The sequence below is a fragment of the Pauljensenia sp. UMB10120 genome (assembly GCF_030212035.1).
Lineage (GTDB): Bacteria > Actinomycetota > Actinomycetes > Actinomycetales > Actinomycetaceae > Pauljensenia > Pauljensenia radingae_A.
This window is the reverse complement of record NZ_JASODH010000010.1, coordinates 1-57481: the sequence shown is the minus strand read 5'-3', so window position 1 is coordinate 57481 and position 57481 is coordinate 1. Positions and strand designations below refer to the sequence as shown.

General features: G+C 59.4%; 59 protein-coding genes and 2 pseudogenes (1 of these 61 cut by a window edge). 54 read left to right on the top strand and 7 right to left on the bottom strand.

Features of this window, described 5'->3' with window-relative positions; genetic code table 11:
* The 30 genes and pseudogenes from rplD to truA all read left to right on the top strand — a co-directional run.
* Positions 1–470, top strand: partial view of a 50S ribosomal protein L4 gene (gene rplD / locus QP093_RS09320; RefSeq protein WP_058237856.1) — the 3' portion only. It extends 187 nt beyond the left edge of the window; only the last 470 of its 657 coding nucleotides appear in the window; its start codon lies off the left edge, out of view; the stop codon is at positions 468–470.
* The gene (gene rplW, locus QP093_RS09315) at positions 467–772 is read left to right on the top strand and encodes a 50S ribosomal protein L23 (RefSeq protein ID WP_058237166.1); all 306 of its coding nucleotides are present in this window, start codon (positions 467–469) and stop codon (positions 770–772) included. Before rplD ends, rplW begins: the two co-directional genes overlap by 4 nt.
* Positions 773–799: 27 nt before the next feature.
* Entirely contained in the window at positions 800–1636 is an 837-nt protein-coding gene (gene rplB / locus QP093_RS09310; RefSeq protein ID WP_058237165.1) for a 50S ribosomal protein L2, read from the top strand.
* Positions 1637–1651: 15 nt separating this feature from the next.
* Positions 1652–1933 (top strand): 30S ribosomal protein S19, encoded by a 282-nt coding sequence (gene rpsS / locus QP093_RS09305; RefSeq protein ID WP_058237164.1) that lies wholly within the window; start codon positions 1652–1654, stop codon positions 1931–1933.
* A gap of 31 nt (positions 1934–1964) precedes the next feature.
* Complete coding sequence (gene rplV, locus QP093_RS09300) at positions 1965–2336, top strand: 50S ribosomal protein L22 (protein WP_058237163.1); 372 nt, start codon at positions 1965–1967, stop codon at positions 2334–2336.
* A complete protein-coding gene (gene rpsC, locus QP093_RS09295; RefSeq protein WP_058237162.1) occupies positions 2336–3184 on the top strand; it encodes a 30S ribosomal protein S3 in 849 nt (282 codons plus the stop codon). Before rplV ends, rpsC begins: the two co-directional genes overlap by 1 nt.
* A gap of 5 nt (positions 3185–3189) precedes the next feature.
* Positions 3190–3609 carry a 50S ribosomal protein L16 gene (gene rplP / locus QP093_RS09290; protein ID WP_058237161.1) on the top strand — a complete coding sequence of 140 codons (420 nt, stop codon included), beginning with the start codon at positions 3190–3192 and terminating at the stop codon, positions 3607–3609.
* Positions 3609–3842, top strand: coding sequence for a 50S ribosomal protein L29 (rpmC, locus tag QP093_RS09285; protein WP_058237160.1), 234 nt, complete (start codon positions 3609–3611; stop codon positions 3840–3842). The genes rplP and rpmC overlap by 1 nt, the downstream gene beginning before the upstream one ends.
* A 5-nt stretch (positions 3843–3847) precedes the next feature.
* On the top strand, positions 3848–4126 hold the full coding sequence (gene rpsQ / locus QP093_RS09280; protein WP_058237159.1) for a 30S ribosomal protein S17: 279 nt from the start codon (positions 3848–3850) through the stop codon (positions 4124–4126).
* Positions 4127–4218: 92 nt separating this feature from the next.
* Positions 4219–4587, top strand: a complete 369-nt coding sequence (rplN, locus tag QP093_RS09275) for a 50S ribosomal protein L14 (RefSeq protein ID WP_058237158.1) — start codon at positions 4219–4221, stop codon at positions 4585–4587.
* Positions 4587–5021: a 50S ribosomal protein L24 gene (gene rplX / locus QP093_RS09270; RefSeq protein WP_285016235.1), complete on the top strand. Its 435-nt coding sequence runs from the start codon at positions 4587–4589 to the stop codon at positions 5019–5021. The genes rplN and rplX overlap by 1 nt, the downstream gene beginning before the upstream one ends.
* 2 nt (positions 5022–5023) lie before the next feature.
* Positions 5024–5569 (top strand): 50S ribosomal protein L5, encoded by a 546-nt coding sequence (gene rplE / locus QP093_RS09265; protein ID WP_070726977.1) that lies wholly within the window; start codon positions 5024–5026, stop codon positions 5567–5569.
* A gap of 2 nt (positions 5570–5571) precedes the next feature.
* Positions 5572–5757 (top strand): type Z 30S ribosomal protein S14, encoded by a 186-nt coding sequence (locus tag QP093_RS09260; RefSeq protein ID WP_058237155.1) that lies wholly within the window; start codon positions 5572–5574, stop codon positions 5755–5757.
* A 64-nt stretch (positions 5758–5821) separates the two neighbouring features.
* The gene (gene rpsH / locus QP093_RS09255; RefSeq protein ID WP_058237154.1) at positions 5822–6220 is read left to right on the top strand and encodes a 30S ribosomal protein S8; all 399 of its coding nucleotides are present in this window, start codon (positions 5822–5824) and stop codon (positions 6218–6220) included.
* A gap of 15 nt (positions 6221–6235) precedes the next feature.
* Positions 6236–6772 (top strand): 50S ribosomal protein L6, encoded by a 537-nt coding sequence (rplF, locus tag QP093_RS09250; RefSeq protein WP_285016234.1) that lies wholly within the window; start codon positions 6236–6238, stop codon positions 6770–6772.
* Positions 6772–7143: a 50S ribosomal protein L18 gene (rplR, locus tag QP093_RS09245; RefSeq protein ID WP_058237152.1), complete on the top strand. Its 372-nt coding sequence runs from the start codon at positions 6772–6774 to the stop codon at positions 7141–7143. The genes rplF and rplR overlap by 1 nt, the downstream gene beginning before the upstream one ends.
* Before the next feature lie 29 nt (positions 7144–7172).
* Positions 7173–7874, top strand: coding sequence for a 30S ribosomal protein S5 (gene rpsE / locus QP093_RS09240; RefSeq protein ID WP_285016232.1), 702 nt, complete (start codon positions 7173–7175; stop codon positions 7872–7874).
* Positions 7874–8056, top strand: a complete 183-nt coding sequence (gene rpmD / locus QP093_RS09235; protein ID WP_058237150.1) for a 50S ribosomal protein L30 — start codon at positions 7874–7876, stop codon at positions 8054–8056. Before rpsE ends, rpmD begins: the two co-directional genes overlap by 1 nt.
* Positions 8057–8058: 2 nt before the next feature.
* The gene (gene rplO, locus QP093_RS09230; protein WP_058237149.1) at positions 8059–8544 is read left to right on the top strand and encodes a 50S ribosomal protein L15; all 486 of its coding nucleotides are present in this window, start codon (positions 8059–8061) and stop codon (positions 8542–8544) included.
* Positions 8545–8778: 234 nt separating this feature from the next.
* On the top strand, positions 8779–10071 hold the full coding sequence (gene secY / locus QP093_RS09225; protein ID WP_058237148.1) for a preprotein translocase subunit SecY: 1293 nt from the start codon (positions 8779–8781) through the stop codon (positions 10069–10071).
* A pseudogene (locus QP093_RS09220) lies at positions 10068–10634 on the top strand (adenylate kinase); the annotation flags it as partial. The gene secY and the pseudogene QP093_RS09220, both read left to right, overlap by 4 nt.
* Positions 10635–10903: 269 nt before the next feature.
* Entirely contained in the window at positions 10904–11755 is an 852-nt protein-coding gene (map, locus tag QP093_RS09215) for a type I methionyl aminopeptidase (protein WP_285016229.1), read from the top strand.
* Between the two features lie 242 nt (positions 11756–11997).
* Positions 11998–12219, top strand: coding sequence for a translation initiation factor IF-1 (infA, locus tag QP093_RS09210; protein WP_058237146.1), 222 nt, complete (start codon positions 11998–12000; stop codon positions 12217–12219).
* Positions 12220–12260: 41 nt separating this feature from the next.
* Positions 12261–12374, top strand: coding sequence for a 50S ribosomal protein L36 (rpmJ, locus tag QP093_RS09205; protein WP_003790577.1), 114 nt, complete (start codon positions 12261–12263; stop codon positions 12372–12374).
* A 155-nt stretch (positions 12375–12529) separates the two neighbouring features.
* Complete coding sequence (gene rpsM, locus QP093_RS09200) at positions 12530–12907, top strand: 30S ribosomal protein S13 (RefSeq protein ID WP_058237145.1); 378 nt, start codon at positions 12530–12532, stop codon at positions 12905–12907.
* A gap of 52 nt (positions 12908–12959) precedes the next feature.
* Complete coding sequence (gene rpsK / locus QP093_RS09195; protein WP_058237144.1) at positions 12960–13367, top strand: 30S ribosomal protein S11; 408 nt, start codon at positions 12960–12962, stop codon at positions 13365–13367.
* A gap of 161 nt (positions 13368–13528) precedes the next feature.
* Complete coding sequence (locus tag QP093_RS09190) at positions 13529–14530, top strand: DNA-directed RNA polymerase subunit alpha (RefSeq protein ID WP_058237143.1); 1002 nt, start codon at positions 13529–13531, stop codon at positions 14528–14530.
* A gap of 84 nt (positions 14531–14614) precedes the next feature.
* Entirely contained in the window at positions 14615–15190 is a 576-nt protein-coding gene (gene rplQ / locus QP093_RS09185) for a 50S ribosomal protein L17 (RefSeq protein ID WP_285016210.1), read from the top strand.
* A 434-nt stretch (positions 15191–15624) separates the two neighbouring features.
* A complete protein-coding gene (locus QP093_RS09180) occupies positions 15625–16374 on the top strand; it encodes an ROK family protein (protein ID WP_058237141.1) in 750 nt (249 codons plus the stop codon).
* Positions 16362–17267 carry a tRNA pseudouridine(38-40) synthase TruA gene (gene truA / locus QP093_RS09175; RefSeq protein ID WP_058237140.1) on the top strand — a complete coding sequence of 302 codons (906 nt, stop codon included), beginning with the start codon at positions 16362–16364 and terminating at the stop codon, positions 17265–17267. The genes QP093_RS09180 and truA overlap by 13 nt, the downstream gene beginning before the upstream one ends.
* Positions 17268–17379: 112 nt before the next feature.
* On the opposite strand, the gene QP093_RS09170 is transcribed toward truA, so the two are convergent.
* Positions 17380–17724, bottom strand: a complete 345-nt coding sequence (locus tag QP093_RS09170; RefSeq protein WP_285016247.1) for a substrate-binding domain-containing protein — start codon at positions 17722–17724, stop codon at positions 17380–17382.
* A gap of 596 nt (positions 17725–18320) precedes the next feature.
* A pseudogene (locus tag QP093_RS09165) lies at positions 18321–18419 on the bottom strand (LacI family DNA-binding transcriptional regulator); the annotation flags it as partial.
* Positions 18420–18956: 537 nt separating this feature from the next.
* Here QP093_RS09165 and QP093_RS09160 point away from each other — a divergent pair.
* The 4 genes from QP093_RS09160 to QP093_RS09145 all read left to right on the top strand — a co-directional run bounded on the left by QP093_RS09160 (position 18957) and on the right by QP093_RS09145 (position 22896).
* Positions 18957–20354, top strand: coding sequence for an extracellular solute-binding protein (locus QP093_RS09160; protein WP_058237138.1), 1398 nt, complete (start codon positions 18957–18959; stop codon positions 20352–20354).
* A gap of 131 nt (positions 20355–20485) precedes the next feature.
* Entirely contained in the window at positions 20486–21400 is a 915-nt protein-coding gene (locus QP093_RS09155; RefSeq protein WP_058237137.1) for a carbohydrate ABC transporter permease, read from the top strand.
* A gap of 14 nt (positions 21401–21414) precedes the next feature.
* The gene (locus QP093_RS09150) at positions 21415–22341 is read left to right on the top strand and encodes a carbohydrate ABC transporter permease (protein ID WP_480294762.1); all 927 of its coding nucleotides are present in this window, start codon (positions 21415–21417) and stop codon (positions 22339–22341) included.
* A gap of 375 nt (positions 22342–22716) precedes the next feature.
* Positions 22717–22896 (top strand): hypothetical protein, encoded by a 180-nt coding sequence (locus QP093_RS09145; RefSeq protein ID WP_058237135.1) that lies wholly within the window; start codon positions 22717–22719, stop codon positions 22894–22896.
* Positions 22897–23128: 232 nt separating this feature from the next.
* Here QP093_RS09145 and QP093_RS09140 read toward each other — a convergent pair whose 3' ends face one another.
* The gene (locus QP093_RS09140) at positions 23129–26371 is read right to left on the bottom strand and encodes a cadherin-like beta sandwich domain-containing protein (RefSeq protein ID WP_285016207.1); all 3243 of its coding nucleotides are present in this window, start codon (positions 26369–26371) and stop codon (positions 23129–23131) included.
* Between the two features lie 486 nt (positions 26372–26857).
* Here QP093_RS09140 and rplM point away from each other — a divergent pair, with 486 nt between their 5' ends.
* From rplM to glmM, 3 genes are all read left to right on the top strand, one after another.
* Entirely contained in the window at positions 26858–27301 is a 444-nt protein-coding gene (gene rplM / locus QP093_RS09135; protein WP_058237133.1) for a 50S ribosomal protein L13, read from the top strand.
* A 43-nt stretch (positions 27302–27344) separates the two neighbouring features.
* On the top strand, positions 27345–27836 hold the full coding sequence (gene rpsI, locus QP093_RS09130) for a 30S ribosomal protein S9 (protein WP_058237132.1): 492 nt from the start codon (positions 27345–27347) through the stop codon (positions 27834–27836).
* Positions 27837–28249: 413 nt separating this feature from the next.
* Positions 28250–29599: a phosphoglucosamine mutase gene (gene glmM, locus QP093_RS09125; protein WP_058237131.1), complete on the top strand. Its 1350-nt coding sequence runs from the start codon at positions 28250–28252 to the stop codon at positions 29597–29599.
* Positions 29600–30130: 531 nt separating this feature from the next.
* Here the strand turns inward: glmM and coaA are convergent.
* On the bottom strand, positions 30131–31084 hold the full coding sequence (gene coaA, locus QP093_RS09120) for a type I pantothenate kinase (RefSeq protein WP_070726995.1): 954 nt from the start codon (positions 31082–31084) through the stop codon (positions 30131–30133).
* 308 nt (positions 31085–31392) lie between these two features.
* On the opposite strand from coaA, the gene glmS reads away from it, so the two are divergent.
* From glmS to tsaD, 11 genes are all read left to right on the top strand, one after another.
* Positions 31393–33366: a glutamine--fructose-6-phosphate transaminase (isomerizing) gene (gene glmS / locus QP093_RS09115; RefSeq protein WP_092648778.1), complete on the top strand. Its 1974-nt coding sequence runs from the start codon at positions 31393–31395 to the stop codon at positions 33364–33366.
* 17 nt (positions 33367–33383) lie between these two features.
* Positions 33384–35162, top strand: a complete 1779-nt coding sequence (locus QP093_RS09110; RefSeq protein ID WP_285016205.1) for an NAD(P)H-hydrate epimerase — start codon at positions 33384–33386, stop codon at positions 35160–35162.
* 69 nt (positions 35163–35231) lie between these two features.
* Positions 35232–36533, top strand: a complete 1302-nt coding sequence (alr, locus tag QP093_RS09105; RefSeq protein WP_257590297.1) for an alanine racemase — start codon at positions 35232–35234, stop codon at positions 36531–36533.
* Positions 36534–36548: 15 nt separating this feature from the next.
* The gene (gene tsaE, locus QP093_RS09100; RefSeq protein ID WP_285016203.1) at positions 36549–37280 is read left to right on the top strand and encodes a tRNA (adenosine(37)-N6)-threonylcarbamoyltransferase complex ATPase subunit type 1 TsaE; all 732 of its coding nucleotides are present in this window, start codon (positions 36549–36551) and stop codon (positions 37278–37280) included.
* Positions 37273–37968, top strand: coding sequence for a tRNA (adenosine(37)-N6)-threonylcarbamoyltransferase complex dimerization subunit type 1 TsaB (gene tsaB / locus QP093_RS09095; protein WP_285016202.1), 696 nt, complete (start codon positions 37273–37275; stop codon positions 37966–37968). The genes tsaE and tsaB overlap by 8 nt, the downstream gene beginning before the upstream one ends.
* Positions 37969–38502, top strand: coding sequence for a ribosomal protein S18-alanine N-acetyltransferase (rimI, locus tag QP093_RS09090; RefSeq protein WP_285016201.1), 534 nt, complete (start codon positions 37969–37971; stop codon positions 38500–38502).
* Between the two features lie 199 nt (positions 38503–38701).
* Positions 38702–39403 (top strand): succinate dehydrogenase cytochrome b subunit, encoded by a 702-nt coding sequence (locus QP093_RS09085; protein ID WP_070726949.1) that lies wholly within the window; start codon positions 38702–38704, stop codon positions 39401–39403.
* Between the two features lie 21 nt (positions 39404–39424).
* Positions 39425–41404, top strand: a complete 1980-nt coding sequence (locus QP093_RS09080; protein ID WP_285016200.1) for a fumarate reductase/succinate dehydrogenase flavoprotein subunit — start codon at positions 39425–39427, stop codon at positions 41402–41404.
* Positions 41401–42144, top strand: a complete 744-nt coding sequence (locus QP093_RS09075; protein WP_058237125.1) for a succinate dehydrogenase/fumarate reductase iron-sulfur subunit — start codon at positions 41401–41403, stop codon at positions 42142–42144. The genes QP093_RS09080 and QP093_RS09075 overlap by 4 nt, the downstream gene beginning before the upstream one ends.
* A gap of 696 nt (positions 42145–42840) precedes the next feature.
* The gene (locus tag QP093_RS09070) at positions 42841–44259 is read left to right on the top strand and encodes a D-alanyl-D-alanine carboxypeptidase family protein (protein WP_285016199.1); all 1419 of its coding nucleotides are present in this window, start codon (positions 42841–42843) and stop codon (positions 44257–44259) included.
* 77 nt (positions 44260–44336) lie between these two features.
* Positions 44337–45449: a tRNA (adenosine(37)-N6)-threonylcarbamoyltransferase complex transferase subunit TsaD gene (tsaD, locus tag QP093_RS09065; RefSeq protein ID WP_227469331.1), complete on the top strand. Its 1113-nt coding sequence runs from the start codon at positions 44337–44339 to the stop codon at positions 45447–45449.
* 60 nt (positions 45450–45509) lie between these two features.
* Here the strand turns inward: tsaD and QP093_RS09060 are convergent, their stop codons facing one another.
* Complete coding sequence (locus QP093_RS09060; RefSeq protein ID WP_070726989.1) at positions 45510–46718, bottom strand: glutamate--cysteine ligase; 1209 nt, start codon at positions 46716–46718, stop codon at positions 45510–45512.
* A gap of 667 nt (positions 46719–47385) precedes the next feature.
* On the opposite strand from QP093_RS09060, the gene QP093_RS09055 reads away from it, so the two are divergent.
* A complete protein-coding gene (locus QP093_RS09055; protein WP_285016197.1) occupies positions 47386–48642 on the top strand; it encodes an endonuclease domain-containing protein in 1257 nt (418 codons plus the stop codon).
* Between the two features lie 20 nt (positions 48643–48662).
* On the opposite strand, the gene QP093_RS09050 is transcribed toward QP093_RS09055, so the two are convergent.
* Positions 48663–49976 (bottom strand): class I SAM-dependent methyltransferase, encoded by a 1314-nt coding sequence (locus tag QP093_RS09050; protein ID WP_285016195.1) that lies wholly within the window; start codon positions 49974–49976, stop codon positions 48663–48665.
* A 683-nt stretch (positions 49977–50659) separates the two neighbouring features.
* Here QP093_RS09050 and groES point away from each other — a divergent pair.
* The gene (gene groES, locus QP093_RS09045; protein ID WP_058237849.1) at positions 50660–50956 is read left to right on the top strand and encodes a co-chaperone GroES; all 297 of its coding nucleotides are present in this window, start codon (positions 50660–50662) and stop codon (positions 50954–50956) included.
* A 183-nt stretch (positions 50957–51139) separates the two neighbouring features.
* Here the strand turns inward: groES and QP093_RS09040 are convergent, their stop codons facing one another.
* Positions 51140–51430 carry a WhiB family transcriptional regulator gene (locus QP093_RS09040; RefSeq protein WP_058237120.1) on the bottom strand — a complete coding sequence of 97 codons (291 nt, stop codon included), beginning with the start codon at positions 51428–51430 and terminating at the stop codon, positions 51140–51142.
* A 396-nt stretch (positions 51431–51826) separates the two neighbouring features.
* On the opposite strand from QP093_RS09040, the gene QP093_RS09035 reads away from it, so the two are divergent.
* The 4 genes from QP093_RS09035 to QP093_RS09020 all read left to right on the top strand — a co-directional run bounded on the left by QP093_RS09035 (position 51827) and on the right by QP093_RS09020 (position 56806).
* Entirely contained in the window at positions 51827–52924 is a 1098-nt protein-coding gene (locus QP093_RS09035) for a MerR family transcriptional regulator (protein WP_285016192.1), read from the top strand.
* 107 nt (positions 52925–53031) lie between these two features.
* Positions 53032–54393 carry an AGE family epimerase/isomerase gene (locus QP093_RS09030; RefSeq protein WP_285016190.1) on the top strand — a complete coding sequence of 454 codons (1362 nt, stop codon included), beginning with the start codon at positions 53032–53034 and terminating at the stop codon, positions 54391–54393.
* Between the two features lie 234 nt (positions 54394–54627).
* A complete protein-coding gene (guaB, locus tag QP093_RS09025) occupies positions 54628–56148 on the top strand; it encodes an IMP dehydrogenase (protein ID WP_285016188.1) in 1521 nt (506 codons plus the stop codon).
* 277 nt (positions 56149–56425) lie between these two features.
* Complete coding sequence (locus QP093_RS09020; RefSeq protein ID WP_058237118.1) at positions 56426–56806, top strand: cupin domain-containing protein; 381 nt, start codon at positions 56426–56428, stop codon at positions 56804–56806.
* Positions 56807–57481 lie beyond the last annotated feature (675 nt).

The following is a 57481-nucleotide window of genomic DNA, read 5'->3' as shown; positions in this document are numbered from 1 at the left end:
TTTCCGGCGGCGGCAAGAAGCCGTACCGCCAGAAGGGAACCGGTAACGCTCGTCAGGGCTCCATCCGCGCACCGCAGTTCACCGGTGGCGGAGTGGTTCACGGACCTCAGCCGCGTAACTACGCACAACGCACCCCGAAGAAAATGAAGGTCGGCGCTCTGCGCTGCGCACTGTCCGATCGCGCTCGTAACGATCGCATTCACGTTGTGACTTCATTGTTCGAGGGCGACAAGCCGTCCACCAAGACAGCTCTGAAAGCTCTGCGGACAATCGTTGCTGGCAACGACAACGTCCTGGTGGTCCTTGAACGCGGTGAAGATCTGACGGCACTGAGCCTGCGCAACCTGCAGGAAACTCACATTCTGTGGGTTGATCAGCTCAACACCTATGACGTCCTCGACAACGACGATGTCATCTTCACCAAGGGCGCCCTCGAGACTTTCCTCGGTACTAAGGAGGAGACCAAGTGAGCGCACTCGAATCCACCAAGAACCCGCGCGACATCATCTTGAAGCCTGTCGTGACTGAGAAGTCATCGATCCTGATGGATCAGGGCAAGTACACATTTGAAGTTGATCCTCGCGCCAACAAGACCGAGATCAAGATTGCTGTCGAGGCAATCTTTGGTGTCAAGGTTGCCTCTGTCGCGACCCAGAACCGTAAGGGTAAGGAATACCGGACCCGCAACGGAATCGGAAAGCGCAAGGACGTCAAGCGAGCAATCGTGACCGTTCGCGAAGGCACCATCGACATCTTCGGCGATCAGGCCTGAAGGCAGCCGGAGAGGTAGAGGAACATTATGGGAATCCGCAAATACAAGCCCACAACGCCGGGCCGTCGCGGCTCAAGTGTGTCGGACTTTGCTGAAATCACGCGTTCTACACCAGAAAAGTCGCTGCTGCGTCCGCTGAGCAAGACCGGTGGTCGTAACGCGCACGGCCGCGTGACCTCGCGTCACCGCGGTGGTGGCCACAAGCGCGCCTACCGCGTGATCGACTTCCGTCGCCATGACAAGGACGGCATCCCCGCCGTTGTGGCTCACATCGAATACGATCCGAACCGCACCTCGCGCATCGCACTGCTGCACTACGAGGACGGAGCCAAGCGTTACATCCTGGCACCGGCCAACCTGTATCAGGGTGACCGCGTGGAAGCAGGCCCACAGGCTGATATCAAGCCAGGTAACTGCCTGCCGCTGCGTAACATCCCTCTCGGTACCGTCGTGCACGCAGTTGAGCTGCAGCCCGGTGGTGGCGCGCAAATCGCGCGTTCCGCTGGAGCGTCTGTGCAGCTCGTTGCCAAAGAAGGCCGCTTCGCGCAACTGCGTATGCCTTCCGGTGAAATCCGCAACGTTGATGCTGCATGCCGTGCAACTGTTGGCGAGGTCGGCAACTCCGATCACTCCAACATCAATTGGGGTAAAGCAGGCCGTATGCGTTGGAAGGGCAAGCGCCCCCACGTTCGCGGTGTTGTGATGAACCCGGTCGACCACCCGCATGGTGGTGGTGAGGGCCGTACCTCTGGTGGTCGCCATCCGGTGTCACCGTGGGGCAAGCCCGAGGGCCGTACCCGTCGTCCGAACAAGGCCAGCGACAAGCTTATCGTGCGCCGTCGCCGGACCGGCAAGAAGCGCTGATAAGGAGCTGAAAATATGCCGCGTAGTTTGAAGAAGGGCCCCTTCGTCGACGACCACCTGCTCAAGAAAGTCGACAAGGCCAACGAAACCAATTCAAAAGCCGTCATCAAGACATGGTCACGCCGCTCAGTGATCACCCCAGACTTCCTGGGCCTCACATTTGCGGTGCATGACGGCCGCAAGCACGTCCCGGTGTTCGTCACCGAGGCGATGGTGGGTCACAAGTTGGGAGAATTCGCTCCCACTCGTACCTTCCGAGGCCATGACAAGGACGATCGCAAAGGACGTCGGCGCTGAGCCGGCCCTAGGGAAGAAAAGGCAGGATTTCATGGAAGCCAAGGCGCAGGCGCGTTACGTTCGCGTCACGCCCCAGAAGGCACGCCGCGTGGTGAACGAAGTTCGCAACAAGCGTGTCCTGGAGGCAGCCGACATTCTGCGGTTCGCTCCGCAGGCCGTCGCAACCGATGTCCAGAAGGTGCTTCACAGCGCTGTCGCCAACTCCAAATTCAAGGCTGAGCTGGCAGGGGAGGCTTTTGACGAAGCCGACCTGCTGGTCCTCGAAGCCTTTGTGGACGAAGGCCCGACTATGAAGCGTTTCCGCCCCCGCGCACAAGGACGCGCCGGACGGATCCTCAAGCGCACCAGCCACATCACCATTGTGGTGGGCACCAAGGACGACAAGCAGAAGGGAGACCAGTAATGGGGCAGAAGGTTAACCCAACCGGGTTCCGTCTGGGAATCACCACCGATCACCGGTCCCGCTGGTTCTCCGACTCAACCACCAAAGGCCAGAGCTACGCAGATTACGTAGCCGAAGACGTCGCCATTCGTCGCGCTTTGTCTGAAAGCCTTGAGCGCGCCGGCATTTCGAAAGTTGACATCGAGCGCACCCGCGACCGCGTGCGCGTCGACCTGCATACCGCGCGTCCCGGCATTGTGATCGGACGTCGTGGCGTCGAGGCAGATCGCCTGCGTCAATCTCTCGAGAAGCTGACTGGCAAGCAGGTCCAGCTCAACATCCTCGAGGTTCGCAACCCCGATCTGGACGCACAGCTGGTTGCTCAGGGCATCGCCGAGCAACTCGCAGCACGTGTCTCGTTCCGTCGCGCCATGCGTAAGGGCATTCAGTCCGCACAGCGTGCAGGCGCCAAGGGTATTCGTGTCCAGGTGTCCGGCCGTCTGGGTGGAGCCGAAATGTCTCGCTCCGAGTTCTACCGTGAAGGCCGTGTGCCGTTGCACACCCTGCGCGCGAACATCGACTACGGCTTCTTTGAAGCTCGTACCACCTTCGGTCGCATTGGCGTCAAGGTGTGGATCTACAAGGGCGACATGACCGAGCGCGAATTTGCTCGCCAGCAGGCTGAGCAGCAGAACCGCGGCGGACGCCGCGGTGATCGTCGCGGACCCCGTCGCGGCGGCCGTGGAGGCCAGGGACGCGGTGGACGTCAGCGCAACCAGGAACGCGCAAGCGAAAACACGCAGCCAGAAAAGGCTCAGACTGAGCCCCAGGCCGAACAGCCGGCTGCCGATCAAGGAACGGAGGCCTGAGTCTTATGCTCATTCCCCGTCGGACCAAGTTCCGCAAGCAGCATCGTCCACACCGCACTGGTGTGGCTAAAGGCGGCACCGAGCTGGCCTTCGGCGACTACGGCATCCAGGCTCTTGAAGGCGCCTATGTCACGAACCGTCAAATCGAGGCAGCTCGTATCGCGGTGACCCGTCACGTGAAGCGTGGCGGCAAGGTGTGGATCAACATCTTCCCTGACCGCCCGCTGACCAAGAAGCCCGCAGAAACCCGTATGGGTTCCGGTAAAGGCGCTCCTGAATGGTGGGTCGCCCCCGTCAAGCCGGGCCGCATTATGTTCGAACTGGGCGGCGTTTCCGAGGAGCTCGCTCGCGAAGCTCTGAGCCGTGCCCAGCACAAACTTCCAATGAAGACCCGATTTGTGGTCCGAGAGGGTGGTGAACTCTGATGGCCGACAAAGGTCTGACGACCGCCGACCTGGATGCAATGGACGCAGCACAGCTGTCCAAGGAGCTCGAGAAAGCTAAGGCTGAACTGTTCAACCTGCGCTTTTCCCAAGCCGTCGGTTCTCTCGAGGACCATGGACGCATGAAGGTAGTTCGTCGCAACATTGCCCGGATCTACACCATTAGCCGTGAGCGGGAGCTCGGCTTCCGCACAGCCCCCACTACGAAGGAGTGAGTCGCATGTCCGAGACCACTAATGAGGCTGTCGCACGTAATTTCCGTAAGGTTCGTCGTGGCTACGTGACCAGCGACAAGATGGATAAAACCGTCGTCGTTGAGCTCGAAGACCGCATGAAGCACGCACTTTACGGCAAAGTCATGCGTAAGAGGAAAAAGGTTAAGGCCCACGACGAGAACAACGAGTGCCACGTCGGTGACCTCGTTCGCATCATGGAGACCCGCCCGCTGTCAGCCACCAAGCGCTGGCGCGTCGCGGAGATCATCGAAAAGGCGAAGTAATTCGTCCTCATAGACCATCATCCGTTCGGTCAGGCTCTAGTGGCGCAACCGCGCTGCGATGAGAACCGGCACGACGACAGGAGTCACACACAATGATCCAGCAGGAGTCGCGACTGAAAGTCGCTGATAACACAGGTGCAAAGGAGATCCTGACCATCCGTGTTCTCGGCGGTTCGGGTCGACGCTACGCCGGAATTGGCGACACGATTGTCGCCACCGTCAAAGACGCTATCCCAGGCGGCAACGTCAAGAAGGGCGAAGTCGTTAAGGCGGTCGTCGTACGTACGCGTAAGGAAACGCGTCGTTCCGACGGTTCCTACATTCGATTCGATGAAAATGCCGCAGTGATTCTCAACAGCAATGGGGAGCCACGCGGGACGCGTATTTTCGGACCTGTCGGCAGGGAACTGCGCGACAGGAAGTTCATGCGCATCATTTCACTTGCCCCGGAGGTGCTCTGATGGCAGCGAAGATTCGTAAAGGCGACCTCGTCGAGGTTGTCCGTGGACGCACGTCAGACGAGGCCAAGCTCGCCAAGCGCAACGAGCGCCGCGAAGCTGAGGGCCTTGAACCCCTCAAGCCAGGTGACAAGGGCCGCCAGGGTCGCGTCATCAAGGTGTTCCCGAAGGAACAGAAGGTCCTGGTCGAGGGTGTCAACCTGAAGACACGTCATGTGCGCCAGGGACAGTCCCAGAACTCAAGTGGCGGCGTTGAAACAGTGGAAGCACCGATTTCACTGTCCAAGGTCGCTCTGGTTGATCCCGACACAAAGCAGCGCGTTCGCGTGGGCTTCAGGGAAGACCAGGTTGAGCGTGACGGTCGTACCCGCACCGTGCGTGTTCGCGTGACCCGTGGTCGCGTGGCAGCAGGTATCGAGCAGGGCAAGGAGATCTGATCATGGCCCCGCGTCTGAAAGAAAAGTACAACTCAGAGATTCGTCAAGCGCTGCGTGACGAGTTCAAGCATAGCAACGTCATGGAGGTGGGCGGTCTCACCAAGATCGTCGTCAACATGGGCGTTGGTGAAGCCGCTCGTGACTCGAAGGCACTTGAAGGAGCACTGCGCGACTTGACGGCAATCACCGGCCAGAAGCCTGTGACGACCAAGGCCAAGAAGTCCATCGCACAGTTCAAACTGCGTGAAGGCCAGCCCATCGGCGCACACGTCACCTTGCGTGGCGATCGCATGTGGGAGTTCCTTGACCGTCTTCTGTCGACCGCTCTGCCCCGTATCCGCGACTTCCGCGGACTGTCATCGAAGCAATTTGACGGCAACGGCAATTACACCTTCGGTCTGTCGGAACAGTCCATGTTCCACGAGATCGATCAGGACAGCATCGACCGCGTGCGCGGCATGGACATCACAATCGTGACCTCAGCCCGCACCGATGAGGAGGGCCGTGCACTGCTACGTCACCTCGGCTTCCCCTTTAAGGAGGACTGACCATGGCTAAGACGTCTCTCAAGATCAAAGCCGCGCGCGCCCCGAAGTTCGGTGTCCGTGGCTACACCCGGTGCAGCCGGTGCGGACGCCCGCGCTCGGTCTACCGCAAGTTCGGACTGTGTCGAGTCTGCCTGCGTGAGCTCGCCCTTCGTGGCGAACTCCCAGGCGTGACAAAGAGCAGCTGGTAAGCACTACGTCGTAGGTCCCGGGGACCCCGGTGGAAACCGCGACGAGGAAGGGGAATTAGTCCCCATGACAATGACTGATCCCATCGCAGACATGCTGACGCGTCTGCGTAACGCAAACTCGGCTCAGCACGAGTCGGTCTCCATGCCGTACTCCAAGCTGAAGGCCGCCATTGCGAACATCCTGGTGGAAGAGGGCTACATTGCCTCGACCTCCGTCGAGGATGCTCGCGTTGGCAAAACACTGATCCTCAATCTCAAGTACGGCTCCAAGCGTGAGCGTGCAATTGAAGGTCTGCAACGCGTGTCCAAGCCAGGCCTGCGCGTTTATGCGAAGTCGACGAACTTGCCGAAGGTCCGCGGCGGACTGGGTGTGGCTATTCTGTCCACATCTTCTGGTCTGCTGACTGACCGTCAGGCATCCGACAAGGGTGTAGGTGGGGAAGTCCTCGCCTACGTCTGGTGAGAGGGGGAACCGACAATGTCACGAATCGGTAAGAGCCCAATCACAATCCCGTCGGGAGTTGACGTCGACATCAAGAGCGCCACAGTCACGGTGAAAGGCCCCAAGGGCGAGCTGAGCCATGAGCTTCCTCATCTGATCTCAGCACGCGTCGAGGACGGCCAGATTATCGTCGAGCGTGCGGATGACGGCCGCGAAGCCCGTTCACTGCACGGACTGAGCCGTTCACTGATCAACAACATGGTTGTGGGCGTGACCCAGGGCTTCAGCAAACAGCTCGAGATCACCGGCACCGGTTACCGCGTAGTCGCCAAGGGCAAGGACTTGGAATTCTCGCTGGGATTCTCCCACACCGTTCCGTTCAAGGCCCCTGAAGGCATTGACTTCACGGTTGACTCACAAACGAAGTTCACGGTCTCAGGCATCGACAAGCAACTCGTCGGTGAAACTGCAGCGCGGATTCGTAAGATCAAGAAGCCTGAACCGTACAAGGGCAAGGGTATTCACTACGTGGGTGAAACGATCCGCCGCAAGGTCGGAAAGGCTGGTAAGTGATGGGCTACTCCGTCAAAGGCAAAGGCAAAGTTGTTGCGCGTAAGCGTCGCCATCAGCGTCTTCGCAAGAAGATCAGCGGCACTGCCGAGTGCCCGCGCTTGGTCGTGACCCGTTCGAACCGCCACATGGTCGCACAGGTCATCGACGATACGGTTGGCAACACCCTCGTGTCCGCTTCCACGATGGAAGACGAATTTGCTTCGGCAGAAGGCTCGAAGGTGGACAAGGCTCACCGTGTAGGCGAACTGATCGCAGAGCGCGCCAAAGCTGCTGGCATCTCCGCAGTGGTCTTCGACCGCGCAGGATACAAGTATCACGGCCGCGTCGCGGCTGTCGCAGAGGCCGCCCGTGAGGGCGGATTGAACCTCTGAAAGCGACTGAGGGAAAGAGAGATCAACTGATGGCTGCAGCGCAGCGAAGCAGAAACGGTCAGGAATCCTCCGGGCGCAACGAACGTGACAGCGAGCGTCGCGATCGCCGCCAGGGGCGTAACACTGACCGTCGCGACAACCGTCGCAACGAAGACAAGAACCAATACATCGAGCGTGTCGTCACGATCAACCGCGTATCCAAGGTGGTCAAGGGTGGACGTCGCTTCAGCTTCACCGCTCTGGTAGTGGTGGGCGATGGCGAAGGCACCGTCGGCGTCGGCTACGGAAAGGCCAAGGAAGTTCCCCAGGCTATTTCCAAGGGCGTTGAAGAAGCTAAGAAGTCCTTCTTCCACGTGCCCATGATCCGCCGCACGATCACTCACCTGGTCCAGGGCGAAGATGCAGCCGGAATCGTGCTGCTGCGTCCCGCTACACCAGGTACCGGCGTTATTGCCGGCGGCCCTGTGCGCGCCGTCCTCGAGGCAGCTGGCGTACAGGACGTGCTGACCAAGTCGCTCGGATCCGACAATGCACTTAACATCGTCCGAGCAACGGTGGCAGCTCTGAAGCAGCTGGAAACACCTGAAGCAGTGGCCGCACGTCGTGGACTTCCGGTGGAGCGTGTTGCTCCGTCCGGCATGTTGCGCGCACAGGCAGAAGGCGAAGCGGAAAAGAAAGCTCAGGCCGAGCAGAGGGAAGCCGCCAAAGCCTCCGCAGGGGTGAGTGAATAATGGCAAAACTCAAGATCACGCAGGTTCGATCAACGATCGGCGCCAAGCAGAACATGAAAGAGACCATGCGTACCCTTGGGCTGCGCAAGATCCGCCAAAGCGTTGTGCGTGAGGATTCCGAGTCAGTTCGCGGAATGATCAACACAGTGCGACACCTGATTACAGTGGAGGAGGCTGACTGATCATGGCGAAATCAACGTCGAACAAGACGACTGAGGAAGCCCCCGCAGGCATCCTCAAGCTGCACGACCTGCGTCCCGCCAGGGGAGCCAATAAGGCCAAGATCCGTGTGGGTCGTGGTGAAGGCTCCAAGGGTAAAACCGCCGGCCGCGGCACGAAGGGCACCAAGGCCCGCCGTTCCGTCCCAGTTGGCTTCGAGGGCGGCGCCAAGCCGATTCACGTGCGTCTTCCTCAGCTGCGCGGATTCAAGAATCCGTTCCGCGTGGAATACCAGGTGGTTAACGTCGGCAAGCTGCAGGAACTGTTCCCCGAGGGCGGCTCCGTTTCATCGGAAGACCTGGCTCAAAAGGGAGCTGTTCGTGACGGACACCCGGTCAAGGTCCTCGGAGGCGGAGAAGTGACCAGCGCATTCACCCTGGATGTGGATGCATGCTCACAATCGGCTCAGGACAAGATCACGCAGGCTGGTGGCACCGTCACGGTGCGATAAGTCTGAAACACGGTGGGGGTGGTTTGTTAGCCAAACCACCCCCATAGTGTCGCAGGTCGATCACATGGGCGCAGATGGCGCGTCATCGGGTCGCCCTCGGCAATGAACTAACGAAAAACCGCGGTGTAGCCAATCCAATTGACGTGAGACGTGCTAACTCGGGTAGGCTAGGCACGGTGAGTAAAGTTGTGATTGCGTCAAGCTGTCACACCATCAACCTAGGAAGAGGAAGCCGTGTTAAGTGCCTTCACACAGGCGTTCCGCACTCCTGACCTGCGTCGGAAGTTGCTGTTCTCCTTGATGATCATGGCGGTATTCCGCCTCGGAGCATTTATCCCGACCCCAGGCGTCAACACTGTCAACGTGCAGAAGTGCCTGGCAACTCAGGAAGAAGGATCCCTGCTCGGGCTCGTCGACCTGTTCTCAGGCGGCGCGTTGCTCCAGCTGTCGATCTTCGCGCTCGGCATCATGCCGTACATTACGGCGTCGATCATCGTCCAGCTTCTGCGAGTTGTCATTCCTCGGTTCGATGACCTGCACAAGGAAGGTCAGACGGGTCAGGCCAAGCTCACGCAATACACGCGGTACGGCACAATCTTCCTCGGCGTACTGCAGTCGACCACCATGGTGTACATGGCGCGCTCGGGCAACATGTTCCCCGGCTGCCAGCACGACATCATAGCTGACCGGTCCATCCCCATGTACCTCGTGATGATCGTTACTATGACCGCGGGTACCGCCGTCATCATGTGGCTGGGTGAATTGATCACTGAGCGTGGCATCGGCAATGGCATGTCACTGCTGATCTTCACGTCGATCACCGCTCGTATGCCTGCTCAGTTGTTCTCGATCGGACAAGGTGGCGGCTGGGGCAAAGTTGCCGCAATTGTCGGCATGATTCTCGTAGTCGCACTTGCCATTGTCTACATCGAGCAATCACAGCGCCGAATCCCCGTTCAGTACGCCAAGCGCATGATCGGCCGCCGCATGTACGGCGGTTCCTCGACATACATCCCGCTGAAGATCAATATGTCGGGCGTTATCCCCGTCATCTTCGCGTCATCGATCCTGGCTATGCCGGTGATGATGGCGAACTTTGGCTCACCAGAATCGACGTGGGTGCAGTGGGTGCGTTCAAACTTCAACCACCAGTCATGGCTCTACCTCGTGCTGTACGCCCTGATGATCCTCGGCTTCGCATTCTTCTACACTTCCATCACCTTCAACCCGGACGAGGTTGCCGACAACATGAAACGCTACGGCGGTTTCATCGTGGGGTACCGTGCTGGACGCCCGACCGCTGAATTCCTGCGTTACGTCATGAACCGCATTACCACGGCGGGTGCGTTCTACCTGATGATTGTCGCCCTTGTACCGTCGCTGATGATGATCCCACTCGGTCTGCAGAATGGACAGATGCCGTTCGGTGGTACCACGCTGCTGATTATGGTCGGCGTCGGCCTGCAGACCGTGAAAGAAATCAACACTCAGCTCGAACAACATCATTACGAGGGATTCCTTCGATGACAGCTATTATCCTGCTCGGTCCTCCTGGAGCGGGCAAAGGAACTCAAGCAAGCATAATTGCATGCAAACTCGGCATCCCGGCCATTTCAACAGGGGAAATTTTCCGCGCCAACATTGCCGAACAGACGGAACTCGGCATCCTCGCACAGTCCTACATGGATCGCGGCGAACTTGTTCCCGACTCGGTCATCAACCCGATGGTGCATGCTCGCCTGAAGGCGCCTGATGCCGCTGAGGGCTTCCTGCTCGATGGCTATCCGCGCACTGTTGAGCAGGCACATGCTTTGCGTGACACGCTCGCTGACCTGGGAACCGAACTTGACGTGGTGATCGAGCTTCAGGCGGATGAAGATCAGGTTGTGCACCGCATGCTCAAGCGCGCAACCGAACAGCACCGCTCAGACGACACTGAGCCGGTTATCCGTCATCGCCTGGCGGTTTACCATACGCAAACTGAGCCGGTCGCCACGTACTATGTCGATCAGGATCTGCTCGAAGCAGTCGATGCGAACGGGTCGGTCGAAGAAGTCAGCGAACGCATTTTTGCCATTCTCGATTCACTGAACGGTGCCGGCTCCGGGAGCGGTGCTGACTCAGCGGACGGTGCCGGCGCGGATGAGGTGACGGGCGGCCAGGCCACCCTCGACGATCCTCGTGATCCGTGGTTCGAAGCCCACCAAAACGGTGAAGGAGAGTGCTGCGGGGCGGAAGAATTCCCCGAAGATGACCCAGCCGAGGCTTCGGAGCCTGCCAGCTCCAGCTCGTCTGACCAGGGCGGCGCTGCTGCCTCGGCAAATGCGGATGCTTCGGTCTCAGAAGGTCGCTGAGGACGATGGGTCACGCGCGTATTGAGCTGAAAACCAGGGATCAGATTCTGCAGATGCGTCGCGCAGGTTTGATCGTGGCGGATATCCACGCAGCACTGCGCCGCGCGGCTCAACCAGGCGTCACATTGACGGAACTGGACCGCATCAGTGCCGAAGTGATTTCCCAGGCGGGAGCGACCTCGAATTTCCTGAACTACTTCGGTTACCCGGCGACGGTCTGTATCAGCGTCAATGACACTGTTGTGCACGGCATTCCGAATGATGATGTCCTGCGCAACGGCGACATCGTCTCCTTCGACTGCGGAGCCTACGTGACGCACCACGGCCGTGGCTGGCACGGTGATGCTGCGTTTTCCATGATTGTGGGCGATGAACAGGCCGCATCTCAGCGCCGGCGTGAACTCAACGAAGTGACGCGCGCTGCTATGTGGCGTGCGATCGCAGCGTTGGCTTCTGCTCGCCGCGTCAGCGCGGTGGGACAAGCTGTTGAAGACACCTGCGAGGATTACCGGGACAAGTTCGGGTGGGAAGCACAGATCGTTGAAGAATTCGGCGGACACGGCATCGGAACGGCGATGCATCAACCGCCCGACGTGTTGAACTACCGTGCGACCGGGATCAGCCCGCGTCTGAAGCCAGGTATGGTGCTGGCGGTCGAACCCATCCTCGTGTCGGGCAATCCTGCGACGCGCACCGAAGCTGACGGGTGGACCGTGCACACGCTGGATCACAGCGATGCCGCGCACTGGGAGCACTCCGTTGCCATCATGGAGGAGGGCATTTCAGTTCTGACTGCGCCAGACGGTGGGGTAGAGGGCCTGGCTCATTACGGAGTAACCCCCATTTCACTGGACTGATACACGCAGCCTGCGTATTTCTGATTGCTGTGTGATCGGCGCTCCAGGCGTCGCCCTCGTCAATATGGAAGGCAACTCGAGACCGGCGCGTGAGGGATATCCCACTGAATGGGCTTCACCGGCGTTGCATCCTCCTCTAGAATGGACAGTCGGGCTGACTTTCTTGCCGATTGGCGAGGGAAACGCCCGCCACGGTTTCGGCCGTGAGCCCTACTGACAAACGTAGAGGATAGACGGAGGACATGGCGAAGAAAGACGGAGTTATTGAGGTCGAAGGCACCGTTATTGAGGCGTTGCCGAACGCGATGTTTCGTGTTGAGCTCACCAACGGTCACGAAGTTCTGGGATACATCTCAGGAAAGATGCGTCAGCACTACATTCGTATCCTGCCTGAAGACCGCGTAGTCGTCGAGCTCAGCCCGTATGACCTTGAAAAGGGTCGAATCGTCTACCGATACAAGTAAACCGACACAACAAGCGTCGCCTGGCGACGTGGAGGTGCACCATGAAGGTCAAGCCTAGTGTCAAGAAGATCTGTGACAAGTGCAAGGTGATTCGTCGCCACGGCAACGTCATGGTTATTTGCGACAACCCCAGGCACAAGCAGCGTCAAGGCTGAAAGCCGTAGCTGCTCAGTGGTAGTGAGCCACTGGCGGGCGATTTGCCCACAGCACACCGTCGACCGCGCAAGCGGGACCCCTGGTTCGGAGGCCGGGGCTGATTGATGGATCAGAGACGGGGTGACGACCTCCGAAAACCATGTGGAGAAAAGTCATGGCACGTATTGCCGGCGTTGACCTCCCCCGTGAAAAGCGGATGGAGATTGCGCTTACTTACATTTACGGTGTGGGACGCACCCGCGCCAAGGAAACACTTGAAGCAACCGGGGTCAGCCCCGACCTTCGCGTACGCGACGCCAGTGAAGAAGATATGGTCAAGCTGCGCGACTACATCGAGGCCAACTTTAAGGTCGAAGGCGACTTGCGTCGTGAGGTCCAAGCCGATATCCGCCGCAAGATCGAGATCGGATGCTACCAGGGCATGCGCCACCGTTTTGGCCTGCCTGTTCATGGTCAGCGGACGAAGACAAATGCGCGTACCCGTAAAGGACCCAAGCGCACCGTGGCTGGCAAGAAGAAAGCCACCAAGTAACTCATAGAGCTGGGTGATGAAACCTGGCCCCTCGACTTCAAAAGGAAAATCAATGGCTGTCAAGTCTACTCGCTCATCTTCGGCGCGTAAGCCGCGTCGTAAAGAGCGCAAGAACGTCACGCACGGCAAGGCGTTCATCAAGTCGACGTTCAATAACACGATCGTCTCCATCACCGATCCCACCGGCGCTGTCCTGTCATGGTCATCGTCCGGTCAGGTCGGTTTCAAGGGCTCACGTAAGTCCACCCCGTTCGCCGCTCAGCTTGCCGCTGAGGCTGCAGCACGTCGCGCGCAGGAACAGGGCATGAAGAAGGTTGACGTTTTCGTCAAGGGCCCGGGCTCCGGCCGCGAAACGGCGATTCGTTCGCTGCAGGCCGCTGGTCTTGAGGTTGGATCCATTCAGGATGTCACTCCGCAGGCTCACAACGGTGCACGTCCCCCGAAACGTCGCCGCGTCTGAAAGACCCGTGTGAGGGACGAGGGCGACCCGTCCGCGTCCCACGTCACGATGTTCCCACACAAGTGGGAACCATCTGCACCCTGTTTTTTCCGTCACTGTTCGCGTGACGGGACCACAAATCCGACATCATATAGCGGTTGTCGGAAAGAAAGGACCAAGACGTGCTCATTGCAGAACGCCCCATCCTCTCAGAGGAGAAGGTGAGCGATTACCGCTCCCGTTTCACTCTTGAGCCACTCGAGCCTGGGTTTGGATACACACTGGGTAACTCCCTGCGCCGTACATTGCTGTCGTCCATTCCGGGCGCAGCGGTCACCTCGATCCGCATTGACGGTGTGCCACACGAATTCCACACGGTGGAAGGCGTGAAGGAAGACGTCGCTGAGATCATCCTGAACATCAAAGACATCGTTCTGTCCTCTGAAGAGGATGAGCCTGTCGTGATGTACCTGCGCAAGGCTGGCCCCGGTGAGGTCGTCGCAGGGGATATTACTCCTCCTGCAGGCGTGGAAATCCACAACCCTGACCTTCATCTGGCAACGCTCAATGAGAAGGGCAAGCTCGAGATTGAACTGACGGTTGAGCGTGGCCGTGGCTACGTTTCCGCTGCTCAGAACAAGGATCCGCAAGCTGAGATCTCCCGCATCCCGATCGATTCGATCTACTCGCCGGTGCTTAAAGTGACATACAAGGTGGAGGCCACCCGTGTCGAGCAACGCACCGACTTTGATCGTCTGATCATCGATGTGGAAACCAAGCCAGCTATCAGTCCGCGCGATGCTCTCGCGTCAGCCGGAAGCACCCTGGTGGAGCTCTTCGGCCTCATGCGTGAACTGAACGAGGAAGCAGAAGGCATCGAAGTGGGCCCATCGACTACCGATGAGACCCTTGCGCAAGACCTGGCCTTGCCGATCGAAAGCCTGAACCTGCAGTCCCGTTCGTACAACGCGCTGCGTCGACGCGGCATCCTCACCGTGGGTGAACTCGTTGCCCACTCTGAGGCTGACCTGCTGGATATCCGCAACTTCGGAACCAAGTCCATCGAGGAGATCAAGGAAGCCTTGGCATCCTTGGGTATGACCCTCAAGGATGCAGTCATGCCTGAACGCGCCGGCGGAGAAGACGCCGGAAACGTTCAGTTCAGTGACGACCAGTCTTTCTGATCGAATCCACTTTGCGTCCGTGCCGCCTCCAGCGGCCGTCATCGATGGACGAGGACGCCCAAACAAACTGTGTAGGAGAAACTCATGCCCACCCCTAAGAAGGGCCCACGTTTGGGTGGCAGCCCAGCGCACCAGAAGCTGCTGTTGGCTAACCTTGCTGCTCAACTGATCGAACACCGTGCGATCACCACGACCGAGGCCAAGGCCCGCGCGCTGCAGCCGTACGTTGAAAAGCTGGTCACTAAGGCAAAGCGCGGCGACATTCACGCTCGCCGTACGGTTGCCCGCAAGATCCCGAACAAGGATGTCCTGTACATGCTGTTCGACGAGGTCGTTCCGGCCATGGATCCAGAGCGCAACGGTGGCTACACCCGCATCACCAAGCTGGGGCCGCGCCGCGGCGACAATGCTCCGATGGCTCGTATTGAGCTTGTCATGGAGAAAGTCGAGAAGAAGGCTGTCGTTGCCGACGCTGAGCGTACCGCTTCGAAGGCTGCTGCAAAGTCCGGTAAGGATTCCAAGGCGACCGACAAGGCTGACGAAAAGGCCGAGACCGAAGCTGAAGCAGCAGAAACAGCCGAGCCGGCTGCTGACGAAGCCGCTTCACAGGAGTCAGCTGACGACAAAGCTGAAACCGAAGCTGAGGAAGCTGCCAAGTAGTCATGCACCGTCGTGACCTGCTGATCTGACTGGCACTGCGCTGATTGAGCGGTGACCAGTCCAGCGGATGGCTGATCGGAAGCTGGGTAAACCCCGTGTGGGTTTACCCAGCTTCCGTGTATTCGCGCGGTTGGTGTGCCGGCCGTGTCGGATGCTCTTTAGGTGGAGCCCGTGTGCACTCGCCCCTCGTTCCCCAACTGTCGATCTCACTGGGGTCGCGCAGCACGAACCCGACCCGAAATTGCTGTGACCAGCACGGATGTGTTGCAGGCCAGTCGGTGACCCCGCGGAGTTCACGCGAGTTCGACAGTTGGGGACATGCAGGGGAGGGGTAGAGCCGCGGATGGGTCGCCCTCGTCAATGAACAGGAAGCTGGCGCGGGGCGGACAGCTCGTTGGAAACCCGAGGTGAGAGCAAGCCATTATGCTAAGAACATGTCTGAAGAGATGACCCTCGCTGTCGACTGCGGCGGGGGCGGAATCAAAGCCTCAGTGCTCGACTCGCGCGGAACGCTGACCGCATCGCCGGTGCGCACGCCCACGCCCTACCCGCTCCCTCCCGAACTGCTCGTCAAGACCACACAGGACCTTGCCGCGCAACTGCCTGCCGCCACGCGCGTCACGATGGGAATGCCTGGCATGCTGCGCCACGGAGTGGTCATCACGACTCCGCACTACATCACGCGTGACGGCCCGCGATCACGGATCCTGCCTGAACTGGTCGAGCAATGGGCCAACTTCGACATGGGACGGGCACTTGAAGCTGCTCTGGGCATGCCGACACTGGTGCTCAACGACGCTGAAGTGGCCGGCGCAGGTGTCATCACGGGCACGGGCCTCGAAATGATCGTGACCCTGGGGACCGGGCTGGGAAACGCGGTTTTCGATTCAGGTGTGCTCGCGCCGCACGTGGAAGTATCGCAGGGATTTGTGCGATGGGGACTGACCTATGACGACTACATTGGCGAGCATGAACGCCTCCGGCTGGGAGACGCGCACTGGTCTCGACGAGTGCGCCGAGTGATCGACGGCCTGCGCCCGATGTACGTGTGGGATCGCCTGTACCTGGGTGGTGGAAACTCGAAACGCGTCACGGCGATGAACCGGGCCAAACTCGGTGACGACGTGGTGATCGTTCCCAATGACGCCGGCATCATCGGCGGTGTTCGCGCATGGACACTGTGAGGGCGCGGCTTGACCTGGCATACGACGGCACCTTCTTCCACGGCTGGGCCGCACAGCCCGGACTACGCACCGTGGAAGGTGAACTGGTTCGAGCCCTGTCGCTGATCGCCCGCCAGGAAGTGGCGGTGACTGTGGCGGGACGCACCGATGCGGGAGTGCACGCAGATCATCAGGTGGCTCACGTCGACCTGCCGGCGCAGGTGTGGGACAGCCTTCCGGGAAGGTCCTCGCGCACACCCGAAGATGCGCTGGTTGACCGTCTGGCCTCTCTGCTTACCCGCGCGCACGGTGATTTCATGAAGGCGCACGGGCTGGTGTCGCCGAGAGGGTACTGCGACGTTGCGCTTCTGAGTTCTCATCGCGTGCCGGAAACCTTCGATGCGCGTTTCAGCGCTGTGGGGCGTCACTATGTGTACCGGCTGCTTGACCAGCGCGCGGGCAGTGACCCCTTTTCCGGGCGACGCATCTGGACGGTTCCTGCACGCCAGACGCTTAATTTGGAAGCCATGGCTGAAGCTGCTTCCAGCGTCATCGGTGAGCATGATTTTCTGTCCTTTTGCAAGCCGCGTGAGGGCGCGACCACGATCCGTACGCTCCGCCAGCTGGACGTCGTGGCGGCGGGGGAAACGTCGCCGATCCTGGTGCGCGTCCATGCTGACGCTTTTTGCCACTCAATGGTGCGATCCCTGGTGGGAGCACTGATTGACGTGGGGACAGGCCGCCGCTCGCCGGCGTGGATGAGACATCTGCTGGATGCGCGTTCGCGTGAGGCAGCCGCTCCGCTGGCTCCGGCGCATGGCTTGACTTTGGCGCACGTGGACTATCCGCCTGCCGATCAGTGGGCACAGCGCGCGCAACAGACCCGCGCGGTCCGCTCTTTGGGCTGCTGCTAGGTGGACTGTTTTGCTGCCGTGTTGCAGATGACCGGCTTCGTTGGGATTCAGGATGGACGAGGGTGGCTCGGGCTTCCTGAGTCGAGCTCGTCGGAGTGGAGGATGGTGGTGCCTACTTTTTGTGAATGCGCTTGGCACTGGTGCGCCACGTGGGTGTGGTACTGACGCGCGTGTGGTGAGGCTCGCGAGCTGTGTGCTCAGCTTTGGGCGTTGAAATCGAGTCGATGAGCTGGCTGACAGCGGTTGCCGTCATGTCCTGCAGTGGCCACATCACCGTGGTCAGGCCCATGGAATTGTCTTCGTGCGCATTGTGATCGCCGAAGCCGATGACGGACAGATCGTTGGGGACATGCTTACCCAGGTCGCGTGCAGCGGAGAAGACGCCCGGTGCCTGTGTGTCATCAGCGCACCATACTGAATCAATGTCGGGGTGGGCGGTGAGAGCATGCGCATGCAGGCCTCGTACGAGTCGTGAGCACTCCAGGTGGGCAGGGAGAGAAACTCTGCGCGGTCCTGGAAATGCTCGAGGACAGGTACCTGACGGAAGTGGTTGATGTTGGGGCCTGCAAGGTAGAGGGCCCGTGACGTGTCCGTGGCGTCGAGGTCGCTGAGGATTTCCCGGACTCCTGTTCCTTCATCAATGCTGACGAGGCCCACTCCGCCGAAATGGTTCGAGGTTTCAATCATCGACATCCACATCACTGGAATGTCGAGCTGGCTGAGCAGGGGGCCAACGAACTGCTGGGTGGAGGTGGTCTCGCAGATTGCACCTGCCAGTTGAATATCGGAGAGCACCGATTGAATGAAACGGCGGTTGGCGGCATCGCCCTCAGGTTGGAAGAGCGGCAGAAGAAGGTAGCCGCGACGTTGAACCTCAATCATGGCTGTGGTCAGTACTTTGTGGACGACCGGCACGAACGGGTCTTCCGGCAGTTCAGCCATGATCAAAGCGATGATGTTGGTGGATCCTCGCCTCAGTGATCGTGCCGCAGCGTTGGGGACGTAGTTCATTTCACGGGCGACGTTCGTGACGTGCTCGATCGTAGCTGGTGCAATCTTGACTTCGTGCCCGTGGCCGTTGAGTATAAGAGAGACGGTGGATGGTGCGACGCCTGCTTTCCGAGCGACATCAGCCCGAGTTGTCCGTGTCATGGTGAATTCCTTCAAGAAAAAGTACCGCGAAGTCAGCCAGAGCGACGCAGCTCTGAGCGGTAACACAGTAACTATATCGTGTTAGTTCTGGAAAAGATATTTGGGTATTGGCCCTTTCGTGGATGTGCTGTATGAAGCTGGATTGACGTGGCCTGGCCGGAGTGTGGACTATCGTCTGGATACGCAGGGCGTCGATGCGTACAGCTGGCCGAACGCGCGGGAATTGCATCTGATTTTGAGGTGCCAGAGTGTGTGGTATGAGGTTTCTTACATTTGTGATCGACGGTGAGAAACGGTGGGTGGGTGCGGGGTGTGTCGCTCACGATATTTCCGATCGAAAACGTGCGGAAACGTGATGAGCGTTAAAGTCTGACGTACCGGTTTTGTCGCCGGTCGTAATCAAAGTGAGATCTTTGGGGTTAGTGAAAACCGTAAAAATGTCTTATTCTTTCACTGTCACCTAACACGAGATAGTTAGAGAGACGTCAACCGGCACGCAGCCGGCTGGCTTTCTTCTCGACCAATGGAGGTCTTTAAATGAGATTGACACGAGCAACACGCGGCGCCCTTGGGGTGCTTGCCGTTTCATGCCTGTCATTAACAGCGTGTGGAGGCGGAGCTGAAGAGAGCGGAACATCATCAGCCAGTGGCATCCCAACGCCCGACGTTGCCTGCGACATTCCAGAAGGCAACGTTGACGGCAGCGTTGTTGACACTTCGAAAGTGGAAGGCGAAATCACCTTCCAGACACAGGGCCTGCAAACCGATTTCGCCGACTTCTTCCAAGCCAAGATCAAGGAATTCGAAGAGGCAAACCCGGGGACCACCATCAAATGGACCGACCAGGGCGGAGGTACAGACTTCGACCAGGCCATCACATCCCAGGCAACAAACTGCAAGATGGCAGACGTCGTCAACGTGGCATCGTCATCCATCCTGGCGCTGTCCAAAGCCAATTTGCTGATGGACTTTGACGTCAAAGCACCCCAGATCGGTGACAAGTTCGTTGAAACCATCTGGAACTCAACGAACCTCGGCGCTCAGGATCATCACACCGCGCTGCCCTGGTACTTCGGCCCCTACATCACCACATACAACAAGGACGTCTTCCAACGTTCCGGACTGGATCCGGAAAAGGCGCCCTCGACAATGGACGACCTGCTGGACGCGGCAGCCAAGGTGGGGGCAGCCGGAAACGGCGACTATGGCATCTACGGATCACCAGACTGGTACCTGGTTGCGCAGCTGCATGGAATGGGCGTGCAACTGCTCAACGATGACCACACTGAGTTTGACTTCGCAGATAATGCAGATGCAGTCCGATACGTCACCAAGATGGCGGAACTGTACAAGACCAACGCCATCCCGAAAGACTCCCTGACCGGCGAGCCCGACCCGTCCAAGGCCTATTCCAATGGAAACCTCGCATTCGGCACTCCGAACGCCTCGTTCCTGAAAGCCATTAAAGACAACAACCCGCAGGTCTACGAAGCAACAGGTGTTGGCCCGTTCCCAACAAACGAAGGTATCAAACCTGTCTATGAAGGCCAGTACGTCGGCATCTCCGTGACCACCCAGAACGCGCCGCTGGCGATGAAATGGGCCGAGTTCATCACGAACGCCGAAAACGAATACGCCTGGGCACATGACGGTGGAGCAATCGTCTTCCCGGCTGCTACCGAGGCACTCGACAAGATTATGGAAAACCCGCCGGAGGTTGCACAGGATCCTGTCTTCAAGGCTGCATATGAACAGGCCGCAAATGCCGCTAAAGACGCAGAAGCATACTTGGACGTCTTCTACGTCACCGGTTCAGTTCAGAAAGCACTGGTCGACAACGTCAACCAGGCCATCCGCGGCGAAGTCAGCCCAGAGGATGCACTGAAGACTGCTCAAGAACAAATGAACCAGCTGCTGGACGATCTGAACTCCTAATTATCCGGAACCAGCGAAGCGTGTGTGGGCTTATTCAGGTCATCACATGACCACCATGAATAAGCCCACACCGCCTGACGCGGTCCACTTTTACGAACGAAGCGTACCCAGAGTGATGGAGGATAGCACTCATGGCGACTCAGAAGAAGACAAGCGCGCGTAGTCTCAATGGCGCAGCACGGTTCCGAAAATGGTGGGTGCCGTGGCTGTGGGTCACAATCCCCGTGCTGTGTATTATCACTTTCTATATCTACCCATTCATCAACACGGTCGTGACGTCCTTCACCAAGACGAAACCACTTGGCAGGCTCGGACGCTTCAACGGAATTGACAATTACGCGCACATTTTCTCCGACCCGGTGTTCTGGGAAGCCACACGCAACTCCGTGATCTACGCGCTGTGCGTTGTTCCCCTGATGGTGCTGCTGCCGCTGCTGCTGGCACTGCTGGTGCGCCAACACGTGCCGGGAATCGGCTTCTTCCGTGCCATCTACTACGTGCCGGCGATCTGCTCGCTTGTCGTCATCTCACTGGCGTGGCGATACATCTTGGACCAGAAAGGCCCGCTGAACTCCTTTTTCGAAGGTATCGGGCTGATCCAGTCGCCCATTCCCTTCCTGTCCAACGAGTGGCTGATCCTCATCTGCGCAATGATCATCACCTTGTGGCAGGGGTTGCCGTACTACATGATCCTGTATCTGGCTGCATTAACCAACGTTGATCAGTCTTTATACGAAGCAGCCGAAATTGACGGTGCAGGCAGCGTCCGCCGCTTCCTGACGGTCACCGTGCCGGGCGTGCGGGTCATGATGTACCTGGTCGGTGTCCTGTCGACGATCGGATCACTGAAAATCTTCACCGAGGTATATCTGCTGGGCGGAACGAACTCGCCCACACAGACCCTGACCATGTATATCCGTAACCGAATCATGGACCCAACGTTTGGATCACTGGGACAAGGCGACGCCGCTTCGGTGTTCCTGTTCCTGATCACATTCGGATTCATCATTGCCTCACAGAGGCTGCAGAACAAGGCGGAAGCATAATGACTCATTCACCCATGCACGCACCTGTCGCGACTGCGCCTCACACCAGCAAACTCAGCGAGTACCGCCACCGCCGCAAACTTGAACGCCAGAGCCGCCAGGTCGCATCCCGGCAAATACGCGGGTGGCGCCTCGTTGGACGCTACGCGGTCCTCATCATTGTGGCGTGCCTGCTGGTCGGCCCACTCTTGCTGCCTCTGCTTGTCGCATTCAAAGCCCCAGGTGAGCCCGTCTTCGGCCAGGGGGCAACGCTCTTTCCGCAGGACTGGTCGCTGGAATCCTTTGCGCGCCTGTTTGAGCGCACCAACATTTTGCTGTCCATCCGTAACTCGGCAATTGTGGCAGCGCTGTTGGTGACATCCAACATGGTGCTCTCATGCCTGGGCGGCTACATGTTGTCCAGGCGCGGATGGACAGGGCGAAACATCATGTACTTCGTGGTGTTGTCGGCAATGATCTTTCCGCTTGAATCCATCATGCTGTCCCTGTTCTCAATGATGGTGCACGTCGGACTGTACGATCATCTGCTGGGAGTGTGGCTGCCAATTCTTATTGGCCCATTCCAGATCCTTCTGATGCGCGCGGCCTTCATGGGAATCCCAGACGAGATCGAAGACGCAGCACTGATCGATGGTGCAGGCGAGTTGCGTCGTTTCTGGACGATCTTTCTGCCCCAGGTTCGCGGCACCCTAACGGTTGTCGGCCTGACAAGCTTTATCGGCGCGTGGTCTGACTTCCTGCTGCCACTGATCATGCTGCCCAGCCCGAAGAATCAGACACTCATGGTGACCCTGTCAGCCATTCAGAATTCCCCGCAGGGCACGAGCTACCAGTTGGTTCTGGCCGGAGCGGTCGTCGCCCTCGTGCCGGTTGTTGTGGTCTTCATGTTTTCTCAGAAGTACTTTTTCCGCGGCATTGAAGCAGGCGGCCTGAAGTTCTGAGCTTCATCTGACCCGGTTCGTCCCGGAAGGGATGCTGCGGCGGACGCGGATTTGCCGGGCCCGTTGAGCAAGCCGGTTCGCACTCAAGCTGCACGTGAATCACAGGTTCACGTGCAGCTTCTTCTTTCCGCCACGATCGAGGCAGCCCGCGCGTGAACGACGACATCTGCGGCCCTTCGTGCGAGCCTTTGCGATACGTCGTGTTGAGTGTTCCCCGGGGTGTGCGGGCACGGACTTTCCTGCCCCGCCCCATGTGTCGTTTACGACGAACCATGGACGAGGGCGACTACGGTCGCAATCGGCTGGCCTGCATGAATGCTCCGAAAGGTCTCCCACTGTCGGGCGAGCGCGCCTCGAGATCGACAGGAGGGGCACATGGACGGTACGGGCGGTCAGCGTCGCATCTGCAGCACGCTTCTTCCCGCTCCCCAGGTTCGAATTCGGCGGCGCTACGCTGTGCTGCAACAGCATGGGGCCCGTATCGTCGCTGGTCAGCGCGTAGGTGGCGGTGCCTACCCTGCTGAAGGCGCGTCGAGTTCGAACCTGGGGGGATGAAAGAAATGGGGGAGAAAGGCGAGAGAGGAAAAGCAACCATGGGTGCCGCACGGCGCATGGATACGACGAAACACGGGGCGGAAGAAGGCCCTCGTTTAAGAAGAGGTGCTTCCTTAAACGAGGGCCTGACAGACCCTAAATAGGGTGTCCATTGCACCGGTCGGGTGCTTCCTTAAACGGGGGCCTGACCGTTCACAGTCGAAGCCGAAGACGGCCCCGATGTGCGGCCAACCTATCGTCTGACAGCAAAGGAACGCCTGCGTGCAGCGTAGATGCTGACCGCTCCTGCCCCGAGAACCATCAGAGAAAACGGAATCACCTGTGCTGATGCGCCCGATTGCGCCAGGAAGCTCCCTGAATTGGAGCTTGATTTGCGCTGTTGATCGGGCGACACGCCGGTGGTCGCAGAAACGGATTGCGCGGAGCCATCGCTTTGTGATGACTGGGCTCTCTGGCTGTCAGCAGACTGAGGATCGGTCTGCGTGCCCTGGTTGGCAGTCGGAGACTCGCCGACCCAGTACAACAGGCGAGCCTGACCGCCACCGATATTGGACAGCGTCACCGTTAAATCAGAATCTGCGCTGCGAGACTGCGTCAATGGCGCGGGCTGAGCTTCAAAAGTGTTCGGATCAACCATCATGAGTTTCGCGTTGTCAAAAGGTTTCTCCACATGCAGTGTGACGTCCTGAGCGGTTTGCGCATATGAGCCGTCATCGGTTCGGGTGCTCAAGCCGTAAGAAGGCCAACGCGTTGTGCCGGTCAGAGCATTGACCACCATGAAAGCGCGCGGATCCTGAGTGGTCTTGCCAAAGATCTCCTCGGTCTTCGCGGCATCAAGCCCGGGCAGCTTCTCAAAGTAACCGACCACAACATCGCCCGGTTTACCGTCATTGACCGTTCCGGTATTGGTGACGTCCATTCCGGTGATGCCAACCGCCTTATTGGCGGCCTTGCCGTCGCCCTCGCCAAATGCTCCCAGTGCGTAACCCGATACGTTGGGTGCCTGAGGACGGTCCGCGTACTCACCGGCGTTGATGCCAACGTATGTTGAGTTCAGAGCAACTGCGTACTTGCCCAGCCCAGTCAGGTCCTTGAAAATTCTGCTGAATTCGTAGAAGGAGCGGGTAGGCGCGCCATCCTGATCGATGATCGAGGAGCGATCGTAGCCGTTGTATTCCATACGGAACAGCCCAAACCACTTTTGACCGGTGGCAAGACCGAGCGAAGGGACGACGGCTTTTTGAGACTCGGACACGTTGGCGTCCCAGTTGTAGTCCAGATACTGGCCGTACAGGATCGGGCTCGTACCGTCACCAGTAAGACCGGCGAGGGCGGCCTGACGCTGAGTCTTCCACATATTGTTGCCCAGCATGTCGTGAACAACGCTCGAGGGTGCCGACCCCCAGTTGGATCCGTAGTAATAGGTATCCCACGACAGCAGATCAGGCTGAGCGTTTTGCACGTAATACTCCATGTTTGCCGGCTGGCCCCAGTCAGCTGCGTTGTACTGGTTGGAGTGCACGACGGCTCCCGGGATGTTCTCTTTTGACCATTCGAACCATCGGCCGAATGCGTCAGACTCGGCGTGGCTGAAGCCGCCCTCGTCACCGTACTGAATGTCGATCAGGGTGTCGGCGTAGGGCTTCATCGCATCGGTGAGGAAAATGTGAGGCTCGCCGGCGTCCTGAATGCCGTTGCCGCCAGCTGGAGCCTTGGCGAATGCCCAGGGGGTTCCCTCGCCAATCTGTTCCATCACGGGAGTGTTGAACAAAGGCATGTCATAGAACATCGGGAATGCGCCGCCGGTCAGACGTGATTCGCGTGCGTCAAATGCGCCGCGACCGTAGCCTTCGGAGGGAATCCAGGCTGGCAGCATCACGCCGTATTGCAGCGCCAGAGTCTGAGCGCGGTTCACGCCCCACTTTCCGTCACCGGGGTCAAAACCGCGATAAATGTCAGAGTGCTCGTTGGGTGCAATCTCGGGAGGCGTATGACCGGCGGGCAGACCCCACACTTCGGCTTCGTACACCGACATGCCTGTTGCCTGGTTACCGGGATTTCCTGGCTGCTGCTGCGGCTCAGTAGCGGTGTTGAGCCACACGCGGATGTGTTTTGCCTGGTGGTACTGGTTGAAGTCCCAGTACCACAGTCCGCCAGAATCACGGGTCAGTGAGGCATGCGTGATGATGGTCTGCCACGGGGCGCCGTCATCGGCTTGAACAGCAATCGCAACGGAAGAGCCGCCGTGCCAGCCGGGCGCATTGGCGGGCATCTGCGGCCAGCCCCATGCGCTCACGCGGTGCACGTAGCGCGGCTGGTCAAGATCGAGTTGGAAACCAGTGGTGTTGTCGCTCCACTCGTCGCTCTTCTTCAGAGGGGAAACTGTCCACCCGGTGGCCATGTTCTGATCGGTCAGCGCACTGATTTCCGCTTCACTGCCTCCATTGATGGTGGCGGCGGCATCGATCAGGACATTCCCGCGGAAATCGGTGTTGTGTTTCGTGACGTTGACAACGTAGGTAGCGCGTTGCCCTCCTGCTGTGATGGTCGCCGTGAAGGCGTTCATGCCTTCGCGCACCACGAGGTTGGATACGCGTCCGTCGCTGTCCGCCGGTAAACCGTTAACGCTGACGGAAGCAGTGGGATCAGCAGGACGGACGCGGATTGAAATCTGATCCGTGTGATAGTAGGCGTGTGCGATGTATGTATGAGTGGCCGGATCGAATGTGACAGGTTCGCCTGGCTCCCCAAAGGGAAGCTGGTCAACGAAGAAATCGGCGGCAAGGTTGTCACCGCTTCCCTCTCCTGGATCAGTGAACTGAGGCTGGCAGGGGATCAACTTGAGATCGGATCCTGACATGCCTTTCTTGTCCTCTGCCACTGCACGCAGACCCACCAATGAAAAGGCCTGTGCTTTCGTGGGCGGAAATGAAATGGTCTGGGGATCGTTGACTCCTTTGAGTGCTCCGCGTGACAGGAGTGTGCCTGCCTCCATGGTGGAACTGTCCAGTCCCTGTTTCCAGGCGTTGAAGGCTTCGTCACCGCCTTGCCGCGGATTTGTCGGGGCAGATTCGAATGAATACAGCTGGAATGAACCGGGCGCATTTCCGGCTCCTTCGACTGCGCCATATGTGGGGCGCGCAGTGTATTGAACGCCGCACAGCTCCTGGTCAGGTCTGGGATTGGCGAAGGCTAGTGCGTGTGGGAAATCTTCCTCGGTGCCTTTCCACTGGGATGTCCAAAATGACACGTCCTGGGCAGCTTTCCCTGAATCGTCATCTACCAGTGCAGATATCGGCCCGTTTGGAGCAACTTCGCCCTGAGTTTCTTCAGACGTTGCCCACAACATGGTGGGATGATACGGAGCCAGAGATGAGTCCGGGGCAGCGTATGTCGGCACTGATCCCACCACACTGATTCCCGCGCACAAGGCAGGCACCGTGAAAAGGGCGGCGATCCGATGCGTCTTTGCCATAACGGTCTTCCTTAAATCGGTGAATAAAAACGCATATCAGGCTCAGCGCAGAACCTGATACAAATCACTACGCAAACGGTCACAACCACTGTGCTCGTCACGTAGGCCACAATACTAACACGTGTCAGTTGTGGTGGGTAATCCCGATGGACCGTGCGCCACCGTCAGCCAAGACCATTGGTGTGGCAGCAGTGTGCGCCGCCGGCCGCCCTCGTCGGGCATGAAAATCTGAACGAAGCGCGCGCCGGGCAACGCGGTGGGCCACGTGCAATGAGGAATTGCCCACAGTGAGGGAATAACTTTGACCAGGGTGCCTCCAGGTCGATAGACTTAACGACGCTGTGCGTTAGCGCTACTTGGGGCTTTTCCCACTCGCCCGGTATGTGCCAACGACTCGCGCGAACCGAATCGCAATGCGAGCAAGCGTTCCACCAATAAGTGGTGGTGATGTTTGCTCTTAGATCGAAAGAATTGAAGGTTACGCCCGTGCGCACCTATTCACCCAAGCCGGGGGACACTGAGAAGAAGTGGTACGTCATTGACGCTACCGGTGTCGTCCTTGGTCGTTTGGCGTCTCAAGTCGCCGCCCTCCTTCGTGGGAAGCATAAGCCGACGTTCGCTCCGCATATGGATCAAGGCGATTACGTCGTCGTCATCAACGCGGACAAAGTCGTGCTGACTGGTAACAAGCTGGACCAGAAGATGGCCTACCATCACTCGGGTTATCCGGGTGGCCTGCGGGCTACCAGCTACCGCCAAATGCTTGCCGAACATCCGGAGCGCGTCGTGGAAATTGCCGTTAAAGGCATGCTTCCTCACAACTCACTCGGCCGTCAGCAACTGCGCAAGCTGCATGTGTACGCAGGCAGCGAGCATCCGCATGCCGGCCAGACGCCAGAGAAATTCGAAATCACCCAGGTCGCCCAGTGAGCGCGTCGCGCTTCTGAGCCCACGAACTGCACTGAGGAGAACTGTGGCTGACACCACGCAGATCGAAGAGCTGGACGAAGAAACCGTCCCCAGCTCATACACAACTGAAACCGCAACAGCACCTCAAGGCGCTGGCCAATCCGTGACCGCACCTGGCGCGGGACTTGGTCGCCGCAAGGAAGCTGTTGCTCGAGTCCGTCTGATTCCCGGCACCGGCCAGTGGAAGGTCAACGGACGCACACTGGAGGACTACTTCCCGAATAAGCTGCACCAGCAGCTCGTGAAGTCTCCTTTCACACTGCTCGACCTTGACGGCCGTTTCGACGTCATCGCCCGCATCAACGGCGGTGGCATCTCCGGCCAGGCAGGCGCTCTGCGACTGGGCATTGCGCGTGCTCTCAACGAGATCGACCGCGAAGCAAACCGTCCGGCTTTGAAGAAGGCTGGCTTCCTGACCCGTGACGCACGCGCCACGGAGCGTAAGAAGGCTGGCTTGAAGAAGGCCCGTAAGGCGCCTCAGTACTCGAAGCGTTAATCGGTTTTCTTTCCTGCTGATCGGGTTCGAGGGGGTCCGCGCGAGTCGCCGTTTAATCGGGTGCGTGAAGCGATCCGAAGGAACCTGAGCTGGCTCGGTGCACGTGCATGGTGCGAGCGTTGAAGATGAAACGTGTAGCGCAAGGCACGGAGCTGAGCCAGTGAGCACAAAGTCATCACCGAAGGGGTGAGGTGGGCACGAGAGTGCCTGTCTCACCCCTTTCGTGCTGGTTCCGAATGGCTCGTGAGCAACTGTGCAAAAAGTTCGAATATCGCGGGCAAACTCGAACAGGACCGTAAATCAACCAGAGGTTCGCGTCGCGACGGATTAGGCTGTGTGCAGATAATGCTCGTGCGGTGGCCCAGCAAGAAGTGAGCTGCCGCCCGTGAAAAGAACGAAACAGGAGCAATGTGATGCCGCGACTATTTGGAACTGATGGGGTGCGCGGGCTGGCCAACGGCGAGCTCACCGCACAGCTTGCTTTGGAACTGGGTGAAGCAGCGGCTCGGCATATTGCTGGTGGTCCGAAGAAAAATGGCGACAAGCCTCGAGCGATAATTGGCCGTGATACGCGTATTTCCGGCGAATTCCTCGATCATGCAATTTCGGCTGGCTTGGCGGCATCAGGTATGGACGTCACGCGCATTGGCGTGGTGTCCACGCCGACAGTGGCACATCTGACAGCGGCAGAAAATGTTGACCTCGGCGTCATGATTTCCGCCTCACACAATCCCATGCCGGATAACGGCATTAAGTTTTTTGCCCGGGGCGGCTTCAAACTGGCTGACTCGGTCGAAGACGGCATTGAGAAACTTCTCGGCGCGGACTGGGATCGCCCAACAGGCGCTGCAGTCGGTGAGGTCCACTACGACGATGATTGGGCCAAGCACTCCTACATTGAGCACCTCGTCACCTCTGTCGGCTCTGATCTGCATGGCGTGCGAATCGCAGTGGACTGCGCGAATGGCGGCGCCTCTGACATCGGGCCACAGGCCCTGCGTGAGGCCGGCGCCGACGTCGTGGTCATGAACTCATCACCTGACGGGCGCAACATTAACGATAACTGCGGTTCAACGCATCCCGAGCAGATTCAGGCGGTGACCGTTGCATCAGGTGCGGACTTCGGCGTCGCCTATGATGGCGATGCTGACAGATGTCTAGCCATTGATCGCCGTGGCAATTTGATTGACGGCGACAAGATAATGGGCGCCCTTGCCCTCGCCATGCACGAGGCGGGCGAACTTGACCACGACACACTGGTCGTCACCATCATGTCGAACCTTGGCCTGAAACTTGCAATGGAGAAAGCTGGTATCACCACTGTTCAGACGGCAGTGGGTGACCGCTATGTCCTCGAAGCAATGATTGAGGGCGGGTTCGCGTTGGGTGGTGAGCAGTCCGGACATGTCATCGCGCGCCATCATGCCACGACGGGGGATGGTGTTTTGACGTCAATGTTGCTGGCTCGCCTCGTGCATGAAAGCGGTCGCGATCTGGCTGATCTGACCGCGCCGATCGAACGCTTGCCACAGACTTTGATCAACGTGTCCGGCGTGGACAAGGCTCGCCTCCATGACGATCAGGCGTTGGCCGACGAGGTTGCCGTTGCTGAGAAGAAGTTGGGGGAGACGGGTCGCGTGGTGATGCGCCCATCCGGTACCGAACCGCTCGTCCGTGTCATGGTTGAAGCGGCCAGTGAGGATGAGGCTGACAGGATTGCGCAGCACCTGGCCGATGTGGTGCGTGATCGCCTCGCACTGTAGACGGCCCTGAGTTGTAGCGGTCTTCAGGCCTGGGGGAGCAGCTGGTTGTGCGGTGCTGGAGCGAGAGCACTGGTTCTGCTGCCTTAGGCTGACTAAGCTGGACTAACTGCGCTGGAGAATCGGTGGTCGTCTGACCGTAATGAACTGGAGGTGCGGGGGTAGCCGTGCCAGATTCGTAGCGCTGCCACTTCGGGCGCTGCATCACGCGCTAGCCATCTGCGCATCGGGGCGCGTCTGAGTGCCGTCAGTGGCGCAGCCTCATTTCTTACCGCTGTCCCTGTCTGCCTCGCCCGCCCCGTCCCCCAGGTTCGAATTCGGCGCCCGTCTTATTGCCGAGGGTGACTTGCCTCGGCGCTGAACTGCATCAATAGCTGCAGTATCTGTCCGTGCCTGGCCAAATGCGTGCCGAGTTCGAACCTGGGGGAAGGACAGGTGGATGAACGCACGTTGAGTTCGAACCTGGGGAACTGGGGGAGGACGGTGCGGATGGTAGAGCTCGACTGGCTCAGATCCTAACCGGAGCGAGGGGTGCTATTCCTTGCGCAGATGAAGGGATTCGACCCGGTGATCGGCGCCCTTGGTGAAAATCAGCGTGGCGCGTTCGCGTGTCGGCAAAATGTTCTCGTACAGGTTCGGCAAGTTGATAGCGTGCCACACCATCCGAGCAGTGGCCTCTGCTTCAGAATCACTCAAGCCCGCATAGGTCCGGAAGAAGGAATCCTCACGTTGGAAGGAGGTCGAGCGAAGCTGCGCGAATCGGTCGACGTACCACTGCTCAATGTCATCCTCACGCGCGTCCACGTAGATGGAGAAATCAAAGTAGTCTGATACCGCTAAACCGAGGCCGCCAGGATGGGTACGAGGCGGCTGTAACACGTTCAGCCCTTCAACGATCAAGACTTCCGGATGCTCGATCGTGGTGAACTTATCGGGACGAATATCGTATGTGACATGCGAATAAACAGGAACCTGCAGAGGGGAAATGCCCGCCTTCACCGACGCGACAAAGTTCAGCAGTGCTCCGCGGTCGTACGATTCAGGGAATCCCTTACGTGCCAGGATTCCTCGCTCTTCCAAGACCGCGTTGGGCAAAAGGAAGCCATCTGTGGCCACCAGGTCGACCCGAGGCGTGTGCGGTGATCGCGACAACAGGAGCTGCAACAGGCGAGCAACAGTGGATTTGCCAACCGCAACCGACCCAGCGATACCGATGACGAAAGGTGTCACAGGCGCATCCTCTTCGAGGAAGTCGGCCCGTGCGCGTGCCCGCAGATACCGTCCTTGTATGTAGACCTGCAACAGCGCGCACAACGGCCGGTAAATGGCGTCAACCTCGTTCATGTCGATGGGATCGCCCAAGGATGCCAGCTGTGAGATGTCCTCGTCGGTTAGCGGCAGGGGCGTGCGCGCGGCCAGTTTTTTCCAGTGCTCACGGCTAAACGATGAAAATGGGCCTTGTGCTCGGGCGGACTCGTCATTAAAGATCACGGCGCCATTGTCCCCTAATACAGCGGTCCAATGCAGGGATTTGACGTGAATGTGGCGGTCTGTGAGCAATCTTGGATGCGCTGGTCGCGTGGCTCCGATCACGAGGACCCGATGGTCATGCCCCGCGAGCGCTCACAACTGCCTGTCCCCTTGCGTCCGTCTTGCACCCACATACCTGACGGCCAGCTGGAGCAAGACGACGCGGGCCGATCCCCACTGCCATGCATCCCGCTCATGGCACGCGAGTCGACGCCACGGGCGTCAAAAACTCCCGATCGCCCCCTGCGTGTGTTGAAATGTCTAATATGTGTGGAATTGTTGGATACGTGGGGGAAGTCCCCTCCCAGCGCCCGCTTGACGTTGTCATGAAGGGCCTGGCAAATCTGGAATACCGCGGGTACGACTCAGCTGGAGTCGCACTCGGATCGGCCGACCGGCCCAAACCCACAGTCATCCGCGCGGTCGGAAAATTGTCCCAGTTGCGTGCGCAGATTGACAGTCAGCGTCCCGACGATGCTATTGAGGCGATCGGCCACACCCGCTGGGCAACACATGGCCAGCCGAGCGTTGCCAACGCACACCCGCATACATCCGCGGATGGGAAAGTCGCCCTCGTCCATAACGGAATTATCGAAAACGCCGACGCATTACGAACGCAGCTTGCCGCAGCGGGCGAAACCTTTGAATCCGACACCGACACCGAAGTCGTCGCGCACCTCATCGGGCGTCTGTACTCCGGATTGCCCATTGACGAGGGAGGTGTCGGCACCTCGGCTGACCGCGTGGCAAGTACATCCACCGCGCCGCGCTGGTCGGAAGATCTGACAGGCGTACCGGCAGAACAACGCGATGGTGCGCAACGCCTCGTGGGCGCCATGCGCGCGGCAACTGAGCAGATCAGCGGCACGTTCACTTTGCTGGCGATCTGTGATGATGCACCGGGCGTGATCGTGGCGGCACGACGCTCATCGCCTCTGGTGATCGGACTCGGTGAAGGGGAGAACTTCCTCGGCTCCGACGTGCTTGCTTTCAGCGAATTCACTACTGATGTCATCGAAGTGGGGCAGGACCAGCTCGCCCTTGTCACCGCGCAGCACGTGACGATTATTGACCAGGATGGCGCTGTTACCGAGCCGAAGAAGCTGGAAGGTGACTACTCGCGTCGACCGGTGACAAAAGAAGGCTTTGGCACGTTCATGGAAAAGGAAATCCATGAAGAACCCGGAGCGGTTGAGCAGACACTGGCCGGGCGGATGGATGCCTCAGGCAAACTGTCGTTGGACGAACTGCGCATTCCGGAAAGCGTACTGCGCAGCGTGGACAAGATGATCATTGTTGCCTGTGGCAGTGCCGCTCACGCCGGGCAGGTGGCGCGATATGCGATCGAACATTGGTGCCGCATCCCCGTGGAAGTCGAGCTGGCTCACGAGTTCCGTTATCGCGACCCGGTTGTGTCCGAAAAGACGCTTGTTGTCGCCATTTCTCAGTCGGGGGAAACGATGGATACCATCATGGCGATTCGTCACGCCCGCGAGCAGGGCGCCCGCGTGATCGCACTGGTCAACACGCCTGGCTCCACGATTTCTCGTGAATCAGACGCTGTGCTGCTGACACATGCCGGCCCGGAGATCGCGGTTGCCTCCACGAAGGCGTACACCGCGCAGATCGCAGCGACGTATATTTTGGGGCTGTATCTGGCGCAGGTGCGCGGCAACAAGTACCCCGATGAAATCGCAGATTACATGGACAAGCTCTTTGCGATTCCCTCGAAAATCAGCACGATCATCAGCGGCTGGGACCAGATTCGCGACGTTGCGCGTTCGTTGACCGATGTCGAATCGATGATCTATCTGGGCCGCCACGTCGGTTTCCCCACCGCCCTTGAAGGTGCGCTGAAACTGAAGGAACTGTGCTACATCCACGCCGAAGGGTTCGCCGCCGGCGAGCTCAAGCATGGCCCGATTTCACTGATTGAAGATGGGCAGATCGTGGTGGTGGTTCTGCCCACGCCTCGCCGCCCCGAACTGCACCGCAAAGTGGTCTCCAATATTCAGGAGGTGCGCGCTCGCGGCGCTCGGACATTGGTGGTGGCCGAGCAAGATGACCATTCGGCTGACGAATGTGCAGATGTGATCTTCCGGATCCCGCCCGCTCCCACGTTGTACGCACCACTTCTGACGGTGATCCCACTCCAGATTTTGGCCTGTGAACTGGCAGGCGCGAAGGGGCTGGATGTCGATCAGCCGCGCAACCTGGCCAAGTCAGTGACCGTTGAATGATGCATGACGCTGATGACGTGACAGCCTATACACCTGAGGTTGTGCGCGAAGCTGAAGCGGTGCATGTGGATCGTGCCTGCCGCGAGGATGACCCCGACCGGCTCATGCGCAAGGCAGCTCGCGGCGTGGCTGATGCAGTGCTGGAGATGTGTCCGGCTGACGGGGCAACGGTGCGGGTCACAGCGTTGGTTGGCGGCGGAGACAACGGTGGAGATGCCCTGTATGCCCTGTCTTATGTGGCCTTGTCAGAAAGCGTTGGCGCGGCGGTCGCCCTCGTCATATCGGACCACCCACACCCTCGTGCCCTTGAAGCAGCACGCCAGGCCGGTGCGCGCATAATTTCCGCATCGATGGACGAGGGGGACCTATGCGCGGATCTACCGCCAACCGACATCTGGATCGACGGGTTGTGCGGAACGGGACTGAAGGGTGCGTTGCGCGAACCGCTCGCTCGACTCGTGGACGCCGTCAATGAACAGGTGCAGAAAACTGGTGCGCTCGTCGTGGCGGTGGATGTGCCAACAGGGGTGGGGAGCGCTGATGGAGCGTGTCCGACCCATGCAGTTCATGCGACGCGAACTGTCACGATGGGTGCGCTGAAGACTCCACTGGTACTGCCTCCTGCGTGCTACCGCGCAGGAAGTATTGACGTGGTGGATCTGGGCCTTGCCGCTGATCTGGAACAAGCTGGCAGTGGCGGCAGGGGACTTGCTGGGGACCTTTCGCAAGCCGATAGGGCTGCTCGGCCTGACGAGTACACTCAAGGCGAATTCGATGCCCGACCACACGCGGCGGTGCGTGTGCTGACATGCGCGGATGCTCGAAGATGCATGCGCGCCCCTGGCCGCCTCGATCACAAGTACACACGCGGTGTTGTGAGCATCTGCAGCGGATCCGAAACCTACCCGGGAGCCGGAGTGCTCGCCGTCAGCGGCGCACATGGCGTGGGTGTTGGGATGATTCGCCTTGATTCGACCGCCTCGGTGCGTACCCTTGCCCTGATGAGATTTCCCGACATCGTGTGCGGCACCGGATGCGCGCAGTCAGTAGTTGTCGGATGCGGAATCGATGACGAGCGCTTGAGCCATGCCCGAGATGTCATCATCGATGCTTTGGACCAGCACCTGCCGACGGTCATTGACGCGTCAGCATTGCCTCTGGTGGTGGAGCTGAGCGAGGCATGTGACATGTCCTCAGCAGTGCTCACACCCCATGCGGGGGAGGCAGCGACATTGCTTGATGCACTGACTGACCGTTCGCCCAGCCGTACTGACATCGACTCCTGCCCTGCTCATTGGGCAGCTGAGCTGGCGCGCGCGAGTGGGGCGACCGTCGTTCTCAAAGGCGCAACAACGGTAATTTGTGCGATTGACGAGGGCGGTCTACCGCTGCTTGCGGTCAACGCTGAATCGTGTGGCTGGACCGGTGTGGCCGGCTCAGGAGATGTTCTGGCTGGCGTGATCGGTGCAGTGCTGGCTAATCCCCAGTGTGCAGTCGATACAGCGGCTCGCCGCGTAGGAGCAGTGGGCGCTGCGGTGTGGCTGCACGCGCAGGCAGGGATCCAAGCAAGCGGTGCGCGCAGCACGCGTACCAGTCCATCCGACACGCGCAGCGATGCCGAGGACGTCGCTAAACTCCGCGAGGCCAAGAACCCGAGCAGACCGATCGGCCAGGACCGCGCACACCATGGGGTGATCAGCACATTCGGTGGGGGACATCCAATCGGTGCAGCCGACATTGCTGCGGCAATCAGCCCCCTCGTCGGCACTGTACTGCAACGGACGACGGCCTCGTGAACAGCTCTTATAACGCAGCGCACAGTCGCGTGAATATGTACCGGCGACCAGCAGTGCAATACTAAAGGCGTGTTGTTGAACGAATCAGTCGGTGAATGTGACTCCATCGCAGTGGAAGAGTACCCCTCCCGCGCTGTCATCGACCTGGGTGCCATCGAGCATAACGCTGCCGTTTTGCGCCAGGATGGTCCCACGTGTCAACACATGGCGATCGTGAAGGCAGATGCCTACGGGCACGGGCTCGCTCAGGTCACATTGGCAGCAGCCCGCGTTGGATTCACCTGGTTTGGCGCAGCCCAGCTGGCAGAGGCGCGGCGCGTGCGAGCCGTCCTCGACCGGGCAGGATACTCGCGCGACGACGTCCATATTCTGACGTGGCTCGGCCCCAGCGACACCACGTGGCGCGGCGCGATAGATGATGACATTGACGTGTCCGTGTCGGTAGTGTCCACACTCGCCCGCCTGGCAGCCAGTGCCCGGGAGGCCGGCAAGACTGCGCGCGTCCACGTCAAGATCGACACCGGAATGTCCCGAGCCGGAGCCACCCTGTCAACACTGCCGGCCCTGGCGTCAGCATTGGCGATGAGTGTCCAGGACCAGACGGTTGATGTCGTTGCAGCCTGGACACATCTGGCTCGCGCCGATGAAGACTCCCCGGAAGGACTGAGCGCCACTGCCACTCAGCTGGACCGCTTCGACGCCGGCCTGGAGATTCTGGCCGACGCCGGGATCCACCCACGTATCCGCCACGTCGGTGCTACCTCCGCGATCCTGTGGCATGAGCGCGCATGCTTCGACATGGTGCGCGACGGTATCGGCCTGTATGGTCTGAGCCCCAACCCCGCTCAGCGCACCGCTCGCGACCTCCACTTCAGGCCTGCCATGCGCCTGGAAGCAAACCTCGAGATGATCAAGATTGTCGAGGGGGATCAGGCCGTCTCCTATGGAGGTACATGGACAACACCTGGGCCACGATGGCTCGGTTTAGTGCCGATCGGCTACGGCGATGGAGTACCTCGCGCGGCTTCGAATGCGGGGCCAGTCAGCGTGATTACCCCGACGGGCACCATCCGTACCCACGCGGTCGGCCGGATCTGCATGGACCAGTTCATGATCGACCTTGGACCGGTGAGCGACGCTGAAAACGCCCAGCCTGGCGAACAAGGACCCGATCTTGGCCAATACCATGAGCCACCCGCACCGGTTGGCAGTCGAGTCATTCTGTTTGGAAACCCGGATGATCCCGACACGCCGGACGTTCCACTTGCCGACGAGTGGGCTCAGGTTGCAGACACCATCAACTATGAAATCGTGACGCGTATCGGGCCGCGTGTACCCCGCGTGTATATCCCGGCCACTGCACGCCCATAACGAAAGATCGTGGAGATGACTCAGGTTCAGGAATCGACAATTCACGTCACCAGCGCCGACCATACGCGAGCCATTGGCAAAGCGTTGGCCAGCACACTGCGCGCAGGCGACGTCATCATGCTCAACGGCCCATTGGGTGCGGGAAAAACCACGCTGACGCAGGGGATTGGGCAGGGACTGAATGTGCGTGGCCACGTCACGTCTCCGACATTTACCGTCAGCCGTATCCACCCGCCGTTGGACGAGGGCGGGCTCGCCCTCGTCCATGCTGATGCCTACCGCATCACCGACCTGGATGATCTGGAAACCGTAGACTTGGACTCCACTACGCAAGACACGGTCACGGTTATCGAGTGGGGCGAAGGCAAGACCGAGCAGTTGTCGGATGATCGGCTGGAAATCGTGATCGAACGCGCCGAAGGAACCGCTGCCGGCGGTGACGATGAGGGCACAGATGCTCACTTAGGCCGTCAAACAGATGCTCACTGCGGCTGTCAGGCTGATGAGGCACATATTCATGCCGGCCGTCAGGCTGATGAGGCAGATGCTCACGCCGATGGCCAGACGCATCACGATGTGATCGACCTGGAAGATATTGACAGTGGCGAACGCACGCTGACCTTCATTTTGCATGGAACCCGCTGGGCTGGCGTACTCGATGACCTGGATGAAAAGGCTCGGGCGCTCGCAGGACTGGATGCGCCCACCACTGACTTACACGAAGAAGTAGGATCCCACCGTGACTGACCTTTGTATTGACACCTCCGGCGCTACCACCATCGCGCTTGTCCGCGAGGGTGAACCAACGCTGTATGCCTCCAATGACTCTGCTCGCCACCATGCCGAATCCATTGCGCCACTCATCCACCAGGTGCTAGCCGAAGCAGGTGTCGAAGGGCCTTTAAACTCGGATGATATCGATGCCGTTATCGTGGGAACCGGTCCGGCACCCTTCACAGGTTTGCGAGCCGGCTTGGTCAGTGCACGCACCATTGCGCGCGCAGCCGGCATCCCTCTGTACGGTGTGTGCTCCCTGGACATGATTGCCCGAGCCGGCCTGGACCTTTTGCCACCAGATCAGCGTGTGATCGTGGCGACGGATGCTCGCCGTCATGAAATGTACTGGGCACAGTACGAAGCTCAAGGTCCCGACGATGTAGCCACCATCACCGAGCCGACGGTGGGGCCAGTGCGGACGTTGGCGAACGAACTGCAGGCCAGCGCCTCCATGCTGGTGACCACCGGAACACTTCCGTCTTTCGCTGAGGAAGCTCTTTCAGCCGTCCAGATAGTGCCTGTGACTCCCTTCGATGTGTCCGTGGCCAGCCGAATTGTCCGCTCCCGCCTCGAACGCGGCCTAGAGGACACACTGGACACGCAGCCCCTGTACCTGCGCCGCCCCGACATTCACGGACAGCGTCCCGAACGCATGTAAATGGCCAATTCGCCTGACAGCGCGCCCGCGCACGACACCAGTGAGCAGGTCCCCCTCGTCAATTTTCGACCCATGGGCGAGGGCGACGCTGCCATCATGGAAACCCTCGAACGCGACATTTTTGCCGAAGACCCGTGGACCAGCACCATGATCGAACAGGAACTGCGTGCACCCGGACGGTTGTACCTGCTCGCTCAGGCTGGCGGATCTGAGAAGTCTGCGGCGGAACCCGTGGGATACGGCGGAGTGCGGATTGGTCCTGACGCCGACATCATGACGATCGGTGTGACCCGCGCGTGGCGCGGCCGAGGGATTGGGCGCGAACTGCTCAATCGGCTCATGGAGGGCGCCTGGTCGGCTGGTGCTGAACGAATTTTCCTGGAAGTACGTTCGTCGAACGTCGCTGCCCAGCGCCTTTATGAGATTGCAGGGTTCGATGCAATGGGACGAGTCCCTCGCTACTTCCATCACCCGCTCGAAGATGCCATCACGATGCGCGCACTCGCCGCTAACCGGGACTTCCGTCATATTTGAAAGTTATGGGTTGCCTAATTGCGTGGTTCGCAGTGGGCGCCACACGGTCGCTGCTGTGGTGACAACGCGGAAACGGCCGGTAGCGCGAGCCGACGCAGGCGCGAAAATAAGCCAAAAACGTCCTCCTCAAGGTAGGAAGGGCGGAAAAACGGGCGGCGGTTTGGGCGTGATGGCCGTGTCAGGTCGATAGGCTAAAGCCATGGCCACGAAAACTGTTGTGACGAAGAAGCGACATGCGTGGACCACGTCAGTGTTCATGAAACAACTGATGGCGGTCTCCGGTCTGGTCTTCGTAATATTCTTGCTGTTCCACTCGTACGGCAACCTGAAAATGTTCCTCGGTCAAGAGGCGTACGATCACTACGCCCACTGGCTGAAGGGTGAAGCGTTCGTTCCAATCTTCCCTTACGGCGGATTTATCTGGGTATTCCGCGCTGCAATGATCCTTTTCCTGGTCATTCACGTTGTATCCGCCGCTCAGGTCTGGCTGCGTTCACGCCGAGCACGCCCCACACGCTACGTCGTCAAGAAAGACGCGGCAGTGGCGTATGCGGCACGCACCATGCGCGTAACGGCAGTCATCCTGCTGATCGGGATCGTCTTCCACCTCCTTCACTTCACGATGGGTGTGGTGCGCACCGGTTTTGCCATCGAGAACACTCCATATGAGCGAATGGTTGCCACCTTCCAGAATCCTTTGATGGTGCTGGTTTACCTCGTGTTCGTAGGCGTCGCCTGCCTTCACGTGTGCCACGGTTTCTGGTCCGCATTCCAGACTCTGGGCTGGGTTCGTTCAAATACCCGCAAAGCCATGGTGATTCTGTCAGGGCTCATTGGCGGCCTCATCTTTGTCATGTTCATGGCTCCTCCGGTTGCCATCGCGGTTGGCATGATCTCCTAGTAGGTAAGGCACAGATACAAAATGAGTGAGACATTAATAGCAGGCTTGTATCGCGAGGGCGACGCCATTGCCGACACGAAAGCGCCTCTGGACGTGCCGTTGTCACAATGCTGGGAGCAGCGAAAGTTCTCTGCAGCCCTCGTCAACCCTGCGAACCGACGCAAACTTCACGTCATCATTGTGGGAACCGGTCTGGCCGGCGGCGCCGCTGCCGCGTCGCTGGGCGAAATGGGCTACCACGTCGACGTGTTCTTCTATCAGGATTCCGCCCGTCGAGCACACTCCATCGCTGCTCAAGGCGGCATCAACGCGGCAAAGAACTACCGCAACGACAACGACTCGGTTTACCGGCTCTTCTACGACACGGTCAAGGGTGGTGACTACCGCGCCCGTGAAACAAACGTGTATCGACTGGCAGAAGTCAGCGCCAACATCATTGACCAGTGCGTCGCGCAGGGCGTGCCGTTCGCACGCGAGTACGGCGGTCTTCTGGACAACCGCTCCTTCGGTGGTGTGCAGGTTTCCCGTACGTTCTACGCACGTGGCCAGACAGGTCAGCAGCTGCTGATCGGTGCCTACCAAGCGCTGGAGCGTCAGGTTGCGGCAGGAACCGTCATCGAGCACTCACGTCATGAAATGGTCGAACTGATCGTCTCTGACGGCAAGGCTCGCGGCATCGTCGCTCGCGATATGTCCACCGGCGAGCTGGAACCGTACGTAGCTGACGCAGTCGTGTTGGCGACCGGCGGATACGGCAACGTGTTCTTCCTGTCAACCAACGCAATGGGCTGCAATGCAACCGCCATCTGGCGTGCACACCGTAAGGGCGCATACTTCGCGAACCCGTGCTTCACGCAGATCCACCCGACCTGTATTCCTCAGCATGGCGATCAGCAATCCAAGCTGACCCTGATGAGTGAATCGCTACGTAACGACGGTCGCATCTGGGTGCCGAAGAAGAAGGAAGACTGCAAGAAGGACCCTCGCGAGATTCCGGAGGAAGATCGCGACTACTACCTCGAACGCATCTACCCCTCGTTCGGTAACCTCGTTCCCCGCGATATTGCGTCGCGCCAGGCGAAGAACATGTGCGACGAAGGTCGCGGTGTCGGACCTGAGATTCAAGGCGTGGCCCGTGGCGTGTACCTGGACTTCTCAGAAGCCATCGAGCGCATGGGACGCGAGGCCGTCAGCGCCAAGTACGGCAACCTGTTCGACATGTACGAGCGCATCACCGGTGACAACCCGTACGACGTTCCGATGCGTATTTACCCTGCAGTCCACTACACCATGGGCGGCCTGTGGGTTGACTACGACCTCGAGTCGAACCTCGATGGCCTGTACGTGGCAGGTGAAGCTAACTTCTCCGACCACGGTGCCAACCGACTGGGTGCATCGGCACTGATGCAGGGCCTGTCAGACGGCTACTTCGTTCTGCCTAACACCATCAACGACTACCTGGCGCACGCTTTCGGTTTGCCGAAGCTTGACAAGTCGAGCCCGGATGTTGTGGCAGCGATGAAGGAAGCACAGGACAAGATCGATCGCCTGATGGCAGTGGGAGGCAACCGCTCGGTGGACTCCTTCCACAAGGAACTTGGCCATATCATGTGGGAATACTGCGGCATGGAGCGTACCGAGAAAGGCCTGCGCAAGGCGATCGATATGATCCGTAAGTTGCGCCAGGACTTCTGGGCAAACGTGCGTGTGCCCGGACGGTCAGTCGGAGAACTCAACCAGTCCCTGGAGCGCGCCGGTCGCGTCGCTGACTTCATGGAGCTGGGCGAGCTCATGTGCGTGGATGCGTTGCACCGCGAGGAATCGTGTGGCGGCCACTTCCGCGCAGAGTCCCAGACACCCGAGGGCGAGGCACTTCGTCACGACGACAAGTTCCTGTACGTCGCCGCTTGGGAGTGGACCGGTGAGGGGCAGCCCCCAATCCTGCACAAGGAAGATCTGATCTACAACAACATCGAGCTGAAACAGCGGAGCTACAAGTGAACCTGACATTAAGAATCTGGCGCCAAAACGGGCCCGAGGACCCCGGTGCCATGCACGAGTACGAAGTCCGCGGAGTATCCGAGGAATCCTCATTCCTCGAAATGCTCGACATTCTCAACGAAGAACTCTTCGAACGCGGGGAAGAACCGATTGCATTTGACTCGGACTGCCGTGAAGGCATCTGCGGTCAGTGCGGCCTGGTCATCAACGGCATCGCTCACGGACCCGAGGTGACGACCACATGTCAGCTGCACATGCGTCACTTCAACGATGGCGACACCATCACCATCGAGCCGTGGCGTGCCAACGGTTTCCCGGTTATTCGCGACCTGGTCGTGAACCGTTCTGCTTTCGACCGCATCATCCAGGCTGGCGGCTACATTTCCGTCAACACGGGTGCTGCGCCGGATGCGCACGCCACGCCGATCCCGAAGCAGGATGCAGACAAGGCGTTCGAAGCTGCTGCCTGCATTGGCTGCGGTGCGTGTGTGGCTGCATGCCCGAATGCATCGGCCATGTTGTTCACCTCCGCGAAGGTCACGCACTTGAACCTGCTGCCGCAAGGTAAGCCGGAGAACCTCAAGCGCGTCAACGCGATGCTTAACCAGATGGACGCTGAAGGCTTTGGCGCTTGCACCAACATCGGCGAGTGCGCGGCTGTCTGCCCGAAGCAGATCCCGTTGGATGTGATCTCCACGCTGAACCGTCAGCTCGGAAAGGCACTGTTCAAAGGGTTGTAAACTTCGAGGACCTGTCACCCATGGGGCAGTAGCCCCGACAGGTGCCAGAGTCTTGCAGTTGGGGGCGGGAGCCAAGTGAAAACTTGGCTCCCGCCCTTCATGCTGCCGCCCTCGACCCTGTCACCTACGCTGACGCTGCTGTCTGTGCTTTCCCTTCTGTGCGCGCAAAGCCTGCGTGACCTCGGACCCAACTATGCTGCTGGGTCCAACCATGCTGCCGAACCCAACCCTGCTGCGTCAGTGCCGCACCCTCCCGTACCCCGAGGTTCGAATTCGGCGCGGTTTGAATCGGTGTGATCGAAGCAGGAAGCTTGTGACCTGCGCTTTTATCGTGATCAGCCTCGTCGAGTCGCCCTCGTCGATGCCGAATTCGAACCTGGGGGACTGGGACGGGACTGGGACGGGACTGAGACGGGACTGAGACGGGACTGGGTCGGGACTGGGGTGAGATGCGACTGGGTCGGGATGGGTACGAACGCTGGCATTTTTACTGGACTGGCTCTAGAACAGGGGGACGTGTAATTGGGCTTGGGGCCCTAGGACTTGGACTGGGGCAGGGCTCGGGGCTTGTGTCTGGGGCTTGAGGCGCGGGTGGATGCGGTTCGTCACCGGGTGGTGTCGCGGCCGCAGGGAACACGCATAATACAATCGACGCATTGGCAGTGCCGGTGACGCATGCGAACGGAGGTGTTGGCGATGCCGATATTCCTATCAGCGGGCGGGCGCCAACACACACGCATCGGCAGGAAAGCGCGGCGCCCTTTACCTGATCCGCTTGCACTTCGCACCGATCCGAAGACCGCCGCCGGTACGACCAGCGCTGCCGACCCTGACGGTTCTTCCAGCATTACCAGCACAACAAGCGCGGACAGTGCCGAGGGAGGTGAGCAACTCCGAGGTAGCACAGACTCCGAGATGCCGGCCTCCTATCCGCCGCAACCTTGGGATGACCCGACCTGTGAACGGCCTGGTCCATTTCCCCTTCGGCCTGTCTCACCTAAAGAAAGCGATTCGACCGGCAGTGACAGTGCGTACGCGGATCACAAACGCTTCCCGGCACACACTTCCCATTCGGCAGGTGCAACCATCGCAACGGTGACGACACGCGTGGGAATTTGCCTGCTGGCCAGCATCCTTGTCGCGGTAGCGTTGGCATGGGACAGTCCCACCATCAGTGCGCTGCGTGCACAGGTGGAAAACACGCCAGCAGCCGCGAGCCAGTCGGCCAGTGATGATAACGTCGAGCCGGCGCGAGCAGTCGACGTGACAGCCAACCAGTCGCAATCGGCTGAAAACATGCCCATCGCGCACGACCCGTTCGACCACCCTGCAGTGGCTACAACTGCTGCGAGCTGGCAGGTGATGGATGCCCAAACCGGCGACCTGATCGCGGCCGAACAGATTGATCGCGCCGTCAGTGCTGCCAGTACTCAGAAGCTCTTCACCGTTGAATACGCCGTGAGTAGGCTCTCCCTCGACGATGTTCTCAGTGTCGATGAGGAAACACTTTTGATGCCGCCCGACAACTCCTCACTCGCTGGAATCGTGCCGGGCGAGTACACGTTGCGCGAACTGCTCACGGGGTTGCTGCTGCCCTCAGGCAATGACGCGGCATATGCAATAGCCGTGGGAACCGGCCGCGACCTGCTCAATAATGAAAAGGCTGCGCCACAGGACGCCCTCGCTGCCTACGTCGAGGGGCTGGCGCAATTCCTAGCGGACCACGGCTACAACGATACGCACATCTCCGAGCCCTCAGGTCTGAACACCGTTGACCGATCGACTGTGCGGGACGTTTCGCGCGTGGTGACCGCACTCATGACCAAACAGTGGTTCCGCGATATTGTCGCAATGCCCACAGCGTCAGTTCAGACCTCCACGGGCGAGTATCAATGGAAAAACACGAACTACTTCCTGGACCCCGACAAGCCGCAGTACGATCCGCATGTGTACGGAGTCAAAACCGGCTCAATCCCGGACCTGTTCAACATCGTTACCGCCTATCGAGCAGATAGTTCCGACGAGTATCTTCTTTTCGTCTACGGGTCAGCCACGGATGAGGACCGATACGCGGATACGAGGCTGCTCATTGACACTTTCATCACCGACAAATAGAGCTTCGTCGGCCACCCTCGTCGCTGTTGAGGTGTGCAAAATCGTCATCAGGGCGCGCAGGGACTACAATCGCGTCTGTGACTGGCGAATCTGAACCCCTCATTCTTGGAATCGAATCGACATGCGACGAAACCGGTGTGGCACTGGTACGCGGAACTGAGCTGCTGATCGACCGCACCGCCACATCGATGGACGAATACGCTCGGTACGGCGGAATCATCCCCGAAATTGCGTCACGCGCACACCTGGAATCTTTCATTCCGACCCTCGACAGTGCATTGCACGAGGGAGGCGCCTCGCTATCCGATGTAGATGCCATTGCCGTCAGTGCAGGTCCAGGACTGGTTGGATCTCTGACAGTGGGAATCTGCGCGGCAAAATCGCTGGCATTGGCACTCGATAAGCCACTGTACGGAGTCAACCATGTCATCGGGCATATGGCGGTAGACGGGCTGGCTGAAGGTCCCCTTCCGGAGCGCTTTATCGGTCTTGTTGTCTCGGGCGGACACTCCAACATCCTGCTCGTCGAGAACTGGGTCGATGGCGTGCGTGAACTCGGAGGCACACTGGACGACGCTGCAGGTGAGGCTTTTGACAAGGTTGGCCGTCTGCTCGGGCTGCCCTACCCTGGAGGGCCGCACGTGGATCGCCTGTCTCAGCAAGGAGACCGCGACGCCATTCGTTTCCCACGAGGCCTCCACGCCGTTAAAGACAAGGACCGTTACCGCTACGACTTCAGTTTCTCAGGGTTGAAGACCGCAGTCGCCCGATACGTCGAGGGAGAGAAGGCTCGCGGCGCTGAGCTTCGGGCAGAAGATATCTGTGCCGGCTTTTCCGAAGCGGTCAATGACTCGCTGACCGCCAAAACGGTGAGGGCATGCCTCGATACGGGGTGCGACACCATTGTGATCGGCGGAGGTTTCTCAGCCAACTCGCGGCTTCGCCAGCTGATCCAGGAGCGCGCCGAGGGCGCAGGGCTAACTGTGCGTATGCCTCCCATGCGTTTTTGCACTGACAACGGGGCGCAGATCGCGGCACTGGGAGCTCGTCTCGTTGCCGGTGGTGCGGCGCCATCGGACTGGGACTTTTCACCGGATTCTGCGATGCCGTTGACTCAGACGTGGATGGCGCCGACAAACGCCGACATGGCAGTGGTCTCCGAGTACGAATGTTGTTCACCTAACCGGTGATGCGAGGCAGAAGGTCGCCCTCGGCAATGCTGACAGCAGCACGCCGAGAGGCGAAAAACACTACTTCTTGGAGTCTCGGTCCGTGCTCGGAGCACCCTTGGAGCGGGTGTTGAGGAACTCGAGCGGGTTAAGCGGGCGGCCGGCACGCATCTCGGCGAGCAGCAGCTCGGTGACCGCTTCGCGAGAGTTGTGCCGTGCATTCTCAGCGACGATGCGTTGACGCTGGTAGGACGCTCCGAGTTTGAGGATCTTCTCAATACTTGCCAACTCGTCAGCGCATTTGAGGTCTTTCGCCACAGGCTCCAGATCGTTCAGCATACGAACGACCGTGTCGGTGACCAATTCTTCGTTGCCATGCGCATCCAAAATGAGGATCGCTTCCATCCCGTAACGCGCTGAACGCCACTTGTTCTCAGCGACAAACCACTCCGGCATAGGCTCGATCTGCTCCCCGGCGTCGAGTTTGCGTGAATACCATTCGACCAGGCAGTGTGTCAGTGCTGCAAGGGCTGCGACCTCCGTCGCGTTGGTGGCGGCATCGAAGACGCGGTTCTCCACGGTGCCGAGCTTGGGGGAGGGGCGAACGTCCCAGCGCACCTCATCAAAACCATCGATGATGCCGGTGCGAATCATGTCTGCGGCGTACTTTTCCAGCTGGTCCCACTGTTCGAACTGTTGAGGGATGCCGGCTGTGGGAAGTTGCTGGAAAACCATCGCGCGGTTCGAGGCGTACCCGGTGTCGCGTCCTGACCAGAAGGGCGAGGATGCTGCGAGTGACTGCATATGTCCCAGGCGCGAGGCGAGGGCTGATTGAAGCGGGAGCACTTTGTCTCGCGACTCGACGCCGACGTGGACGTGGATGCCGTACAGGAGCATCTGACGACCCCAGTACTGTGTGCGTTCAACCAGCTCTGCGTAGCGCTCTGAGTCAGTGACGCGCTGGAAGGCTGGAGAGGCGAACGGGTGGGTTCCGGCGCTGCCGAGCTCGATGCGCAGGCGGTCCGTGACCGGTCGGAGAAGCTCGATCGTCTCGGTGATGTCGCGCATGCATTCACCGACCGTGTGCCGGGCTCCGGATGTGATCTCGATGGTGTTGAGCAGCATCTCGCGTTGAATGTGGGGGTGAAGTTTGCCGTCGACCTGAGCTTCGGGTGCGTCCAGAATGGCGTTGGCAGCCTGGCGCAGATCGTTGGAATCCTTGTCAATGAGCTGGAGTTCCCATTCAACGCCAATGGTGGATCGTTCGGACGAGGAGAACGTGAGGTGCATGTTCTCGGCCTTTCGGTGGATGAAACGCGTGGGCGGGTGGTGGCTGGTGCGGCTGGTTTTAGTTGAAGGGATGTCCGTGCGCACCGGCTGTTGTGCTCGCGCTCATGCGAATTAGTAACTGGATCATTGTCCCAGTCTGAAAGGCTGCGCGCACGACAACTCGGCGAATTTCGTCAATCGCGATCGGGCGCGTGGGTGGGGTCGATGTTGAGCAGCTGGCTGCTTGGCGCGGTTGCAGCAACTGCATTCAGGCAGGGGTTGCTAGCGTTCGGCGATTCCTCGATCCGTTGATACTACGCTTGTTTCTTCTTGCGCCACCTTCCTCCCCATCCCCGAGGTTCGAATTCGACGGGATTTTCGAGGTGAACGAAAAGGGCGGATAGCTGTGACCTGCGGTTTCGTCCGGAAATACCTGAGAATGCGTGAATAACTGCTTCGAATTCGAACCTCGGGGATGAAGTGAAGAGGTCAGTAGGGCAGGAGTGGCAGTTGAAAGACGGCAGTGCGCCCGCTTGTCCACAGGTCTGCCTCGTCGATGGCCGGATTCCACAGATGCTTGCGACCGCTGAACATCCGTGCCCGTTCTCTCGCATACTGGCTCAATCGACGAGGGGGGAGCGGGCAACGCGGCGGTCTCAGAATGCGCGAATGTGAAAGGAAGGGCTCGATGGAGTCAGTCAACGGCGGCCACGGTCCACCAACGCTGCGGTGGGTTGCACGGTACATGGTCAAGACGTCGAGACGGCAGCGCCCGAAGCAGGTAGCGGCAGAAACTGGGCGCTTACTGATTCAGATCGTGCGCGGAATTTACCTGTCGACCGCCGTTTTCGATGGCATTGCAGAGCCGTGGAAAATACGGCGAATCATTGAGCTGTCGCGGATCATTGCAGCTGCCATGACCTACCGAGATGCAGTCGTGATTGGAGAATCGGCTGCATTGGTGCACGGCTTGTATACATATGAACTCAGCGGCGATGTCCATCTGCTGGTGCCCACACGACCTGGAAAAGCTGTTCCGACCATGCGAACGATTCGATTGGAATCGTGCAGGACCCAGGGTGGGGTGATCTACTGGTGGGAGCAGCGCAGTGGCGAATCGGTGACAGCGTCGCTGGCACGCGAAGGTTCGCAGCGGCAGACGGTCCATGTGAAAATGGCGCGGATCCGACGACACTCTTCGCGGTCCTTCATGAGCGAAAGACCGCGTCAGCTGGACCTTCAGATGGGGCGTGCGCTGCCAAGTGGCCACCGTCGCTCGCCTCGGTGCGTGATTTTGCGATGCACATCGGTGAACGCAACAGCCCTGACGGCAGCTCTCACGGCGCCTCTGCCGTGCGCATTCGCGATGATGTGCGGTGCGCTGAATCGGACGTCGGGGTTCAAGCGGAGCGTCGAGCACCGTTCGCGCAAGCAGGAAGGCCGTGTGCGTGAGACGTGGCTACGAGCGATTCGACAGCTTCCGAAAGGGTTTCGCTGCAGACGCTGGGCCGAGTGGATATGCAGGCATAGTGATGCCGGATGCGAATCAACTGGTGAAGCGGCCCTTATGTGGGTGTTGAAATCTGGCGGCTGTACGGGTCTGACCACCCAAGTGCGCTCACCTGCCGATCGACTCGGCGGATGCTTCTACATTGACGTGGCACTCGAAAAAGCCAAAGTCGCCATTGAGTTCGACGGCTATGCCAAGTACGGAGACAACCGCTTTGAAGTATCAGATTCCTATGCTCAGCAAATGCGGCGCCAGCACATCCTAGAAAAACGAGGGTGGATCGTCGTGCGTGTGACCTGGTCGGATCTCTTCCACCCCGACCATGTAATCGGCAAAGTATGGGCCGCTGTGGAGCAACGGTCTCGGCTATACGAGACAGTGAAACGAGGTGGACGCCCCAGGCGTCAGGTGAGCAATGACGCGGTCAGAGCCTAGAGGAATGACGCGGTCAGAACCTAATGAGAAGTACGGTTTCCTGCATGATCGAGTCGACGGGTGAGGATTGCACGGTGAGTGTCGCCAAGCCGTGTTGCGAAAACGGTCATCTCACCGCCATCCGAGTCGGAAGAAAGCGCCGAGGCTAAAGCGCGCTGCATTGCTCCGGTATCGATTGAAGCACCGCGCTTCTTGATTTCAACCGAGCTGGGGTCGAATTCGCGAAGCGCCTTCTTGATGGCTTTCATGCGCAGAGGAACCACCGAGCACACCTCAAACCGTGTCCACCATTCGGCAGCGGGTAGCGAGTCTGCGGTGAGGTAAGCAATCGAACCGGAAATGAGGTGTGCACCGAATTGCTCGGCCAACGTGGCGATTCCTCCGGACCGGATCACTGCAGGATCGGGCTCAGTGAGCATCGAGCCAAGGACACCGACAGGTGCCTGCGCAACGCGTGCAGCGCAGTTTCCGCGGGCTCCCTCGTCAATCAGCGTCGAAAACACTGTGCCGGAAGCAGCGCTCCGCATGACACAAGCGGAGCGGCCCGCTGGCAGCCCCATCGCGGGGGAGTAGAGCAGTGCTTCGACCAGTTCCCCGTCGACGCTGGTCCACTGCGCATGCCAGGTTGGCGGCAGCGTGGCATGCTCGATTCCCGGAGCAACTTTGATGGCGACACGACCGATTGTCTTGGCCCAGGAAATCGCCTGTGACAAGGGCGGAGACCACTGTTCCGGATCGTAAATGCGTTGCGAACCGCGTGCAGCGCCGGTCCTCCTGGAGGGGTCAACGAAGAGAGCATCCACGCCGTCTGCGCGCAGTGTGTCGATATCGAGCGCCGTCACGTCAGCAACCCGCACGCGTGCAGTGGGGTAACTCGAGAGATTGGCGGTGGCCACGGCTGCGGTCGTTGCGTCCAGTTCGACGGCTTCAACTCCTAATCCCGCTTGGGCGAAAGCTCGCGAATCCGAACCGATCCCGCACCCAAGGTCCGCCACTGCATGCGCCCCTGCCTGTACAAATGCCGCCGCGTGGCGTTCGGCAATGACACCGCGCGTGGCTTGTTCGAGCCCGTCACGAGTAAAAAACATATCGGCTGCTGTTTCACCGAATTTCGCTTTGCCCTGGATTCGTAGGCTCGTCAAAGTCAGTGCCTCTGCGATCAGATCCGGCGCATATCCTCGGGATCGAAGCTTGGCATTGAGCGTGTTGAGGTGCGGCTGAGCGGTGCGCACGGTGAGGCCTTCAGGCAGGAAACCTGTGATCTCGGAGAGGAGTTTCTTGCCGTCCCCGCTGATCAACTCGCCGAAAACTTGCGATGCATCCGAATAAACCACGCTCCTATCCTGACATGTATAAAGGGCAGAACGAGTGCCGCCCTCACTGGCGTGGCTCACCAATGCTGGAGCGCGAGACGTTGTTGCCTGTGCGAATGCGCGCTGAGGAGTAAGTTTCACTGGCAAATGCGACGAGATACGTGTCTTCCTGGGATCTGACGTGCCAACTTATGCCGTATTAGGTTGGGTGTAGCGCACTCGCGAATACCCTCAGCTCTTCATCCCCGACGCCCGATCCCGAGGTTCGATCTCAACGACACACCCTGTGGCCCGACGTCCCCCTTAAGTCCCGAGGTTCGATTTCGGTGATCTACGAGGGGGACGCTGCTTCGTGACAAGTCTCTGACCAGCGGATTTGTTAAGCCGTGTGCCTGTTGTGCCGATGAAACAGTGCCGAGTTCGAACCTGGGGAACAGGGGGAGGAGGGATGGCAAGAGCTGGTCGGTGTGGAGGCAATCCACTGAGATCTGCGCGCCCCAGGCCACGCGCTAGGCCATGGGACACGGTATTTTGGCACTCGGATTGTCAGAGTGCCAACTGAGCTTTAAAATAGATGCATACGTGAAGTTCGGATCCCTATCCAGCTTCACGCAGCAATGAATGTCTCCAGACCCTGGCCCCCGCGACGGCAGGCGTGAGGAGGCGACCATGAACCTGTTCGAATGAGAAAGGGAGTCAACGAAGTGTCGATCTCCATTAAGCCGCTCGAGGATCGTATCGTGATCCGTCAGCTCGAAGCGGAACGTACCACCGCTTCCGGTCTGGTTATTCCTGACACCGCCAAGGAAAAGCCGCAGGAAGGCGAAGTGATCGCCGTGGGTCCGGGCCGCATTGACGACAACGGCAACCGTGTTCCGATGGACGTGAAGGTTGGCGACTCGGTTATCTACAGCCGCTATGGTGGCACCGAGGTCAAGTACGACGGTGAGGAATACCAGATCCTGTCTGCTCGTGACGTGCTGGCAATTGTCGAGCACTGAGCCAACTGACAAGTAAGTGGTGGGGTTCTGCAGCTGAGCTGCAGGACCCCACCACTGTTTTAAAGCATGTATCAGATTGACCTGTAAGGCGTGTGTCTAAGCGGGACTTTCAGGTAGGCACCGACCTTATCTAGGAGATAGGCAGCCGATTTCCTCCAAGAGACCGGCATGCCAGCGACCTGATCAGGACACGCGGCGACGTTTACGCTGGACGATCTCGCGACGTTCCTCTTCGGTCATGCCACCCCAAATACCATAGGGTTCCTGAGAAGCAAGTGCGTGCTGTCGGCACTGCTCGATGACGGGACAGGTAGCGCACACTGCTTTCGCGTTTGCTGCGCGACGCCGCCTGGCAGCACCACGCTCACCTTCGGGATGGAAGAACATCTCGGTGTCCATGTCTCGGCACGCACCGTCGTACTGCCATTCCCACACGTCCATCATTGGGCCTGGTAGGCGTGACACATCGGTCATTAGAGCTCCTCACTGACTTTTAGCGCATAGGTTCTCAGGGGAAACGGAAGAGTGTTTCTGAGTCCGCTGATGCGGCTTTGATGAAAGGCAATAGCGTCGGGTCCGAGCGAAGTGTTCGGATCTTGAGCTGTTCCCGTTATCGCCACGAGTTAAGACTATATTTTTGTGCAGCTCTTATTCAAGACCGTCTGGAAAATTCCATGCGAATTCCCAGCTGTTCACGCTAAGAGCTGAACGATCCGAGGGGCCCGCGCCTATTCGTAGCCATTCGTTGAATAGAAAATGCGTAAGTAGTGAATAAGTTTCCGGTGGCAGGAAGGTGAGGAAGGGGCGAGAATCAGAGCTGAGGGCCGAGGCGAAGTGCGCTGAGCGCCTCGAGAACCAAAAGGAGGGGCCGTGAGCATCGAGAACGGTGGCGAATTTGACTTCTCACACGCCCCACTGGCAACACCCACACTGCCACTGTCAACGAGCCAGCCACCCGAAATAGGCCCCGTCCCGCTCACCGTGACAGCTGTTGCCGAACGTCTGGGAATCTCCCCGTCGACGGTACGAACATGGGAACGCCGCTACGGAATGGGCCCACGCCGACGCGCAGGTGCTCACCGTCGCTATTTTGCAGATGACATCATGCGGCTGACCCGAATGGTCGAGCTGGTCCGCTCAGGAGTTGCTCCATCTAACGCAGCGGCAACGGTGCGTGAGCTTTCAGCCCGAGACCTGGCAGCGGCGGCGCCCGCGGCGCCACCCTCGTCCCCTGACCAGCTCCTTGATGCCGTGCAACGAGATGATTTCGCGGAGGTTGCCCGGCTGGTCGAAGCGTCAGTGGCGACGCACGGACTGATCCACACCTACACTGACTTCGTCGAACCAGTCACCGAAACGCTTCGTAACGACCCGGCCGGCGAAACCCCCGGCGGCGCATCCTCACTGATGTTGACAGCGATCGTGCTGCGCGTGCTACGAGCCCTCGCTCCGCATGCTGGCAAAGTCTGCCACAGTGACGAGGGCGGCCCACGTGACCGTGATGGGAAGACTCACATGCACGACGCCGCGAATGATGCTGTAGCACGCGATCATGACTCCGCCCGATCCGCCGCTTTGAACGCGAAGAGCGCCTGGTGCCATCACCGTCTGGTCATTATGGCTGATCCTGCGAACTTCATTGCCGCGCATATGGTTGGGGTGGATGTGCAATGGAGAGGCGTGCCAACCTCTATTTTGCTCACCGGATTGTCGGACGCAGCCAGCGCCGTACGGCAATTTGAGAGGCATCGGTGCGAACTGGGCTGCTCTGTCGTGATCGTCATGGGCAAAGGATCAGGGGCCCAGGAGTTAATAGAGCAGCTCACGCGCATAGACGATCTGCATATCGTGCTGGTGGGAGAACGCGCCCCCCACATTGTTGATGCGCGCATTCAGCGCGTGCGCACACTGAGCGCATGCGTCGACGAGACGGTGGCTTTGATGCGCGAATTGTGCGGCACGCCATGAGCTCGACGGCCGACCGTATTAGGCTGTCATGTAGCTATGGCCGAGGGCGGTGAACGCCCGCCGTCATAACCGATAGTCAACCGCACCCGACTCGAAGAAGAACCGCAATGGAAATGCCCTGGTCCAACACCGATCTCATGGTCGGTTTCGATGAAGAATTTGACGCGATTGTCGACTTTGCACGCGCGAGCCGCGTAGATGGCGGATTCGGCTATCTGGATGCGGACGGAGTTGTTGACCCGACCCGGCCGATTGAATTGTGGATCACGTGCCGGATGATACACGTGTTCGCCATGGCCGCGCTCAAAGGTGATGACAGTGCGCGCGAATTTGTCGAGCACGGTGTTGCGTCGTTGCTTGGCCCCCTGCACGATGATGAGCACGGCGGCTGGTACTCAGCGATCACGCCTGACACACACGAAGTTGCCCTCGACAAGAAAGAAGCTTATGCGCACGCTTTCGTCGTTTTGGCGGCAACCTCCGCGCTGGCAGCGGGGATCCCGCAGGCTAACGAACTTTTGGATGAGGCGCTGCGGGTCGAAGAGCGTTACTGGTGGGAACCGGAATTTGGCCGCGTATGCGAATCGTGGGACCTGGCGTTCACTCGAAAAGAGGACTACCGCGGCATCAACGCCAATATGCATACCACCGAGTGCTTCCTGTCTGCTTGGGATGCGACAGGGGATCGCAAGTGGCTTGACCGCGCACGCGGAATCATCCGCTTCGTCTACGACCAGGCTTCCCAGCACGAGTGGCGAATCCCGGAGCACTTCTCAGCGAACTGGCGCATTATCCCGGATTACAACCGTGATGAGCCGGCCCACCCCTTCCGGCCCTTTGGCGTGACGCCTGGTCACGGCCTAGAGTGGGCTCGCCTGTTTGTCCAGGCGCATGCTGCACTGGCGCAGGAGGGCGAACCAGGCGACGACATCGCGTGGATGACCGAGGGAGCAGTACGCCTGTTTGAGCGCGCCGTGGCTGATGGATGGGACGTAGACGGCGCTCCCGGCTTCGTCTACACCACCGATTTCGAGGGTACGCCGGTTGTGCGTGAGCGCATGCACTGGGTGATGTGCGAAGCGATTTCCGCTGCTGTCGCGATTGCCCCCTTCTTGTCCGAGCATCCAGCCGGCAAGTCGCATGCTGGTAACGACAAGGGTGGTGCGCGCAGTGAAAATGATTTACGAGGTGAGGGTGACCTGCGCGATGAGTCGGCTCCGACGATTACCACGCGCAGCCTTCAGGAACTGTATGCGCAGTGGGTGGCGTACGTGGATGAATACCTGCGAGAAGCTCCCGGCCGCTGGTATCACGAGCTGACACCGGACAATGCTCCCGGAATACGCACATGGCCCGGGAAGCCGGATGCATATCACGTGGCTCAGATGCTGATTTTTGCGCGTCTGCCTCTCACACCGACGTTCGCTTCGGCTATCAAGGATGGGTTGCTCGCACCGCTGGATCGCTGATTGTTCTGCGGTGGAGACGCGCAACGGCTCCCTCGTCTGTGCTGCTGACCTGGCGGCGCGACCGGCCACCCTCGTACCTGTGCGCCTGCTCTGCGCACGCCCGAGCTGATCCCGGGGAGCTGCGACGTGTGCACAGAGCAGCCCCGGCTGACCCGCACACACCCGCGCTGATCCGTGACCATTTTCATTGTCATCGAGGGCGATTCGTCGTCCCGATTTGCCTACACTTTGGATATGGCAGACTTTAACGCACATAACCCGTTCGAACTCGTTGGTCTTACATACGACGATGTCCTGCTTCTTCCCGAACTGACAAATGTTGTCCCATCCTCTGTGACAACCCGAGCGCAGCTCACGAAGAGGATCTCCCTCCATATTCCGTTGATCTCGGCCGCGATGGATACCGTCACCGAAGCGCGCATGGCGATCGCGATGGCTCGGCAAGGCGGCATCGGCATCCTGCATCGCAACCTGACGATCGAGGATCAAGTCTCGCAAGTGCGGCAAGTCAAGCGCTCGGAATCGGGCATGGTGGAAGACCCCGTGACAGTGGGGCCCGACGCCACGATTGACGACCTCGACAAGAAGTGCGGCCATTACCGCGTGTCCGGTCTGCCGGTTGTGGATGACGACAATGTTGTGGTCGGCATTATCACCAACCGTGACCTGCGTTTTGTGCCGATGGATCAGTGGTCGACGTTGACAGTACGCGACTGCATGACACCGCGTGAGCGCCTCATCACCGGCAAGGTTGGAATCTCGCGTGAGGACGCCAAGCAGCTGCTGGCTGATCATCGAATCGAGAAGCTTCCGCTCGTTGACGACGAAGGCCACCTGACCGGCTTGATCACGGTGAAAGACTTCGTCAAGACCGAGCAGTACCCGAATGCGACGAAGGACGATCGTGGCCGGCTGGTTGTGGGCGCTGCGATTGGTTTCTGGGGCGACGCGTGGGATCGCGCCGTGGCTCTGGCTGAAGCCGGTGTTGATGTGCTGGTTGTCGACACCGCCAACGGTGGAGCCGAACTCGAACTTGAGATGGTGCGCCGTATCAAGTCAGACTCTCGTTTCGACGGCGTGGATGTGATCGGCGGAAACGTTGCGACCACCGAAGGAGCTCAGGCTCTGATTGACGCAGGTGTGGACGCTGTCAAGGTGGGCGTAGGCCCCGGTTCGATCTGCACTACCCGTGTGGTGGCAGGCGTGGGCGTTCCTCAGGTCACCGCGATCCACCTCGCTGCACAGGCCTGCCGCCCAGCTGGAGTTCCGCTCATTGCCGATGGCGGTCTTCAGTACTCAGGCGATATCGGTAAGGCGCTGGTAGCGGGAGCTGACACGGTCATGCTCGGTTCCCTGCTTGCCGGTTGCGAGGAGTCGCCCGGTGAGCTGGTCTTCACAAACGGTAAGCAGTACAAGCGTTACCGCGGCATGGGCTCTCTTGGAGCAATGAGTTCGCGCGGCAAACGTTCCTACTCGAAGGACCGCTACTTCCAGGCCGATGTGACATCTGATGATCAGATTGTGCCCGAAGGCATTGAGGGACAGGTGCCGTACACCGGTTCGCTCGCCGCGGTCGTCTACCAGCTGATCGGTGGCCTGCACCAAACCATGTTCTACCTGGGTGCTCATACGTTGGACGACTTGAAGCAGAACGGACGTTTCGTGCGTATCACCTCCGCCGGCCTGCGTGAATCTCACCCGCACGACGTGGAAATGACCACTGAGGCGCCGAACTATCACGGAGCCGGCAAGTAGTTTTACCTGGTCGCGCACCGACGCAGCTATTGCGTACCGTGCTGCGTTGCGCGCGTGAAGGGGTGCCTGTCCGCGCACCGACGCGACAGTGCCTGGGCCACCCTCGTCCATTCGTCATGAGATGAGCGACGAGGGTGGCTCTCGCTTGTCTATATCGTACGTGCTCATGGGCAGCGCTGGCTGATATCTGGTCGTAGAAGGGCGGGCGGCTGTAAGCTCGGTATAACGTCCTATGAGAGGCGTTTTTCCGCGTAGAGATCAGCCAAAGGAGCTCATGATGACCACGCACGACACCTTCGTTCTTCGACGTAATGCTGATATGCAGCGCGAGGCGCGCGAACACATGCGGGACGGCGCAGGCACGGTGCACCTGACTCACATTTTGAAGCCTGAGGAGATGTTTGGGCGTGGCCGGATGTTCTCCGAGATCACGCTGCAGCCGGGTGAGTCGATCGGAGTGCATGACCATCAGGGTGAGTCCGAGTTCTACTACATTCTGGCTGGGCGCGGGACGTATGCGGTTGATGATGAGACGTTTGAGGTCGCGGCCGGCGATCTGACTGTTGTGCCTGATCATCATCGACATGGCATCGAGAACACCGGTGATGAGCCGCTTGTGTTCATTGCGCTGATCCTTTTCACCGACGACCACGAGTAAGGCACGCGCGGGAGAAATATAAAGGTCGGGTTAGACCGGCGCGTTGCAGGCCGGAAAAGGCCGGCACGGGATAGACACAGGCCGAGCAAGACTGGCGCGGGAAGGACGCAGGCGCGACAATACCTGCACGGGAAAGGCGCGGGCCGAACAATACCTGCACGGCCGGATATCTCATGCGCATCCCCTTTTTCTTTTCGTCCCCGAGGTTCGATTTGGCGTGGCGGTAGGTTCGTTGTGAGGCTGTGGGCGGTGCGTGTGGTTGGGTGGGTGGGCTTGTGACCTGTGGGAATGCTTGGCCAGTGGGGTCAGTGCGGGTCCTTTGGGCTGTGGGTGTGTGTCGAGTTCGAACCTGGGGGAACGTGCCCGGGGTCTCATGTGATCGTCGCTCCCGTGATTGCCGAGGGGAGACAGGGCTCGTGCTTTGCGGGGATGGCTCAAGCTTGCGCTTTCTTGCGGGCTGAAGGGTTTCGTGTGGGGGTGCGCGTGCGCATACAGCGTCTTCCCACATTGTGGGAATTCTTGTTCCCGCATGCTTGTCCTCCCCTCTTTCCCCGTCTGTCGATCTGAAGAGGGTTCTGCTGCTAACCGCTTACATGGGCGAGGCGTTTGCACTGGTCAGGAGTTACCTATCGGGAGGTAGAGCCGTGATGAATCCAGTGAGAGGCTTCCAGATCG

Coding starts and splice junctions, on each gene's coding strand:
- rplB (WP_058237165.1), top strand. CDS start 800: ATGGGAATCCGCAAATACAAGCCCACAACGCCGGGCCGTCGCGGCTCA.
- rpsS (WP_058237164.1), top strand. CDS start 1,652: ATGCCGCGTAGTTTGAAGAAGGGCCCCTTCGTCGACGACCACCTGCTC.
- rplV (WP_058237163.1), top strand. CDS start 1,965: ATGGAAGCCAAGGCGCAGGCGCGTTACGTTCGCGTCACGCCCCAGAAG.
- rpsC (WP_058237162.1), top strand. CDS start 2,336: ATGGGGCAGAAGGTTAACCCAACCGGGTTCCGTCTGGGAATCACCACC.
- rplP (WP_058237161.1), top strand. CDS start 3,190: ATGCTCATTCCCCGTCGGACCAAGTTCCGCAAGCAGCATCGTCCACAC.
- rpmC (WP_058237160.1), top strand. CDS start 3,609: ATGGCCGACAAAGGTCTGACGACCGCCGACCTGGATGCAATGGACGCA.
- rpsQ (WP_058237159.1), top strand. CDS start 3,848: ATGTCCGAGACCACTAATGAGGCTGTCGCACGTAATTTCCGTAAGGTT.
- rplN (WP_058237158.1), top strand. CDS start 4,219: ATGATCCAGCAGGAGTCGCGACTGAAAGTCGCTGATAACACAGGTGCA.
- rplX (WP_285016235.1), top strand. CDS start 4,587: ATGGCAGCGAAGATTCGTAAAGGCGACCTCGTCGAGGTTGTCCGTGGA.
- rplE (WP_070726977.1), top strand. CDS start 5,024: ATGGCCCCGCGTCTGAAAGAAAAGTACAACTCAGAGATTCGTCAAGCG.
- QP093_RS09260 (WP_058237155.1), top strand. CDS start 5,572: ATGGCTAAGACGTCTCTCAAGATCAAAGCCGCGCGCGCCCCGAAGTTC.
- rpsH (WP_058237154.1), top strand. CDS start 5,822: ATGACAATGACTGATCCCATCGCAGACATGCTGACGCGTCTGCGTAAC.
- rplF (WP_285016234.1), top strand. CDS start 6,236: ATGTCACGAATCGGTAAGAGCCCAATCACAATCCCGTCGGGAGTTGAC.
- rplR (WP_058237152.1), top strand. CDS start 6,772: ATGGGCTACTCCGTCAAAGGCAAAGGCAAAGTTGTTGCGCGTAAGCGT.
- rpsE (WP_285016232.1), top strand. CDS start 7,173: ATGGCTGCAGCGCAGCGAAGCAGAAACGGTCAGGAATCCTCCGGGCGC.
- rpmD (WP_058237150.1), top strand. CDS start 7,874: ATGGCAAAACTCAAGATCACGCAGGTTCGATCAACGATCGGCGCCAAG.
- rplO (WP_058237149.1), top strand. CDS start 8,059: ATGGCGAAATCAACGTCGAACAAGACGACTGAGGAAGCCCCCGCAGGC.
- map (WP_285016229.1), top strand. CDS start 10,904: ATGGGTCACGCGCGTATTGAGCTGAAAACCAGGGATCAGATTCTGCAG.
- infA (WP_058237146.1), top strand. CDS start 11,998: ATGGCGAAGAAAGACGGAGTTATTGAGGTCGAAGGCACCGTTATTGAG.
- rpmJ (WP_003790577.1), top strand. CDS start 12,261: ATGAAGGTCAAGCCTAGTGTCAAGAAGATCTGTGACAAGTGCAAGGTG.
- rpsM (WP_058237145.1), top strand. CDS start 12,530: ATGGCACGTATTGCCGGCGTTGACCTCCCCCGTGAAAAGCGGATGGAG.
- rpsK (WP_058237144.1), top strand. CDS start 12,960: ATGGCTGTCAAGTCTACTCGCTCATCTTCGGCGCGTAAGCCGCGTCGT.
- rplQ (WP_285016210.1), top strand. CDS start 14,615: ATGCCCACCCCTAAGAAGGGCCCACGTTTGGGTGGCAGCCCAGCGCAC.
- QP093_RS09180 (WP_058237141.1), top strand. CDS start 15,625: ATGTCTGAAGAGATGACCCTCGCTGTCGACTGCGGCGGGGGCGGAATC.
- truA (WP_058237140.1), top strand. CDS start 16,362: ATGGACACTGTGAGGGCGCGGCTTGACCTGGCATACGACGGCACCTTC.
- QP093_RS09160 (WP_058237138.1), top strand. CDS start 18,957: ATGAGATTGACACGAGCAACACGCGGCGCCCTTGGGGTGCTTGCCGTT.
- QP093_RS09155 (WP_058237137.1), top strand. CDS start 20,486: ATGGCGACTCAGAAGAAGACAAGCGCGCGTAGTCTCAATGGCGCAGCA.
- QP093_RS09150 (WP_480294762.1), top strand. CDS start 21,415: ATGCACGCACCTGTCGCGACTGCGCCTCACACCAGCAAACTCAGCGAG.
- QP093_RS09145 (WP_058237135.1), top strand. CDS start 22,717: ATGGACGGTACGGGCGGTCAGCGTCGCATCTGCAGCACGCTTCTTCCC.
- QP093_RS09140 (WP_285016207.1), bottom strand. CDS start 26,371: ATGGCAAAGACGCATCGGATCGCCGCCCTTTTCACGGTGCCTGCCTTG.
- glmM (WP_058237131.1), top strand. CDS start 28,250: ATGCCGCGACTATTTGGAACTGATGGGGTGCGCGGGCTGGCCAACGGC.
- glmS (WP_092648778.1), top strand. CDS start 31,393: ATGTGTGGAATTGTTGGATACGTGGGGGAAGTCCCCTCCCAGCGCCCG.
- tsaE (WP_285016203.1), top strand. CDS start 36,549: ATGACTCAGGTTCAGGAATCGACAATTCACGTCACCAGCGCCGACCAT.
- rimI (WP_285016201.1), top strand. CDS start 37,969: ATGGCCAATTCGCCTGACAGCGCGCCCGCGCACGACACCAGTGAGCAG.
- QP093_RS09085 (WP_070726949.1), top strand. CDS start 38,702: ATGGCCACGAAAACTGTTGTGACGAAGAAGCGACATGCGTGGACCACG.
- QP093_RS09080 (WP_285016200.1), top strand. CDS start 39,425: ATGAGTGAGACATTAATAGCAGGCTTGTATCGCGAGGGCGACGCCATT.
- QP093_RS09070 (WP_285016199.1), top strand. CDS start 42,841: ATGCCGATATTCCTATCAGCGGGCGGGCGCCAACACACACGCATCGGC.
- QP093_RS09060 (WP_070726989.1), bottom strand. CDS start 46,718: ATGCACCTCACGTTCTCCTCGTCCGAACGATCCACCATTGGCGTTGAA.
- QP093_RS09055 (WP_285016197.1), top strand. CDS start 47,386: ATGGAGTCAGTCAACGGCGGCCACGGTCCACCAACGCTGCGGTGGGTT.
- QP093_RS09040 (WP_058237120.1), bottom strand. CDS start 51,430: ATGACCGATGTGTCACGCCTACCAGGCCCAATGATGGACGTGTGGGAA.
- QP093_RS09030 (WP_285016190.1), top strand. CDS start 53,032: ATGGAAATGCCCTGGTCCAACACCGATCTCATGGTCGGTTTCGATGAA.
- guaB (WP_285016188.1), top strand. CDS start 54,628: ATGGCAGACTTTAACGCACATAACCCGTTCGAACTCGTTGGTCTTACA.
- QP093_RS09020 (WP_058237118.1), top strand. CDS start 56,426: ATGACCACGCACGACACCTTCGTTCTTCGACGTAATGCTGATATGCAG.